At 71.6% G+C, this 53,590-nt stretch carries 57 protein-coding genes, 1 tRNA gene and 1 pseudogene; 37 read left to right on the top strand and 22 right to left on the bottom strand.

The features are described 5' to 3' along the window. Positions 1–71: 71 nt before the first annotated feature. On the bottom strand, positions 72–854 hold the full coding sequence (locus J7I97_RS26630) for an alpha/beta fold hydrolase (RefSeq protein ID WP_214939366.1): 783 nt from the start codon (positions 852–854) through the stop codon (positions 72–74). 134 nt (positions 855–988) lie between these two features. Between J7I97_RS26630 and J7I97_RS26625 the strand changes: the two genes are divergently transcribed. Both J7I97_RS26625 and J7I97_RS26620 read left to right on the top strand, forming a co-directional pair. Continuing rightward, a complete protein-coding gene (locus J7I97_RS26625; protein ID WP_214939363.1) occupies positions 989–1,558 on the top strand; it encodes a TetR/AcrR family transcriptional regulator in 570 nt (189 codons plus the stop codon). Positions 1,559–1,645: 87 nt separating this feature from the next. Then, on the top strand, positions 1,646–2,626 hold the full coding sequence (locus tag J7I97_RS26620) for a phosphatidylinositol-specific phospholipase C (protein ID WP_308369403.1): 981 nt from the start codon (positions 1,646–1,648) through the stop codon (positions 2,624–2,626). Here the strand turns inward: J7I97_RS26620 and J7I97_RS26615 are convergent. The 5 genes from J7I97_RS26615 to J7I97_RS26595 form a co-directional block, all read right to left on the bottom strand. After that, positions 2,623–4,059, bottom strand: coding sequence for a cell wall metabolism sensor histidine kinase WalK (locus J7I97_RS26615; RefSeq protein WP_214939360.1), 1,437 nt, complete (start codon positions 4,057–4,059; stop codon positions 2,623–2,625). The two genes, J7I97_RS26620 and J7I97_RS26615, sit on opposite strands and share 4 nt — an antisense overlap. Next, a complete protein-coding gene (locus J7I97_RS26610) occupies positions 4,056–4,790 on the bottom strand; it encodes a response regulator transcription factor (RefSeq protein ID WP_214939357.1) in 735 nt (244 codons plus the stop codon). The genes J7I97_RS26615 and J7I97_RS26610 overlap by 4 nt, the downstream gene beginning before the upstream one ends. A gap of 49 nt (positions 4,791–4,839) precedes the next feature. After that, positions 4,840–5,958 (bottom strand): S1C family serine protease, encoded by a 1,119-nt coding sequence (locus J7I97_RS26605; protein ID WP_214939354.1) that lies wholly within the window; start codon positions 5,956–5,958, stop codon positions 4,840–4,842. 159 nt (positions 5,959–6,117) lie between these two features. After that, positions 6,118–7,140: a LacI family DNA-binding transcriptional regulator gene (locus J7I97_RS26600; RefSeq protein ID WP_214939351.1), complete on the bottom strand. Its 1,023-nt coding sequence runs from the start codon at positions 7,138–7,140 to the stop codon at positions 6,118–6,120. A gap of 59 nt (positions 7,141–7,199) precedes the next feature. Continuing rightward, entirely contained in the window at positions 7,200–7,979 is a 780-nt protein-coding gene (locus J7I97_RS26595; protein ID WP_214939348.1) for a response regulator transcription factor, read from the bottom strand. A gap of 481 nt (positions 7,980–8,460) precedes the next feature. Here J7I97_RS26595 and J7I97_RS26590 point away from each other — a divergent pair, with 481 nt between their 5' ends. The 13 genes from J7I97_RS26590 (at position 8,461) to J7I97_RS26535 (ending at position 18,227) form a co-directional block, all read left to right on the top strand. Further along, positions 8,461–8,715 (top strand): MoaD/ThiS family protein, encoded by a 255-nt coding sequence (locus tag J7I97_RS26590; protein WP_030718384.1) that lies wholly within the window; start codon positions 8,461–8,463, stop codon positions 8,713–8,715. 10 nt (positions 8,716–8,725) lie between these two features. Continuing rightward, positions 8,726–10,246: a hypothetical protein gene (locus J7I97_RS26585; protein ID WP_251059192.1), complete on the top strand. Its 1,521-nt coding sequence runs from the start codon at positions 8,726–8,728 to the stop codon at positions 10,244–10,246. Between the two features lie 114 nt (positions 10,247–10,360). Further along, positions 10,361–11,077, top strand: a complete 717-nt coding sequence (locus J7I97_RS26580; RefSeq protein WP_214939346.1) for a DUF2993 domain-containing protein — start codon at positions 10,361–10,363, stop codon at positions 11,075–11,077. A 155-nt stretch (positions 11,078–11,232) separates the two neighbouring features. Further along, the gene (locus J7I97_RS40445; protein ID WP_350875872.1) at positions 11,233–11,322 is read left to right on the top strand and encodes an Ms5788A family Cys-rich leader peptide; all 90 of its coding nucleotides are present in this window, start codon (positions 11,233–11,235) and stop codon (positions 11,320–11,322) included. A gap of 220 nt (positions 11,323–11,542) precedes the next feature. Then, positions 11,543–12,388 carry a sulfurtransferase gene (locus J7I97_RS26575; RefSeq protein ID WP_214939343.1) on the top strand — a complete coding sequence of 282 codons (846 nt, stop codon included), beginning with the start codon at positions 11,543–11,545 and terminating at the stop codon, positions 12,386–12,388. Between the two features lie 58 nt (positions 12,389–12,446). After that, positions 12,447–12,737, top strand: a complete 291-nt coding sequence (locus J7I97_RS26570; protein WP_214939340.1) for a DUF1416 domain-containing protein — start codon at positions 12,447–12,449, stop codon at positions 12,735–12,737. 115 nt (positions 12,738–12,852) lie between these two features. After that, positions 12,853–13,116 (top strand): DUF3099 domain-containing protein, encoded by a 264-nt coding sequence (locus J7I97_RS26565; protein WP_214939337.1) that lies wholly within the window; start codon positions 12,853–12,855, stop codon positions 13,114–13,116. 136 nt (positions 13,117–13,252) lie between these two features. Beyond that, positions 13,253–13,990 carry a hypothetical protein gene (locus J7I97_RS26560; protein WP_214939334.1) on the top strand — a complete coding sequence of 246 codons (738 nt, stop codon included), beginning with the start codon at positions 13,253–13,255 and terminating at the stop codon, positions 13,988–13,990. Further along, complete coding sequence (locus J7I97_RS26555; RefSeq protein WP_251059191.1) at positions 13,987–14,880, top strand: hypothetical protein; 894 nt, start codon at positions 13,987–13,989, stop codon at positions 14,878–14,880. Before J7I97_RS26560 ends, J7I97_RS26555 begins: the two co-directional genes overlap by 4 nt. Beyond that, positions 14,877–15,821 (top strand): hypothetical protein, encoded by a 945-nt coding sequence (locus tag J7I97_RS26550; protein WP_308369402.1) that lies wholly within the window; start codon positions 14,877–14,879, stop codon positions 15,819–15,821. The genes J7I97_RS26555 and J7I97_RS26550 overlap by 4 nt, the downstream gene beginning before the upstream one ends. Positions 15,822–16,087: 266 nt before the next feature. Continuing rightward, positions 16,088–16,660, top strand: a complete 573-nt coding sequence (locus tag J7I97_RS26545) for an FABP family protein (protein ID WP_214939331.1) — start codon at positions 16,088–16,090, stop codon at positions 16,658–16,660. Between the two features lie 91 nt (positions 16,661–16,751). Beyond that, positions 16,752–17,225 (top strand): Fur family transcriptional regulator, encoded by a 474-nt coding sequence (locus J7I97_RS26540; RefSeq protein WP_214939329.1) that lies wholly within the window; start codon positions 16,752–16,754, stop codon positions 17,223–17,225. A gap of 33 nt (positions 17,226–17,258) precedes the next feature. Then, a complete protein-coding gene (locus J7I97_RS26535; RefSeq protein WP_214939326.1) occupies positions 17,259–18,227 on the top strand; it encodes a folate-binding protein YgfZ in 969 nt (322 codons plus the stop codon). A gap of 15 nt (positions 18,228–18,242) precedes the next feature. Here the strand turns inward: J7I97_RS26535 and dtd are convergent, their stop codons facing one another. After that, positions 18,243–18,668, bottom strand: a complete 426-nt coding sequence (gene dtd / locus J7I97_RS26530) for a D-aminoacyl-tRNA deacylase (RefSeq protein ID WP_214939324.1) — start codon at positions 18,666–18,668, stop codon at positions 18,243–18,245. Between the two features lie 161 nt (positions 18,669–18,829). Here dtd and J7I97_RS26525 point away from each other — a divergent pair, with 161 nt between their 5' ends. From J7I97_RS26525 to J7I97_RS26500, 6 genes are all read left to right on the top strand, one after another. Continuing rightward, complete coding sequence (locus J7I97_RS26525; RefSeq protein ID WP_251059190.1) at positions 18,830–19,501, top strand: AmfC protein; 672 nt, start codon at positions 18,830–18,832, stop codon at positions 19,499–19,501. A gap of 63 nt (positions 19,502–19,564) precedes the next feature. Then, on the top strand, positions 19,565–20,809 hold the full coding sequence (locus J7I97_RS26520; RefSeq protein ID WP_214939321.1) for a GNAT family N-acetyltransferase: 1,245 nt from the start codon (positions 19,565–19,567) through the stop codon (positions 20,807–20,809). Positions 20,810–20,923: 114 nt separating this feature from the next. After that, the gene (locus J7I97_RS26515) at positions 20,924–21,808 is read left to right on the top strand and encodes a sigma-70 family RNA polymerase sigma factor (RefSeq protein WP_214939318.1); all 885 of its coding nucleotides are present in this window, start codon (positions 20,924–20,926) and stop codon (positions 21,806–21,808) included. A gap of 61 nt (positions 21,809–21,869) precedes the next feature. Next, positions 21,870–22,325, top strand: a complete 456-nt coding sequence (locus J7I97_RS26510) for a helix-turn-helix domain-containing protein (protein WP_214939316.1) — start codon at positions 21,870–21,872, stop codon at positions 22,323–22,325. 23 nt (positions 22,326–22,348) lie between these two features. Further along, complete coding sequence (locus J7I97_RS26505; protein WP_214939313.1) at positions 22,349–22,915, top strand: hypothetical protein; 567 nt, start codon at positions 22,349–22,351, stop codon at positions 22,913–22,915. A 148-nt stretch (positions 22,916–23,063) separates the two neighbouring features. Then, complete coding sequence (locus tag J7I97_RS26500; RefSeq protein WP_214939310.1) at positions 23,064–23,402, top strand: DUF2516 family protein; 339 nt, start codon at positions 23,064–23,066, stop codon at positions 23,400–23,402. A gap of 57 nt (positions 23,403–23,459) precedes the next feature. Here J7I97_RS26500 and J7I97_RS26495 read toward each other — a convergent pair whose 3' ends face one another. The 3 genes from J7I97_RS26495 to J7I97_RS26485 form a co-directional block, all read right to left on the bottom strand. Further along, on the bottom strand, positions 23,460–24,869 hold the full coding sequence (locus J7I97_RS26495) for a PP2C family protein-serine/threonine phosphatase (RefSeq protein ID WP_374195515.1): 1,410 nt from the start codon (positions 24,867–24,869) through the stop codon (positions 23,460–23,462). Between the two features lie 255 nt (positions 24,870–25,124). Then, entirely contained in the window at positions 25,125–26,228 is a 1,104-nt protein-coding gene (locus tag J7I97_RS26490; RefSeq protein WP_214939307.1) for a C40 family peptidase, read from the bottom strand. Positions 26,229–26,429: 201 nt separating this feature from the next. Then, on the bottom strand, positions 26,430–27,248 hold the full coding sequence (locus tag J7I97_RS26485; protein ID WP_214939304.1) for a class I SAM-dependent methyltransferase: 819 nt from the start codon (positions 27,246–27,248) through the stop codon (positions 26,430–26,432). A gap of 280 nt (positions 27,249–27,528) precedes the next feature. On the opposite strand from J7I97_RS26485, the gene mshA reads away from it, so the two are divergent. Both mshA and J7I97_RS26475 read left to right on the top strand, forming a co-directional pair. Further along, positions 27,529–28,911 carry a D-inositol-3-phosphate glycosyltransferase gene (gene mshA, locus J7I97_RS26480; RefSeq protein WP_214939302.1) on the top strand — a complete coding sequence of 461 codons (1,383 nt, stop codon included), beginning with the start codon at positions 27,529–27,531 and terminating at the stop codon, positions 28,909–28,911. Then, positions 28,904–29,392, top strand: coding sequence for a YbjN domain-containing protein (locus J7I97_RS26475; protein ID WP_214939300.1), 489 nt, complete (start codon positions 28,904–28,906; stop codon positions 29,390–29,392). Before mshA ends, J7I97_RS26475 begins: the two co-directional genes overlap by 8 nt. 245 nt (positions 29,393–29,637) lie before the next feature. Here J7I97_RS26475 and J7I97_RS26470 read toward each other — a convergent pair whose 3' ends face one another. Further along, positions 29,638–30,924: an MFS transporter gene (locus tag J7I97_RS26470; protein ID WP_214939298.1), complete on the bottom strand. Its 1,287-nt coding sequence runs from the start codon at positions 30,922–30,924 to the stop codon at positions 29,638–29,640. A gap of 153 nt (positions 30,925–31,077) precedes the next feature. On the opposite strand from J7I97_RS26470, the gene J7I97_RS26465 reads away from it, so the two are divergent. Next, complete coding sequence (locus J7I97_RS26465) at positions 31,078–31,836, top strand: phosphoglyceromutase (RefSeq protein ID WP_214939296.1); 759 nt, start codon at positions 31,078–31,080, stop codon at positions 31,834–31,836. A 67-nt stretch (positions 31,837–31,903) separates the two neighbouring features. Here J7I97_RS26465 and J7I97_RS26460 read toward each other — a convergent pair whose 3' ends face one another. Then, positions 31,904–32,053, bottom strand: a complete 150-nt coding sequence (locus J7I97_RS26460) for a hypothetical protein (RefSeq protein ID WP_214939295.1) — start codon at positions 32,051–32,053, stop codon at positions 31,904–31,906. A 138-nt stretch (positions 32,054–32,191) separates the two neighbouring features. Beyond that, entirely contained in the window at positions 32,192–32,869 is a 678-nt protein-coding gene (phoU, locus tag J7I97_RS26455) for a phosphate signaling complex protein PhoU (protein WP_214939292.1), read from the bottom strand. A 214-nt stretch (positions 32,870–33,083) separates the two neighbouring features. Between phoU and J7I97_RS26450 the strand changes: the two genes are divergently transcribed. Together J7I97_RS26450 and J7I97_RS26445 are read left to right on the top strand one after the other, a co-directional pair. Next, entirely contained in the window at positions 33,084–34,316 is a 1,233-nt protein-coding gene (locus J7I97_RS26450) for a cell wall metabolism sensor histidine kinase WalK (RefSeq protein WP_214939290.1), read from the top strand. Next, entirely contained in the window at positions 34,313–34,993 is a 681-nt protein-coding gene (locus tag J7I97_RS26445; RefSeq protein WP_030009598.1) for a response regulator transcription factor, read from the top strand. The genes J7I97_RS26450 and J7I97_RS26445 overlap by 4 nt, the downstream gene beginning before the upstream one ends. A 98-nt stretch (positions 34,994–35,091) precedes the next feature. Here J7I97_RS26445 and J7I97_RS26440 read toward each other — a convergent pair whose 3' ends face one another. Continuing rightward, positions 35,092–35,772: a DUF461 domain-containing protein gene (locus J7I97_RS26440; RefSeq protein WP_214939288.1), complete on the bottom strand. Its 681-nt coding sequence runs from the start codon at positions 35,770–35,772 to the stop codon at positions 35,092–35,094. 616 nt (positions 35,773–36,388) lie between these two features. Between J7I97_RS26440 and J7I97_RS26435 the strand changes: the two genes are divergently transcribed. From J7I97_RS26435 to rlmB, 5 genes are all read left to right on the top strand, one after another. Beyond that, a complete protein-coding gene (locus J7I97_RS26435; RefSeq protein ID WP_003953493.1) occupies positions 36,389–36,871 on the top strand; it encodes a CarD family transcriptional regulator in 483 nt (160 codons plus the stop codon). Between the two features lie 265 nt (positions 36,872–37,136). Continuing rightward, entirely contained in the window at positions 37,137–37,883 is a 747-nt protein-coding gene (ispD, locus tag J7I97_RS26430; protein ID WP_214939286.1) for a 2-C-methyl-D-erythritol 4-phosphate cytidylyltransferase, read from the top strand. A 175-nt stretch (positions 37,884–38,058) separates the two neighbouring features. Next, the gene (gene ispF / locus J7I97_RS26425) at positions 38,059–38,535 is read left to right on the top strand and encodes a 2-C-methyl-D-erythritol 2,4-cyclodiphosphate synthase (protein WP_214939375.1); all 477 of its coding nucleotides are present in this window, start codon (positions 38,059–38,061) and stop codon (positions 38,533–38,535) included. Between the two features lie 181 nt (positions 38,536–38,716). After that, on the top strand, positions 38,717–40,117 hold the full coding sequence (gene cysS, locus J7I97_RS26420; RefSeq protein ID WP_214939283.1) for a cysteine--tRNA ligase: 1,401 nt from the start codon (positions 38,717–38,719) through the stop codon (positions 40,115–40,117). Between the two features lie 94 nt (positions 40,118–40,211). Next, positions 40,212–41,183: a 23S rRNA (guanosine(2251)-2'-O)-methyltransferase RlmB gene (gene rlmB, locus J7I97_RS26415; RefSeq protein WP_214939281.1), complete on the top strand. Its 972-nt coding sequence runs from the start codon at positions 40,212–40,214 to the stop codon at positions 41,181–41,183. Between the two features lie 64 nt (positions 41,184–41,247). Here the strand turns inward: rlmB and J7I97_RS26410 are convergent, their stop codons facing one another. Next, positions 41,248–41,892, bottom strand: a complete 645-nt coding sequence (locus tag J7I97_RS26410) for an NUDIX hydrolase (RefSeq protein WP_308365060.1) — start codon at positions 41,890–41,892, stop codon at positions 41,248–41,250. Between the two features lie 17 nt (positions 41,893–41,909). Next, complete coding sequence (locus tag J7I97_RS26405) at positions 41,910–43,448, bottom strand: hypothetical protein (RefSeq protein WP_214939279.1); 1,539 nt, start codon at positions 43,446–43,448, stop codon at positions 41,910–41,912. A gap of 169 nt (positions 43,449–43,617) precedes the next feature. Between J7I97_RS26405 and J7I97_RS26400 the strand changes: the two genes are divergently transcribed. After that, on the top strand, positions 43,618–45,138 hold the full coding sequence (locus J7I97_RS26400; protein ID WP_214939276.1) for a DoxX family membrane protein: 1,521 nt from the start codon (positions 43,618–43,620) through the stop codon (positions 45,136–45,138). A 101-nt stretch (positions 45,139–45,239) separates the two neighbouring features. Here J7I97_RS26400 and J7I97_RS26395 read toward each other — a convergent pair whose 3' ends face one another. The 3 genes from J7I97_RS26395 to J7I97_RS26385 all read right to left on the bottom strand — a co-directional run bounded on the left by J7I97_RS26395 (position 45,240) and on the right by J7I97_RS26385 (position 47,867). Continuing rightward, positions 45,240–46,025: a nucleotidyltransferase family protein gene (locus tag J7I97_RS26395; protein WP_251050493.1), complete on the bottom strand. Its 786-nt coding sequence runs from the start codon at positions 46,023–46,025 to the stop codon at positions 45,240–45,242. A 71-nt stretch (positions 46,026–46,096) separates the two neighbouring features. Beyond that, on the bottom strand, positions 46,097–46,510 hold the full coding sequence (locus J7I97_RS26390; protein WP_214939270.1) for a hypothetical protein: 414 nt from the start codon (positions 46,508–46,510) through the stop codon (positions 46,097–46,099). Positions 46,511–46,778: 268 nt separating this feature from the next. Then, complete coding sequence (locus J7I97_RS26385) at positions 46,779–47,867, bottom strand: ABC transporter ATP-binding protein (protein WP_214939269.1); 1,089 nt, start codon at positions 47,865–47,867, stop codon at positions 46,779–46,781. Positions 47,868–48,044: 177 nt separating this feature from the next. On the opposite strand from J7I97_RS26385, the gene J7I97_RS26380 reads away from it, so the two are divergent. Together J7I97_RS26380 and J7I97_RS26375 are read left to right on the top strand one after the other, a co-directional pair. Further along, positions 48,045–48,731 (top strand): hypothetical protein, encoded by a 687-nt coding sequence (locus J7I97_RS26380; protein WP_214939267.1) that lies wholly within the window; start codon positions 48,045–48,047, stop codon positions 48,729–48,731. Between the two features lie 42 nt (positions 48,732–48,773). After that, positions 48,774–48,848, top strand: a tRNA-Thr gene (locus J7I97_RS26375). 58 nt (positions 48,849–48,906) lie between these two features. On the opposite strand, the gene J7I97_RS26370 is transcribed toward J7I97_RS26375, so the two are convergent. Continuing rightward, a complete protein-coding gene (locus J7I97_RS26370) occupies positions 48,907–50,286 on the bottom strand; it encodes an FAD-binding oxidoreductase (RefSeq protein WP_214939265.1) in 1,380 nt (459 codons plus the stop codon). Positions 50,287–50,533: 247 nt separating this feature from the next. Between J7I97_RS26370 and J7I97_RS26365 the strand changes: the two genes are divergently transcribed. Then, on the top strand, positions 50,534–51,073 hold the full coding sequence (locus tag J7I97_RS26365; RefSeq protein ID WP_214939262.1) for a nuclear transport factor 2 family protein: 540 nt from the start codon (positions 50,534–50,536) through the stop codon (positions 51,071–51,073). Between the two features lie 10 nt (positions 51,074–51,083). On the opposite strand, the pseudogene J7I97_RS38910 reads toward J7I97_RS26365, so the two are convergent. Next, positions 51,084–51,194 (bottom strand): annotated as a pseudogene (locus J7I97_RS38910) (IS5/IS1182 family transposase); the annotation flags it as partial. A 52-nt stretch (positions 51,195–51,246) separates the two neighbouring features. On the opposite strand from J7I97_RS38910, the gene J7I97_RS26360 reads away from it, so the two are divergent. Beyond that, positions 51,247–52,137, top strand: a complete 891-nt coding sequence (locus tag J7I97_RS26360) for an aminoglycoside phosphotransferase family protein (protein WP_214939259.1) — start codon at positions 51,247–51,249, stop codon at positions 52,135–52,137. 68 nt (positions 52,138–52,205) lie between these two features. Continuing rightward, positions 52,206–52,679: a GNAT family N-acetyltransferase gene (locus J7I97_RS26355; RefSeq protein ID WP_214939256.1), complete on the top strand. Its 474-nt coding sequence runs from the start codon at positions 52,206–52,208 to the stop codon at positions 52,677–52,679. A gap of 39 nt (positions 52,680–52,718) precedes the next feature. On the opposite strand, the gene J7I97_RS26350 is transcribed toward J7I97_RS26355, so the two are convergent. Continuing rightward, on the bottom strand, positions 52,719–53,590 hold an 872-nt coding region (locus tag J7I97_RS26350; RefSeq protein WP_214939253.1), incomplete at its 5' end, for a zinc-binding dehydrogenase.

Raw genomic sequence — 53,590 nt, 5'->3', positions numbered from 1 at the left:
GTTCCCCCCGTTCCCCCGTTCCCCCGTTGCCCCGTTCCCCCCGTACCCCCGTGACGGAGGGACCAGAGGGATCAGAGGGCGGCCAGGAACTTCCTGACGGCCTCGTGGAAGCCCGCCGGATCCGTGAACGGCAGGAAGTGGTCCGCGTCGAAGGGCGTGTACGTGGTCCCAGGGCGCCGGGAGACCATCGTGTCGGCCGTGGCCTGCGGGAGCGCCTGGCTGCGGGTGCCGTGGATCACCAGGGCCGGGCAGCTGCTCGCGAGCCAGGCGTCCCAGTGGTCGCCGCGGCACTGTTCGACGGAGTCGAGCATGTCCTGCGGGTGGAACGGCAGCCGCCAGCCCTCCCCGCCGGGGAGCGGGCGCAGCGCCGGGGCGACGAACTGGGCGCCCACCGGCCCGGCCGCGTCCAGGAGTTCCTCGCGGGTGGCCGCCGTGTACTTCATGGCCCGGAGGAAGTCGAACACCTCGCCTCCCCTGGGGTCGATCTCCACGGTGGCGTCTACGTCGATGAGCGCGTGGACCCGCTCGGGGTGGGCGGCGGCCAGGTGGTAGGCGTTGAGCCCGCCGAGGGAGTAGCCGAGGACGGCCACGGGTGCGTCGAGGCCGAGGTGGTCCAGCAGGGCGACGGAGTCGGCGACATAGCCCTCGCGGCTGTAGTCGGCGGCCCGGTCGGAGTCGCCGTGGCCGCGCTGGTCGGGGGCGATGACCCGCCACTCGTCGCCGAGGGCCTCGGCCAGGCCCGTGAACGCGGCCGCCTCGGACAGGCCTCCGTGGAGCGCGAGCAGCGGGCGGCCGGGGCCGCCGAAGTCCAGGTAGGACAGGGTGCGGTCGTCGATCTTCAGCTCCTGGCGCATGGCGGTTCCTTCTCCCCTGTGTGCGGGCCGGTGTGTGCGGCGTCCTGCGGCTTCAGCCTGCCAGGATTTGGGCAAGCGCGCAATACGTATGTCTTGGGCGGTCGCCCAAACGGGCTCGCGGCTACGATCCCGGCATGGGAAATCGCGAGGACCTGCTGGCCGGAGCGCGCCGCTGCCTGGAGGAGAAGGGGTATCTGCGCACCACCGTGCGCGATATCGCCTCGGCGTCGCAGGTGAGCATGGCCGCGATCGGCTACCACTTCGGCTCGCGCGACGCCCTGCTCAACCAGGCGCTGTTCGCGGCCATGGACGAGTGGTCCGCGGGGTCCGGCCGGCTCGCCGGGCGGGGCGACACCGTCGAGGAGCGGTACGCCGACACGTGGGACCGCAAGATCCAGGACTTCGGTGACATGCGCTGGCTCTGGATCGCCTCCGTCGAGGCGTTCGTCCACGCGCAGTCCTCGCCCGAACTGCTCGCGACCCTGGCCGCCGGCCAGCGCCAGTCCCGCCGTATGGTCGCCGCGGCGCTGCGGGGCGTGTCCGAGGAGGCGGTCGCCGAGGACGACGTACGGGCCCTCGGGTCGGTGCACCTCGCCCTGCTGACCGGGGTGATGGTGCAGGCGCTGACCGACCCGGAGCAGGCGCCCGACGGGCGGGAAATCGCCCAAGGTCTACGCAGGATGGCGGAGTTGCTCGAAAGGTAGCCCCTACCGATGGGTAGTAAAGGCTGGTGCCGCACGCCATAATCCCGTCCCAATCACTGGGTCGGCAAAGGGGCGGGCATGGGCGGCGTGGGCGCGGGCATGGGCAGAGGCACGGGCGGGGACGCGCTTACGGGAGTAGCCGCAGACGCAGCCGTATGCGCAGGCGCAGCCGTAGGGGCCGGCGCGGGCCTGCGCCGGCGCGGGTTCCTGGCCGGGGCGCTCGCGGCCGGCGCCGCCGTGGCCCTCGGGGCGGCCGGGGCGGGAACAGCCGCCGCCCAGGCGCTCGGCACGCAGGACTGGATGGCCGGACTCGGGGACTCCACCGCCCTCCAGCGGATGACCATCCCCGGCACCCACGACTCCGGCGCCCGCCAGGGCGGACTCTACGTCGCCTGCCAGAACACCTCGATCGCCGAACAGCTGGACTCCGGCATCCGCTTCCTGGACGTCCGCTGCCGGGTGACCGGCGGATCGTTCGCGATCCACCACGGCTCGTTCTACCAGGGCCTGATGTTCGGCGACGTCCTCGTGGCCTGCTGGAACTTCCTCGCCGCGCACCCCTCCGAGACCGTCCTGATGCGGCTCAAGCAGGAGTACTCCGAGGAGAGCGACGCGACGTTCCGCGCCGTCTTCGACGACTACCTCGACAACCGGGGCTGGCGGCCGCTGTTCCGGATCGCCGACACCCTGCCCGCCCTCGGGCAGACCCGCGGCAAGGTGCTCCTGCTTCCCGACAACGGCGGCCTGCCAGGCGGCCTGCGCTACGGCGACGGCAACGTCTTCGACATCCAGGACGACTACATGGCCGAGCCGTTCGCCAAACGCGGCAAGATCGAGAACCAGTTCCGCAAGGCCGTCCAGCAGCCCGGCAAGCTCTTCATGAACTACACCAGCACCTCGGCGTACATGCCGCCGCGCTGGAACTCCGACCGGCTGGACCCACAGGTGCACGCCTTCGTCGACGGCTCGGAGATGGCCGGCCGGACCGGGCTCGGGATCGTCCCGATGGACTTCCCCAACACCCGCTCCGGCCTGGTCGCCTCACTGATCCGGCACAACCCCGTTTAGGGCCTGCCTTCGGCCAGGTCCGGCGGCGGGGCCGGCGCGCCCGGGATGCGGAGCACCGCCTCCGTGCCGGGGCCGCCGCCCCGCGCCGCCCGCAGCTCGGCGCTGCCGCCCGCGCGCTGCACCGTACGGGCCACGATCGACAGGCCCAGCCCGCTGCCGGGCAGCGCCCGGGCCGACGGGGACCGCCAGAACCGCTCGAAGACGTGCGGGAGGTCGTCGGCGGGGATGCCGGGCCCGTGGTCCCGTACGGTCAGCTCGCCCGCGCGCAGCGACACCTCGACGGCGCCGCCAGCCGGGCTGAACTTCACCGCGTTGTCGAGGACGTTGACCACCGCCCGCTCCAGCGCGGCCGCCTCACCCCGTACGTACCAGGGCGCCAGATCGGAGGTGAAGCTCAGCTCGGGGCCGCGCAGCCGGGCGCGGGACAGCGCGCTCTGGGCGACCTCGTGCAGCGCGACCACCTCCAGCGGGCCGTCCGCCAGGGCGTCCGGGCGGGACAGCTCCTGCAGATCGCCGATGAGCGCGGCCAGTTCCGTCATCTGCGCCTTGACCGAGGCCAGCAGTTCCCTGCGGTCCTCGGGCGGGATGGCCCGGCCGGTGTCCTCGCTGCGCGCGAGCAGCTCGATGTTGGTACGCAGCGAGGTGAGCGGGGTGCGCAGCTCGTGCCCGGCATCCGCGATCAGCTGGGCCTGCCGGTCCCGGGAGGAGGCCAGCGCCGCCGTCATGGAGTTGAAGGACCGCGACAGCCGGGCGATCTCGTCCTCGCCCTCGTCCGGGATCCGTACGGTGAGGTCCTCGGTCCGGGCGATGTGCTCGACGGCGCCGGTGAGTTCGTCGACCGGCCGCAGACCCGTACGGGCCACCCACAGGCCGGCCGCGCCCGCGCCGACGACGCCGATGCCGGAGACCAGGAGCAGCACCCAGGCCAGGGTGGACAGCGGCTTGTCGATGTCGGCCAGCGGCTTGGCGATGGAGATCGCGAAGACCGGGCCGCCCGGGTTGGCCCGCACGGACATGGTGTAGACGCGCATCTCGACGCCGTCGGTGGTGGTCGCGTCGTGCAGGGTCCTGGACCGCTCGCCCGCCGCGACCTCCGTGTCGGCCGCGGTGACCGGGAGGGTCGGCAGTCCGCTCACCCAGCAGTGGGTGCCGTCGGCGGTGACGATCTGGACGGTCGCGTTCAGGTTCCCGGCGATCTCCTGCGTGGGCTCGGCGGCGGGGCGGTTCACACAGCCCTCGCGCAGGGTCCGCAGCACCTCGGCGGACGCGTTCGTCGCCATCAGGGACCGGTCGAGCTGGTCGCGCAGCTGGGCCCGCACCATCACCCAGCAGACGGCGGCGACGGCCGCGACGGCGACCGCCACCGCGACCGCGACCAGCAGCGCGAGGCGCGAGCGCAGGGGCAGCCCGCGGAATCTGGCGGCGGGGCTCACTCGGGGCCGCTCTCGCCGGCCCGCAGTACGTAGCCCACCCCGCGCACAGTGTGGACCAGGCGGGGCTCGCCGCCCGCCTCGGTCTTGCGGCGCAGGTACATCACGTACACGTCCAGGGAGTTGGAGCTCGGCTCGAAGTCGAAGCCCCAGACGGTCTTGAGGATCTGCTCGCGGGTCAGGACCTGCCGCGGGTGCGCCAGGAACATCTCCAGCAGTGTGAACTCGGTGCGGGTCAGCTCCACCGGGCGCCCGGCCCGGGTGACCTCGCGGGTGGCCAGGTCCATCCGGAGGTCACCGAAGGCCAGCGCGTCCTCGGGCGCCGCGCCGCCGGCCGCCGGGGCGGCGTACGAGCTACGGCGCAGCAGGGCGCGGACGCGGGCGAAGAGCTCGTCCAGCTCGAAGGGCTTGACCAGGTAGTCGTCGGCTCCGGCGTCGAGGCCGGTGACGCGGTCGCCGACGGTGTCGCGGGCGGTCAGCATCAGGACCGGGGTGACGCTGCCGGCGGCGCGCAGCCGGCGGGCCGCCGTCAGGCCGTCCATCCGGGGCATCTGGATGTCCAGGACGATCAGGTCGGGGGCGTAGGAGGCCGCCTTGTCGAGGGCGTCGAGGCCGTCGACGGCGGTCTGCACGCCGTACCCCTCGAAGGCGAGGCTGCGGCGCAGGGCCTCACGTACGGCCGGCTCGTCATCGACGACGAGGATGCGCTGCGGGTCGCCTTCGGCGGGAATCATTGGTCTCCCCCAGGGGTGGTGGTCGGTGCTACCAGGCTCGCACGGGGGCTCAGTAGGAGGTGCCGAAGCCGTTGGTGCCGTTGCTCTCGGTGTTGCCCGTGCTGCCGCCCTTGCGGAGGGAGCCGAGGTCGGCCTTGATCGTGTTGACGGGGATGGCGAAGCCGAGGCCGACGCTGCCGGCGGTGGAGCTGTCACTGGAGGGGGAGTAGATCGCGGAGGGCATCCCGACGATCTCGCCGTTCATGTTGACGAGGGCTCCGCCGGAGTTGCCGGGGTTGAGGGAGGCGTCCGTCTGGATGGCCTTGTACGAGGTGGTGTCCGAGCCGGTCTTCCCGTTGAACTGCTGACCGTCGTACGAGAACGGCCACTGCTGCCGCGACGGGGACTGCTGCTCGGACTTCGGTACGTTCACCTCGCGGTTCAGCGCGGAGACGATGCCGCTGGTGACCGTGCCGGTGAGCCGGTCGGGGGAGCCGATGGCGACGACCTGCTCGCCGACCTTGAGGCCGCCGGAGTCGCCGAGCCTGGCCGGCTTGAGGCCGGAGGCGCCCTGGAGCTTGATGAGGGCCAGGTCCTTGTCGGGGTCGGTGCCCACGATCTTGGCGCTGTACTTCTTGCCGTCGCTCATCGTCACCTGGATCTCGGTGGCGCCGCTGACGACGTGGTTGTTGGTGACGATCTCGCCGGCGGCGGTGATGACGACGCCGGAGCCGGTGCCCTGGCCGGAGGCGGTGCGGGTGTCGATGCGGACGACCGACGGGCTGACCTGCTCGGCGACGCCGGAGATGGTGCCGCTGCCGGTGTTGGAATGGGAGACGTTGGTGCCGCTCACGCCGCCCACGCCGGTGGCCTTGTCGCCGAACAGCTGTTCCACGGCGGCGGCGGTGCCGCCCCCGATGAGGGCGGCGGCGATCGCGACGGCCGCGAGCAGCGCGACGGGGCGCTTGGCGCGGGCGCCGGCGTGCGAGGGCCCTGCGGGGGCTGCCGGGCCCTGGGAGTCACCGCCCCCTGGGGGAACCGTTTCGCCCTGGATCACCGGGGGCTGGTGCGCCTCGTGCCACCCGGGTGCGGCGGGCGGGTACGCGGGCGGCGAGGGGTAGGCCCCGGCCGCGGTCTCTTGTGCGAGGTGCTGCGGGTACTCGCCTTCGCGGCGGTGGCTGTCGGTCATGACTGTGACTCTGTCCGTGCTTCATGAGAGCTCCCTGAGTCCCCGCTGAGAAGCCCGACAGAACCGCGTATGCCCCGTATAAGGCCGGGGCGGGGAGAAGCACCGCGCAGCGGCCGGTGGACGGAGTCCGGGCGGAAGGGCCCGTAAACGACCGGCCGGTCAGCGGCAGCCGCAGGACCGCCGGATGACCAGCGCCGACGGAAACTGCTTCAGGCGTTCCCGGCGGGAGCCGGCCACCCGCAGGCCGTCGTCCAGGACGAGGTCCACCGCCGCGCGGGCCATCGCCGGGCGGTCCGACGCGATCGTCGTCAGCGGCGGATCCGTCAGCGCCGCCTCCTTGACGTCGTCGAAGCCGGCCACCGCAAGCTCACCCGGTACGTCGATGCGAAGCTCCCGTGCCGCCCGCAGCAGCCCGATCGCCTGGTCGTCCGTGGCGCAGAAAATCGCCGGCGGGCGGTCCGGGCCGCTCAGCACCTCAAGGGCGACGCGGTAGGCGTCGTAGCGGTTGTACGGGGCCTGGAACAGCCGGCCCTCGATCGAGCGGCCCGACTCCAGCATCGCCCGGCGCCAGCCCTCGACGTGGTCCGCGACCGGGTCGCCGACCTCCGGGGTGGTCTCGACGCCGCCGAGGCAGGCCACGTACTCGTGCCCGTGTTCCAGCAGGTGGCGGGTGGCGAGCTGGGCGCCGCCGATGTCGTCCGTCACGACCGCGACGTCGTCGATCGCCTCGGGACGCTCGTGGAGGAGGACGACACGGGCGTCCCACGCCTCGATCTCCGAGGCCGCTCGCTCGCTCATGCCCTGGCTGACCAGGATCAGGCCGGACACCCGCATCCCGAGGAACGCCCGCAGGTAGTGGACCTCGCGCTCGTCCCGGTAGTCGGAGTTCCCGACCAGCACCATCTTTCCGCGCTCGGCGGCGGCCTGCTCGACCGCGTGCGCCATCTCCGCGAAGAACGGCTGGCGGGCGTCCGGGACGATCATGCCTATGAGGTCGGTGCGCCGCGAGGCCATCGCCTGCGCGACCCGGTCCGGGCGGTAGCCCAGCTCCTTGATCGCAGCGAGTACACGCTCGCGCGTGGCCGGGGCAACCGGCCGGGGTCCGTTGTTGATGACGTAGCTCACGACGGCGGTAGAGGTACCCGCAAGTCGCGCCACGTCATCCCGCGTCACCTTGGCCACGCGCGGAAGTCTACGCGGGGTGACCTACCTCTGGGCAGGGCGTCCTGCGGACTGGACGTTCACCGGGTTTCCTCCATCCGGGTGACGGCCGCCGCGGCCTTCGCCGCCTGCTGCTGCGCCGCCTGCTTCGCGGCCTGGGCGGCCGCCTCCGCCGCGGCCCGTTCGACCTTCTCCGGCGTGACGAAGCGGTAGCCGACGTTGCGGACCGTTCCGATCAGCGACTCGTGCTCGGGACCGAGCTTCGCGCGCAGCCGCCGTACGTGGACGTCCACGGTGCGCGTGCCGCCGAAGTAGTCGTAGCCCCAGACCTCCTGGAGGAGCTGGGCGCGGGTGAAGACCCGGCCCGGGTGCTGCGCGAGGTACTTCAGGAGCTCGAACTCCTTGAAGGTGAGGTCCAGGACCCGGCCCTTCAGCTTCGCCGAGTACGTCGCCTCGTCCACGGAGAGATCACCGTTGCGGATCTCCATCGGGGAGTCGTCCGAGCCGAGCTGCTGCCGGCCGGTGGCCAGCCGCAGCCGGGCCTCGACCTCGGCCGGGCCCGCGGTGTCGAGGAGGACGTCGTCGATGCCCCAGTCGGCGGTGACGGCCGCCAGGCCGCCCTCGGTGACCACGAGGATCAGCGGACAGCCGGGCCCCGTGGAGCGCAGCAGCTGGCACAGCGACCGCACCTGCGGGAGGTCGCGGCGGCCGTCGACGAGGATCACGTCGGCGCCGGGGGTGTCCACGAGGGCCGGACCCTCGGCGGGGGCCACCCGTACGTTGTGCAGCAGCAGGCCGAGGGCGGGCAGCACCTCGGTGGACGGCTGCAGGGCATTGGTCAGCAGCAGGAGAGAGCTCATGCCCGACCACCTGCCCCGGTCGGGCGGTTCTGCACGGTTCGCTGGTCCATCACGTCGGTTCCTCCTCGGTCCCGTCGAGGACTTTCGCGTTACCTGGCGGCGGTCCGGCCCCGCGCCCTGGGGCCCGGATCGTTACCAGTGTTCTCGGTTCGTTCAACGCGCTGAAAGCACAAAAGGACCCGGGGGCTACGTTGCCCGGATCCTCTACACCGCCAGAATAGCCCACCGGCCCTTTCCGGGCCGAGGCCTCTCACGTTCTCTCTTCTGTGGTTCGCGCCACCTCCGTCTCCTGCGTATGCCCGGGTTTCACCGGATCGATGGACCCGGCGCGGGCCGCCTGGGTGCACGCAGGGATGACGCGGCGATGAGGTGGGGAGGGCGCCGGGAGTGCCAGGGCAGGCCGGGGGCGGGGATGCGAGGGGTCATCATGGAGGCCGACGGTAGAGAGCCGACGGTAGAGAGCCGACGATAGGAGCGTGCAGTGGCAACCGGAACCATCCGCTACTGGGCGGCGGCCAAGGCCGCGGCCAAGACGGCGGAGGAGCCGTACTCGGCGCGGACACTGGCCGAGGCGCTCGACGCCGTGCGGGAGCGCCACCCCGGAGAGCTGACCCGGGTCCTGCTGCGCTGCTCCTTCCTCGTGAACGACGAGCCTGTGGGCAAGCGCCCGCACGATGCCGTCCTGCTGACCGAGGGGGGCACCGTCGAGGTGCTCCCGCCGTTCGCGGGCGGGTGAACGGGACCCCATGAGCACGCCCGAAGAACAGCAGTACCAGCAGCAGAACCAGAACCAGAACCAGGGCCAGGGCCAGAACCCGGAGCAGGACCCGTACGGGACGCAGACCTGGCAGTCGGACACCTGGGACACCGGTTACCAGCCGGTGCAGCCGCCGCTTGGCGGGGTGCCGGAGCAGCCGGTGGCGCCCGAGGGCTGGTTGCGGGACGAGGCGCCCGCGCAGGCCCCCGTACAGGACTGGTCGCAGGGCTCCCAGGCGGTCGCGGGTGCGTCGTGGCCGGAGGCCTCCCCGGCGGCCGCGGAGACCGCGTACCTGCCGCCGTACCAGGATCCCGGCCCGTTGCAGCAGCCCCCGGCCGTTCCGGAGGGCTGGTTCCGGGACGAGGCGCCCGCGCAGGCCCCCGTACAGGACTGGTCGCAGGGCTCCCAGGCGGTCGCGGGTGCGTCGTGGCCGGAGGCCTCCCCGGCGGCCGCGGAGACCGCGTACCTGCCGCCGTACCAGGATCCCGGCCCGTTGCAGCAGCCCCCGGCGGTCCCGGAGGGCTGGTTCCGCGACGAGGCGCCCGCACAGGCTCCGGCGCAGGAGTGGGCCGAGACCGCGTACCTCCCGCCGCAGGCGGCCGCCCCGGTGGAGCCCGAGCCGGGGGTGGCTTCGGCGGCCTCCGTGGCGACGGCCGGTCCGGCGGGTGCGTCGGCGGCCGCGTTGGGCGCGTCGGCTCCGGATGAGGAGCCCGCGTACTCCCCGCCCACCCTCGCAGGCAACACCCTGCGCGCCGTCGACCCCGCCCAGGCCCGTGCCGAGGGGCGGTCGCCGATCATCGATCCGGGCCCGCAGTCGGCCATACTGACCGCCGCGCTCGGGGTGCTGCTGGCCGGCGCCGCCGCCCTCGGGGACTACGCCCTGCTCGTGCCGCTGGTCGCCCTCCAGGGCCTCACCGCGGCCGGCTGGTTCCGCCTCAACGGCATGTGGCCGGCCCGCCAGGGCATCGCGCTCGCCTTCGCTGGGGCGCTCGTCGCCGACGGGGCGGTGCTCGCTGTGGACGACACGTACGGGCCCGGCGCGATCATCGGCACCATCGGCGCCTGGGTGCTGCTCACGCTCGTCCTCCAGCTGCGCAGCCACGCCGACCCCGACGAGCGGATGTACGGCCTGATGGCCTCGGTGGCCTCCGCCGCCCTCGCCATCGTCTGCGCCGGCTACCTGGCCTCCGACCCGGGCGCCGTCAGCGTCGGCGCGGCCGCTGTCGCGGTCGCCGTGTTCGCCCGCGCGCTGCCGCTGCCGCCCGCGCCCTCCGTCGGGGTCTCGCTGGCCGCGGCGGCCGGTGCGGGCATCGCGGTCGGCGGGCTCACCGCCGTCGGGGTGGGCGGCGGCGCGCTGATCGGGCTGGTCGCGGGGGCGTGCGCGCTGATCGGGCTGCGCGTGGCCGCGTACGACTACCCGTCCAAGTTCGTCCACATGACGGCCGGGGTGGCGCTGCCGCTGGCCGTCGCCGCTCCCGCCGTGTACCTGATCGGCCGCGTGGTCGGCTGACGGACCCGCCCGCCCGAACCCGCCGGTGCCGGCGGGTTCGGGCCCCCAAGGTCACGACATGGTCACGGCGTGGTCCACTAGAACGCACGTACCGATCTACAGGGGGAGGGACACGTGCGCTTTCTGCGTGTCGTTGTGATCATCGGAGTGATTCTGGGAGCGCTGTTCGTTGGCGCCGACCGCTGGGCGGCCGGTTACGCCGAGGACCGGCTGGCCGACCGCATCCAGGCCCAGGAGGGGCTGACCGGCAGCGCCGAGGTGGACATCCACGGGTTCCCGTTCCTCACCCAGGCGCTCAGCCACGACCTCGACCAGGTGGACCTGAAGCTCAAGGGCGTCGAGGCCACCTCCGACGGCCGCAAGACGCGGATCTCGGAGATCGACGCCAGCTTCCACGGGGTGAAGCTGAACGGCGACTACAGCGGCGGCTCCGCCGAGCGCGCGGAGGGTACGGCGCTCCTCACGTACGAGGACCTGACCAAGGCCGCGCAGACCGGTGTGACGGTGGCCTACGGCGGCGCGCCCGGCAAGGTGAAGGTGACGGCGAGGATCGAGTTCCTCGGCCGGATCTTCACCCGCAGCGTGGTGTCGACCGTCACACTCGTGGACGCCAAGGAGGCGAAGGGCGGCAAGATCATCCGGGTCCACGCCGACCAGGTGCCGGGCGAGGGCCTCCCCGGGATCGAGTCCGCGATCCGCAAGCGGACCGACTTCGACCGGCAGCTCGACAGCGGTCTGCCGGACGGTCTCCAGCTGAACTCGCTGACCTCGGACGGGTCCGGCGTACACCTCACCCTGAGCGGCTCGAACGTGGTGCTGGCCGGATCGTGAGACGGCGCGGTCCGATCCGCAGAAGGGCGCGCCGCAGAAGAGCCCCGGAGGCCTTGCGACGGCCGCCCTGGGTGCTTCGTATCTCGCGATTCGGACGATCCTGTCTCGGAATATGACACGCCGGTGACAGGGCGGCCGGATCGTCCCTACGATCCATGGCTATGAAGCATCAGCAGGCGGACCTCACGAAGCGGCGGGCAGTAGACCTGTGTCGCGTCGCCGCCATGCTCTGTCGATCCATGTGACCTGTGAGCGCGCCGCATTCCGTATGCGGCATCTGATGACACGCTCCATCAGCGCCGGTCGACGGCCTTCAGGCCCTTCCCGCGTGACCGCACCCGCCTCCTGACCCTGACGCCTCCTCGCGCAGGAGCTGCGAGGCGCACCCGGACGCACCACGCACCAGTACCACCCCGCAGCAGCACCAGCACTGCCCCGCCGCACACTGCCCCGGAGGAGAACATCATGAGCCGCAGCGACGTCCTCGTAGACGCCGACTGGGTCGAGGCCCACCTGAACGACGCCAACGTCGTCATCGTCGAGGTGGACGAGGACACGTCCGCCTACGACAAGAACCACATCACCAACGCCGTCCGGATCGACTGGAAGAGCGACCTCCAGGACCCGGTCCGCCGCGACTTCGTGGACCAGGAGGGCTTCGAGAAGCTCCTCTCCGCCAAGGGCATCTCCAACGACGACACCGTCGTCCTCTACGGCGGCAACAACAACTGGTTCGCGTCCTACGCCTACTGGTACTTCAAGCTGTACGGCCACCAGGACGTCCGCCTGCTCGACGGCGGCCGCAAGAAGTGGGAGCTCGACTCCCGCGACCTGGTCGACGGCACCGAGGTCCCGAACCGCCCGGCCACCCAGTACAAGGCCAAGGCCCAGGACGCCTCGATCCGTGCCTTCCGCGACGACGTCGTGGCCGCGATCGGCTCCCTGAACCTGGTCGACGTCCGCTCGCCCGACGAGTTCTCCGGCAAGCTGCTCGCCCCGGCGCACCTCCCGCAGGAGCAGTCGCAGCGCCCCGGCCACGTGCCGAGCGCCCGCAACATCCCGTGGTCGAAGAACGCCAACGACGACGGCACCTTCAAGTCGGACGAAGAGCTGACCGCCCTCTACCAGGCGGAGCAGGTCGACCTGGCGAAGGACACCATCGCCTACTGCCGCATCGGTGAGCGCTCCGCGCTCACGTGGTTCGTGCTGCACGAGCTCCTGGGCCAGGAGAACGTCAAGAACTACGACGGCTCGTGGACCGAGTACGGCTCCCTCGTCGGCGTGCCGATCGAGCTCGGCGCCAACAAGTAACCCTGCCGGGCACGCAGGGCCCGTACCAGTACGACCTCTCTAGGACAGGACAGAGAACATGTGTGGAGCACAGATCGGCGGGCCCGACCTCGCCACGCTCAAGCCCGGCGAGACCGCCATCCAGGGCCAGGTGACCAAGGACGGCGAGCCCATCAGCGGCTACGTCCGGCTGCTGGACTCGACCGGCGAGTTCACCGCCGAGGTTCCGACCTCGGCGACCGGCCAGTTCCGCTTCTACGCCGCCACCGGCTCCTGGACGCTGCGGGCGCTCGTCCCGGGTGCGCAGGCGGACCGCGCCGTCGTGGTCGCCGAGTCCGGCGGTGTGACGGACGTGGCGATCGCGGTCTGAGCACCGCACGCCTGAACGATTGACCGGCCGAAGGGCCGCACCCCCGGGGGTTGGACGCCACTGGATCGGGGTGCGGCCCTTCGCGCCGTCCGCCCCTCGCCTCTACCCTGGAGGCATGTACGCCCGGCGACGCCGCGTCTACTTCCTCCTCATGGGCGGATGCCTGTTCCTGTTCGTCTCCGCCTGGTCCTTCGTGCGCCTGTTCTCGGTGGAGGCGGCCGTGGCCCTGTGCGTCATCGCCATGGTCATCCCGCCGGTCGCCGCGATGATCGCGAACCGGCGCGGCCCGGACGACCGCTGGTGGGACGACCCCTCGGGCGATCCGAAGTCCGACGAGTGGTGGGACGAACTGGACGGAAAGCGGCGTCACGAGGACTGAGACAGGACTGAGACAGGACTGAGGCGCCCCGCTGCCAAACCGTGATCATGGCCCGTACAACTGCTCCCCACCGGGACGTGTCATGTGGGTGCGCGGGTAATCGAACCCGGCGCCTCTGTCCTGTGGGGGGACCTCCTTGGAACATGAACAAACCGCCCCGCGCCGCCACCGGGGGCGCACGCCGCTCCTGATCGCCGGCGCGGCCGTACTCGGCGTCCTCGCGGGCACGGTCACCGGCTACACGATCCAGTACGACCGCGAGCCGACCCCGCTGCCGCCGCTGGCGCAGCAGAGGATGGCCATGCCGCTGCCGGTCGCGGCAAACGAGGGGACGAGCCGGCGTTCCGTCAACGCCAACCGCTGGGACAAGGCCGACGAAGACCTGGTCAAGAAGCTGCTGGAGGCCCCGGACGGGGCGAAGGACGCCACCTCCGGGTACGAGTCCGCCGACGAGTTCGCGGCGTACTTCTACGAGCACCCCCGCGGCGGCTTCCCCGGCCTGATCTCCGACGGCGTGCGGCGGATCGCCACCGCGTCGTGGCAGCAGGGCGAGCACGACTTCGTCGAGATCCGGCTGCTCCAGTTCCAGGAGCGTTCGGGCGCGGAGAGCAACTACAAAGCGCCGTTCGGCTACATGGCGACCGACAAGTACGCGGGCAACAGCGGTTTCACCCTGCCCGGGGTGCCCGCGGACTTCGGCCACGGATGGCTCTTCAAGGTCAGCGAGAAGCCAGGGTACGTCCCCCTGCGCACGAGCCGGGCCATCGTCCGCCGCGGCGACATCGTCATGGACGTGGAGCTCACGAACAACCGCGGTGACCTCTCCGAACGCGAGATCATCGACCTGGCCAAGCGACAGATGGAGCGGCTGTGAGCGAGCAGCGAAACGATGCCGTGACCACGCCGGCCGTGACCACGCCGGCCGTGACCGAACCGGCCGTGACCGGACCGCATGCGGGCCAGGAACCGCATGCGGGCCAGGAGCCGCCCGCCTCCACGCGGCCCCCGCGCCGGGTGAGCCGCAAGGCGGCCGCCCTGGTCGCGGGCGGGCTCGGCCTCGCCGTCCTCGCGGGCGCCGGCATCTGGGGGTCGGGCAGGATCGACGCCGCGGACCGGACCTCCCCCGTGCAGTACTGGGTGCCGGCCGGCCCCCTCCCGACGGACGAGTCGAAGCCGGTCCCGAGCGTGCCGCGCAATGCCCTCATGGCCAAGCTGCTGCCGCTGCCCTCCGACGCCCACCTCGGCCCCGACCTCGACGACGAGGGCAACGACTTCTACGTCTCCGGCGAACGCGCGATGCAGAGCATGAAGGACTCCCGGACGGGCCTGTCCAGCAGCGAGCGCGCTGAGCGGGACAAGGCCCTGGCCGACCTGAAGCTCAAGGGCCTGGCCGGCCGCAGCTTCTACAGGCTCCCCGAACGGGACGTCACCGAGATCGAGCTGATGCAGGCCGACCCGCAGGCCCTGTCCTCCTTCTCGGACTTCAGCAAGAAGCTCCTCGTCATCCTGGAGAAGCTCGGCGGCAAGCGCGACGTGCCCAAGGTGGACGGCTTTCCCGAGGCCAAGTGCGTGCTGTCGGACGTCGTCGACGGACGGCAGGGCAGGGACGAGAAGGAAAAGCTCGACTCCCTCGACTGCGTGGCCCTTGAGGGCGATGTGCTGGTGAGCTTCCGGGCGTACGGGTCCCGGCTCGCCGTGAAAACCGCCGTTGACCTGTTCAAGCAGCAGCTGAACCACCTGAAGTCCCCCGGGGAGTCCGCGTGACCGAGCAGCACACCACCGGAGCCACCGGAGCTACGAGCGCCCTGTCGTCCGTGGACGTCGACGTGGACGTGGACGTGGACGCACCGGAGGACGCCGTCCCGCATGCCGTCCCGCCCGCGGTCCCGGCCACGCCGAAGGACCGCCGCAGGCTGTTCGCCGCCCTGCGCTGGACCGCCGCCGTGCTCGTCTTCGCGGCGGCCGGCGCCGGCGCCGCGTACGGGGTCACCCAGCCCGAGCGCACCGAGATCCCCGGGCTGTCGACCCTGCCCGACGGCCGCTGGAACTACCCGGCGCTTGCCATGCCCGAGCTGCCGCCCGGCGCCCCGCTGTTCAAGGACCTGGACAACAACAAGGACGGCACGCACTACGCGGCGCTGAGCGCGCTGCTGCTGACGGCTCCCGAGGGTGCCGAGCCGGACGACGGCCTCAAGGCGGACAAGGACGGAAAGGTGGCCACCGACTCCTTCCTGGAGGAGTACGCCTCCGAGAGCCGGCCGAAGCTGAAGGAGTCCCTTGAGTACGAGGGGCTGCGCCAGCTCGTCGGCCGGGGCTGGACCATGCCCGACGGCACCCGGACCCGTATCTACCTGCTGCGCTTTCACTCGTCCGGTTTCGTGGACACCTTCCCGGGCTGCAACACCGACACCCGGCTCGCCAGTGCCGCCGCCTTCGAGGTCGACACAGCGTGGAGCAAGGCCAAGTGGTCGCAGCGCAGCCCCATCGGGGCGGAGGGCTACGGCAGCTTCGGCAACCCCGGCACCCTCAGCATCAGCGATATCAGCCTCTACCAGGAGATCAAGCCCTTCGGTGACGAGCAGACCCGGCTCGGCTGCCTCCAGGCAGGTGACGTCCAGGCCGTGATCCTCCAGACCCGCAAGGGCGGCGCGGCCACCGTCCCCTTCCACCAGACGGTGATCCTGCAGAGCCAGCTGCTCAGCTGAGCGACGGGTTCGGCCTACCTCACAGAGTGCACCGGTCCCCGGGCCAGTAGGCTTGGGGACCGGCCCCGTATTGCCTTCCATACTCCGAGGAGCACCCCGTGCTTGAGGCAGTCTTCACCTCCCTGCTGGTCCTGGTCTGCGTCGGCGTTCTCGCCTTCACCGGCCTGGCCGTGAAGAAGCTGTACCAGGGCCAGCGCTGATCTCCCCGGATCAGCCGCCCGCCCGGACCCCGGAACCCCTCCCACAGATCGCCTGAGCAGCCATTCATGATCCAGATCCCGTCCGACCTGAACCCGGGCCTCGTCCCCCTCGCCTTCCTCCTCGGCACCTGGGAGGGCGCGGGCGTCTTCGACTACCCCGGTGAAGAGAAGTGCAACTTCGGCCAGGAAGTGGTCTTCGGCCACGACGGCCGGGACTTCCTGGAGTACCGCTCGCACACCTGGGTGCTCGACGCCGAGGGCAACAAGGTGCGGCCCCTGGAGTCCGAGACCGGTTACTGGCGCATCGACAAGGACCGCAAGGTCGAGATCGTCATGGTCCGCGACCAGGGCGTCGTCGAGATCTGGTACGGCGAGCTCGCCGACCAGAAGCCCCAGATCGACCTGATCACCGACGCGGTTGCGCGCACCGCGGCGGCCCGCCCGCACAGCGGCGGCAAGCGGCTCTACGGCTACGTCAAGGGCGACCTGATGTGGGTCGGCGAGAAGACCACCCCGTCCGTCGAGCTGCGCCCGTACATGTCGGCCCAGCTGAAGAAGGTCGTCTCCCCCGAGGAGGTCGCCGAGATGGCGCGCAACCTCCCGGACATGCCGGACGACGGGATCGCGTTCTTCCGCTGAGGCGGCCGGGCGCCGAGACGTCCACAGGCTGTGGAAGAAGGGGACCGCGGGCAGCCCGCGGTCCCCTTCGCGCGCTTACACTGGCCGGGTGGTGAGCACCGAGAGCACCGAAAGCCCCCAGGGCGGCACCGACTGGAAGAGCGACCTGCGGCAGCGCGGATACCGGCTGACACCGCAGCGCCAGCTCGTGCTGGAAGCCGTCGACACCCTGGAGCACGCCACCCCGGACGAGATCCTCGCCCAGGTGCGCAAGACCGCCTCCGGTGTGAACATCTCCACCGTCTACCGCACGCTTGAGCTCCTGGAGGAGCTCAAGCTGGTCTCGCACGCCCACCTCGGGCACGGCGCGCCCACGTACCACCTCGCCGACCGGCACCACCACATGCACCTGGTCTGCCGCGACTGCACCGACGTCATCGAGGCGGACGTGGACGTCGCCGCCGAGTTCACCGAGAAGCTCCGCGCGACCTTCGGGTTCGAGACCGACATGAAGCACTTCGCGATCTTCGGCCTCTGCAAGAAATGCGCCGCCAAGCACCGCGACGCCCGGGCCCAGGGGGCCTAGGGCACCCTCGGGGAGGGTCGTAGGCTTGGTGCCATGACCAGCAGCCCCTTGCTCCATCTTCCCGGCGCCGTACCCGCCGAAGGCCGTGACGAGGGCGTCGCCGCCCACTACGGAGAGCTCTACGGCGAACAACGCACCCTCGCCGACGGCCGCGGCTTCGTCGACCTCTCCCACCGCGGGGTCGTCACCGTCACCGGCCCGGAACGGCTGAGCTGGCTGCACCTGCTGCTCACCCAGCACGTCAGCGACCTCCCGGCCGGCCAGGCAACCGAGGCGCTGATCCTCTCCGCCAACGGCCACATCGAGCACGCGCTGTACCTCGTCGACGACGGCGAGACGGTCTGGGCGCACGTCGAGCCGGGCACGCAGGAGGCGCTGATCGCCTACCTGGAGTCGATGAAGTTCTTCTACCGGGTCGAAGTCGCCGACCGGACCGAGGAGTTCGCGGTCGTGCACCTGCCGGCCGGCTCCATCGCCGAGGTCGCCAAGGAGCTCGCGGTACGGGAGACCCCGTACGGCCGCGACATCTTCCTGCCGCGCGCCGAGCTGGAGGCGTTCGCCGCCTCCCACGGCCCGGCCGCCGGTCTGCTCGCCTACGAGGCCCTGCGCGTGGAGGCGCACCGGCCGCGGCTCGGCCAGGAGACCGACCACCGCACCATCCCGCACGAGCTCGGCTGGATCGGCACCGCCGTGCACCTCCAGAAGGGCTGCTACCGCGGCCAGGAGACGGTGGCCCGCGTCCACAACCTGGGGAAGCCCCCGCGCCGTCTGGTCTTCCTGCACCTGGACGGATCCGAGGTGCTGCTCCCCGCGCACGGCACGCCCGTCCGGCTCGCCGCCGACGGGGAGGAGGGCCGCCAGCTGGGCTTCGTGACCACTGCGGTCCGCCACCACGAGCTGGGGCCGATCGCGCTGGCGCTGGTCAAGCGGAACGTGCCGGTGGACGCGCCGCTGCTGGCCGGGAAGACGGCCGCCGCGCAGGAGGTCGTCGTAGCGCCGTAGCGTCGTATCGATGCACTAGATGTCGATGACGATGGTGAACGGGCCGTGGTTGGTCAGCGAGACCCGCATGTCCGCGCCGAACCGGCCCGTTTCCACCGTCGCGCCCAGCGCCCGCAGCTGCGCCACGACCTCGTCGACCAGCGGCTCGGCGACCGGTCCGGGCGCGGCCGCGTTCCAGGTGGGGCGGCGGCCCTTGCGGGCGTCCCCGTAGAGCGTGAACTGGGAGATCACCAGCAGCGGCGCGCCCACGTCGCTACAGGACTTCTCGGCCTCCAGGATCCGCACGGACCACAGCTTGCGCGCCAGCAGCGCCGCTTTCTCAGGGGTGTCGTCGTGGGTCACCCCCACCAGCACGCACAGTCCCTCGCCGACGATCTCGCCCACGGTCTCGCCGGCCACCACGACGCTCGCGCCGTCCACCCTCTGCACCACTGCTCGCATACCACCTGTGTACCAGGCGTGCACCCGTCCGGGGCCGATCGGGTGGACTGGGACTGCGTCGGCACCACGGAGAGTGGCACGATGCATGCAGGCGGTGCTGCCCATGGCCCTTCGGGCCCGGGGAGCCCCCATTCACCGGTCGAGGGGACGGATCCGTTCGTATGAATACCTCTGGTACCTCCGTACCTGCATCACCCGCTTCCGCCACAGCCACTGCCGGCGTCCTGCCCACCGCCCTGCCCGTTGCCGCGGTACGACCGCCCGCGCAGCGCACCGGCGAGGTGCAGGAGCCGTCCGGCCCGTCCGGCCCGGTCGTCGGCCCGGTCGTCGGCCCGGTCGTCGGTCTGGCCACCGCGCTCGGGCTCCCGGAGCTGCGGGCCCTGCGCCGCGACGCACAGCGCGACGAGGCCGATCTGAGCTACGTACGCAGACTTCTCCAGGGCCGCATCGACATCCTGCGCGCCGAACTGGCCCGGCGGTGCGACCCCGAGGCCCCGGTGTCCCCCGAAACGCCGGTGGTGGACCGGCTCTCGGAGATCCTCGCCGACGCCCCCTCCCGCCGCAGCGCCTCCGCCCGGCACGTCACGCTCGGCACCCCGCACAGCGAGGAATTCCGGCTGCTGGCGGCGGAGATGCTGTCCGACGTGGAACTCTCCGACCTTGCCGCGCGCACGGATGGCGAACTGCACGAGGGGATGGGCCGCCTGGTGCGGTACGAGCAGCAGGTCTCGCGGCGCCGCCAGCAGCTCCAGCGCACCGCGGACGACTCCAGCGCGGAGATCACCCGGCGCTACCGGGAGGGCGAGGCGCAGGTGGACGACCTGCTGGTGTAAGCGGCGTAAGCGCCCTGGAAAAGCAGGCGACTTGGGGCCGGGTGGCGGTTTAGCGTGCCGTGCATGAGTGCAGATGTCCGGCCGATCACCGAATCCGAACTCCCCGAGTGGCTGCGCACCGTGAACACGGGCTTCCTGCGCACGGAGCGGGACACGCCGGGCGATGTCGCCCAGCGGGCCAAGTGCGGCGACCTCGCCCGCACCCTGGGCGCCTTCGACGCCGACACGGGCCGCTGTGTGGCGGCCTTCCGGTCCTTCGCCCAGGAGCTGACCGTGCCCGGCGGTGCGGCCGTCCCCTCCAGCGCCGTCACCAATGTCGGCGTACTGCCCACGCACCGCCGCCAGGGCCTGCTGACGCGGATGATGACCGCCGAGCTCACGGCTGCCAAGGCGCGCGGTGACGTGCTGTCCACGCTGATCGCCGCCGAGTACCCGATCTACGGACGGTACGGGTACGGGCCCGCCGCGTCCGTCTCGGAATGGGAGATCGACGTACCGCGCACCGGACTCGACCCGCGCTGGTCGGGCCCCGCGGACGGCGGGCGGATCGACCTGGTGGACGTGGCTGAGGTCCGGCGGGTGGGCCCGGGGCTGCACGAGCGGCTGCGGACGACCCGGCACGGCATGGTGAGCCGGAACGCGCGCTGGTGGAGCCTGGCCACTGGGGCCGAGGAGATCTCGCACCGCCCGTACCAGGAGAAGTTCTACGCCGTGTACCGGACGCCGCAGGGCGAGGTGGCGGGCCTGGTCGCGTACAAGGCCGACGACCACTGGACCGATGCGAAGATCCCGCTGAACACCCTCCAGGTCAAGGAGCTGCTCGCGGCCACCCCGGAAGCGGAGCGGGCCCTGTGGCACTTCCTGTGCTCCATCGACTGGGTGCTGAAGGTCCGCACCGGTCTCCGCGCCCCCGACGACCTCGTCGCGCAGCTGCTGCCCGACCCGCGGGCGGCGGGGATCGTAACCGCCGCGGACTTCCTGTGGGTGCGGGTGCTGGACGTCGTACGGGCGCTGCGCGCGCGGACGTACGCCGTCCCCGGTGTGCTGGTCCTGGAGGTGACCGACCCGACGGGGCTGTCCGGCGGCCGCTACCGGCTGGACGCGGGCACGCGGGAGTGCGCGCCCACGGGGGAGGCGGCGGATCTGCGGCTCGACGTGGCAGCCCTGGGCGCGCTGTACCTCGGGGACGAGTCGGCGGTCCGGCTGGCCGCGCTCGGCCGGATCACGCAGGAGCGGCCGGGGGCGGCGGAGCTGGCGGACGCGGTGTTCCGCACCGCGCGGCGTCCGTGGTGCCCGGACGTCTTCTGACGCGGATTCCGAATCCGACTCCGGCTGCTGTCACACGGGCGGGGCGGCGTCCGTCAGGACGGTAGAGGCGGCGCGAACGCGGACCAGGCCGACGAAGGACGAGGGGACACCACGATGGGCGCGGACGACGACCGGAACGACTTCCTGGCAGCGCGCTTCGAGGAGCAGCGCGGCCACCTGCGGGCGGTGGCGTACCGGATGCTCGGCTCGGTGGCCGAGGCCGAGGACGCCGTCCAGGAGGCCTGGATCCGGCTCGACCGCTCGGACGCCGGCGCGGTGCAGAACCTGGGCGGCTGGCTGACCACCGTCGTCGCCCGGGTCTGCCTGGACCAGCTGCGCTCCCGCAAGGCGCGCCGCGAGGAGTCGCTCGACGGCCCGATGAGCATTCCGGAGCCGCTGCTGAGTCCGCCGGACGGGCTGGACCCCGAGCAGGAGGTACTGCTCGCGGATTCGGTGGGGCTCGCGCTGCTCGTCGTACTGGAGCAGCTGGCGCCCGCCGAGCGGCTGTCGTTCGTGCTGCACGACATGTTCGGGGTGCCCTTCGACGAGATCGCGCCCATCGTGGAGCGCACCCCGGCCGCCACCCGGCAGCTGGCCAGCCGAGCCAGGCACCGGGTCCAGGGCCAGGCGCCGGCCCCGGACCGGGACCGCGGGCGGCAGAAGGAGATCGTGGGCGCCTGGCTCGCGGCCGCCCGGGGCGGAAGCTTCGAGGGCCTGATCGCGCTGCTCGACCCGGAGGTGGTGCTGCGGGTGGACCTCGCGGAGGTGGCCCTGGGCGCGGGCGCGGTGGCCCGGCAGGCGCTCACCTTCCAGCGGCTCGCCCCGTACGCGGTGCCCGCGCTGGTCAACGGCGCGCTGGGCATCGTCACGATTCCGCCGGGCGGCAAGGCGGTCGCGGTCTCGGCGTTCACGGTCAGCGGCGGCCGTATCGCCGCGATCGACATCATCGTGGACCCGGCCCGGCTGGGCGGGCTGGATGTGACGGTGCTGGAGGGCTGAGCGTGGGAGATGTTGCAAGCGCCTGCTTGCAATAGTTAGCAAGGTGCGGCAGGATCGGGGCATGGCATCGCTCAACGTCGGAAATCTCGGCGAATACCTCCGCGAGCAGCGGCGGCAGGCCCAGCTCTCGCTGCGGCAGCTGGCCGAGGCGGCGGGCGTGTCGAATCCGTACCTGAGCCAGATCGAGCGCGGGCTGCGCAAGCCGAGCGCGGACATCCTCCAGCAGCTCGCCAAGGCGCTGCGGATCTCCGCGGAGACGCTGTATGTGCAGGCCGGGATCCTGGATGAGCGGGACCGGGACGAGGTGGAGACGCGGGCCGTCATCCTCGCCGACCCGTCCATCAACGAGCGGCAGAAGCAGGTGCTGCTCCAGATCTACGACTCGTTCCGCAAGGAGAACGCGCACGACGCCGCGACACATGACGCGGCGCACGATCCGGCGAACGGCGTGGCGCACGATCCGGCGAACGACGCGGCGCACGATGCAGCGAACGACGAGTTGCCCCATACGAACTGACTGTGATCCGGGAGGACCAGCACATGGCCATCGCCGATGACCTGAAGAAGACCCTCACCGACCCCACCCCGCTCTACTTCGCCGCCGGCACCGCCGACCTGGCCGTGCAGCAGGCCAAGAAGGTGCCCGGCCTCATCGAGCAGCTGCGTGCCGAGGCCCCCGCGCGGATCGAGGCCGTGAAGAACACCGACCCGAAGGTCGTTCAGGAGAAGGCCAAGGAGGCCCAGGAGGCGGTGACCGCCAAGGTCGCCGAGGTCCTCGGGGCGATCGACCCGAAGAAGCTGGGCGAAGCCGCCCAGGATCTGGCGCTGCGCGGTGTCGGCGTGGCCGCCGAGTACGCCGTACGCGCCAAGGAGACCTACGACAAGGTCGCCGAGCACGGCGAGCAGGCCGTACGTGCCTGGCGGGGCGAGCTCTCCGAGGAGATCGTCGACATCGCCGAGGTCGTCGAGCCGGAGCCCGCGGCCGAGGCGTCCGCCGAAGCCCCCGCCGCGACCTCCGCCGAGGAGAAGCCGGCCGCGCGCAAGACCACGGCGCGCAAGAGCACCGCGAAGAAGACCGTCGCCGCCACGCCGGGCGACGAGAGCTGATTCGGAAGCCGAATATCAGCATGGCGGGCCGGGCACCGGAGGGGTGTCCGGTCCGTTGTTGTTTGTGTGTTGTCTGTGGAGGCCGCTGTGCCGGTAGCGTGGAGGCAGGCGGCATCAGGCGTGCGTAGCGTGAGAAGGCGGTCAGGCGATGTTGATGAACGGGTTCGATAACGGGGTACTCCCGTTGCTCGGGTTCGCCATGCTGGCGCTCGCCGTCGTGGCCTTCGTGCTGGCGCTGCTGGCGCGCGAGGACGCGTACCGCGCCGCCGACAAGCAGACCAAGACCTTCTGGCTGGTCATCCTCGGCGTCACGGTCCTCGTGGACTTCTTCCTCGGGATGCTGTTCCTGGAGATCGCCGGCCTGGTCGCCAGCATCGTGTTCTTCGTCGACGTGCGCCCGGCCCTCAAGCAGGTCTCGGGCGGCGGCCGACGCCGTGGCGGCAGCAGCAGCGACGGGCCGTACGGGCCCTACAACGGCGGGCGGTAGCGGGAGCGCGGTAGAGCGCTAACGGGTAGGGCCGCAGCTCCGCGCCCCTGGGGGGTCTCAGCCCTCGGCGCGGGAGAGCAGGACCACGGCGACGTCGTCGGTGAGCTCCCCGCCGTTGAGGCGGCGGGCCTCGGTGACGGACGCCTCCAGCAGGCTCTCGCCGCTCAGGCCGCCGTCCAGGTGGCGGTTGATCATCTCCACCATGCCGTCCTGGCCGAGGCGCTCCTTGCCCTCGCCGATGCGGCCCTCGATCAGGCCGTCGGTGTAGAGCATCAGGCTCCAGGTGCCGCCCAGCTCCACCTGGCGGCGGGGCCAGCGGGCCTTGGGCAGCAGTCCGAGTGCCGGGCCGCTGTTCTCGTAGGGGAGCAGCTGCGCGCGGCGGCCCGGCCGGGATATGAGCGGGGCCGGATGGCCGGCCAGGCACAGGCCCGCGCGGCGGCCGTCCGGGGCGATGTCCACCGTGCACAGCGTCGCGAAGATCTCCTCGCAGGGGCGCTCCACCTCCAGGACCTCCTGGAGGGTGGCGAGGAGGTCGTCCCCGCACAGACCGGCGAGGGTGAGCGCGCGCCAGGCGATGCGGAGCTCGACGCCGAGGGCCGCCTCGTCGGGGCCGTGGCCGCAGACGTCGCCGATCATCGCGTGGACGGTGCCGTCGGGGGTGCGGACGGTGTCGTAGAAGTCCCCGCCGAGGAGGGCCCGGCTGCGGCCGGGGCGGTAGCGGGCGGCGAAGCGGAGGTCGGAGCCTTCGAGGAGGGGGTTGGGGAGCAGGCCGCGCTCCAGGCGGGCGTTCTCCTGGGCGCGCAGTTTCGATTCTGCAAGCTTGTACTGGGCGATGTCGGCCCGTTTTCTCTCCACCGCGTAGCGGATGGCGCGGCTGAGCAGCCGGCCGTCCAGCTCGTCCCGGAAGAGGAAGTCCTGGGCGCCGACCCGGACGGCCTCGGCGGCGCGCGGGGCGTCGGCCTCTGAGGTGAGGACGAGGACGGCGTGGTCGGGGGCGATGCGGAGGACCTGCCGGAGGGTGGCGAGCTGATCTTCTACGGCCGTGTCCGTGGCACCGATGGGTGCGCGGGCGGTCGAGTCCGGGAGCGAGAGGTCGAGCAGGATGCACTGCACGTCGTGCGTGAGCAGCCGGGCCGCCTCGGTGAGGTTGCGGGCGGTACGGAGCCGGATGCGGTGGCCGTCGGCGTCGTAGATCTCGGGGACGGTGAGACCGCCGTCGGGGTCGTCCTCGATGACCAGCAGGGTAAGCGCCTGCGGCGCCGCAGCCCCGATACCGGTACGCCCGGCGGGGCCGGCCGTGCCGACCATGACTGAGGTCGGGGACATCGAGGATATCGGGGACATTACGGACGTCGGGGGCGTGGGCAGAACGGCCTGACCGCTCTCCGTGGCCGGGGTGTCCCTCTGCCGCGGTACGGGTACGGGCATCGTTTCCGGTTCCTTCCCTCCCCCCGAGGGTGCGCTCATCGCCGCACCCTAGCCCGCGGTGCGGCCGAGCGGAATGGCTGATTCGGCGAGCGCCTCCGTCATATGCCGTTATCGCGGGGGAAAATCGGGCCGAAAGAATGACCAACGTCACGACGGCACCCCCGTCCGTCCCGCCCCCCGAGACACCCAGCCCTCCACCGCCCAGCCGGCCCCGGGCACGCCGGGCCCGCCGCGCCGCGGTGACCCGGGGCGGGCGCGGGGGCGAACCCCGGGCGGGTGGCGGCCCCGGAGAGGTTACGCGTCGGGGCGGACGATGGCCTTGATCGGCATGGAGCCCGCGCCGGCGATGGTGACGTTGCGGCCCGGGCGGGGGGCGTGGATCATCGCGCCGTCGCCGACGTACATCGCGACGTGGCTCGCGTCGTCGAAGTAGATGATGAGATCGCCCGGGCGCATGTCCTTGATCGCGACCTTCGGGAGCAGCCGCAGCTGTTCCTGCGACGTGCGCGGGATGCGCTTGCCCGCCGCCAGCCAGGCCTGGGACGTCAGGCCCGAGCAGTCGTACGAGCCCGGCCCCTCGGCGCCCCACACGTACGGCTTGCCTATCTGCGCGGTGGCGAACTGGACGGCCCGCCTCCCCGAGTCCGTCGCCGAGCCGCGCAGCTCCTTCAGCACGCCCGTCGACAGCCACGCCGTCTGCGCCTTGTACTGGGCCTCCTGCTCGAGCTGGATCAGCCGGGCCTTCTCCTCGGCCTCCAGCTTGCTCTCCAGCTCCTCCGCGGCCTTGATCTTCTCCTCGATCTTCTTCTTCGAGGTCTCCTGCTTGATCCGGTTCGCCTCGAGCTTCTGCCACACCGCGCTCGCGTCCTTGGCGTACTGCTCCAAGTCGCTCTGCGTCCGGTTCAGGTCCGACAGCAGCTCCGAGCCGGCCTTCTCGCCCCGCCGCAGCCGGTCCGCCCCGTCGAGGAACTGGGCCGGGTCGTTGCTCAGCGCCAGCTGCGCGCCCGGCGGGAGCCCGCCCGAGCGGTACTGCGCGCGGGCCGCGGCGCCGGCGCGGTTCTTCAGCGAGGAGATCCGCTCCTGGCCCGCGACGATCTGCAGCGCGATCTCGACGATCTTGCCGGACTGCGCCTTGGTCTCGCTCTCCGCGAGGTTGTACGCGTCCGTGGCGGTACCGGCCTGGCGGTAGAGGTCGTCGATGTCCTTGCGGACCTGCTCGAGGGACTTGGCGCCGTCCGGCCGAGGGGCCGAGGACGAAGAAGGGGAGGGGGAAGGGGAAGGCGAGGGCGCGGCGTACGCCATGCCCGGGGTCGCCAGTATCGCCATCGCGCACAGCAGCGTCAGGGCCGATCCGCCCCTCCGTCGCAGCCGCGCGTGCGATCGCTCTTCGGTCCCCATGGTCCCCCCAGGCGCCCGAGCCAGACCTGGGATCAGATCTGACTATTCATCAGTAACTTGTTACCGCCTTCGGGATGGTGCCACGAGTCGGTGAATTGCAACACCCTTGTGAGGGTCTTTCCGATCATGTCCGCCCACGTCACGCCCACCCCTGCCGACTCAACGGGCCGCTCCCGCAACCGGTTCCCCAACGCGCCGTGTTCACCCCGCCGGGCGCAACGCCTCCCAGCGCACGGTCAGTTCCCCCTGCCGCCACCGCCCCGGCCCGTCCGCCAGCGGCCAGTCGCCCGACAGCGCCCGCGCCGTTCGGATCCAGCGCTGTCGCGCCCCGTACGAGGCGTACGGAGCCGCCGCCGCCCACGCCCGGTCGAAGTCGCGCAGGAACGCGTACACCGGCTCGCCCGGCACGTTCCGGTGGATCAGCGCCTTCGGCAGCCGCTCCGCCAGGTCCGAGGGGCGCTCAAGGGAGCCCAGCCGGGTCGCGAACGTCACCGTACGCGCCCCCTCCGGTCCCAGCGCGACCCACACGTGCCGCCGCCCGATCTCGTCACACGTCCCCTCGACGAGCAGTCCGTCCGGAGCCAGCCGGGAGCACAGTCGCGCCCACACCTGCGCGACCTGCTCCTCGTCGTACTGGCGCAGTACGTTCGCCGCACGGATCAAGGAGGGCCGGGTGCCTCCGTCCAGGGGCACCTCGAAGCCGCCGTGCCGGAAGCTCAGCCCCTCACGCTCGTACGGCTTCGCCCCCGCGACCCGCGCCGGCTCGATCTCGATGCCGACCACCCGTACCAGCGGTGCCGCCTCCCGCAGCCGGGCCAGCAGCTCGACCGCCGTCCAGGGCGCGGCCCCGTAGCCGAGGTCCACGGCGACCGGGGCGTCCGCCCGCCGCAGCGCGGCCCCGTGCGTCGACGCGATCCAGCGGTCCATCCGGCGCAGCCGGTTCGGGTTCGTGGTCCCGCGGGTCACCGTGCCCACGGGGCGGCCGGGGCGGCTCGGGGGCGGGGTACTGCGGGAAGCCATGTGCCGAGGGTAAGCCGAGCGCCCGCGCCGGATAAAAATCCGGCAAACCGAGCAGGAAATCCCGGGGGCCCGGAATGCGGGGCGCGGCCATCCGGGTTGCACTCCATGAAGGGCGCCGACCGCGCTCTTGCCGGTGTGCCGTCATGCGTGATGTGTCGGATGTGTCCTGCGTGATGTGTCCTGCGTGATGTGTGCTGCGTGACGCCTCCGGCGTCATGTGCCCGGCGTCATGCCGCCCGAAGGCCGTCCACGCGTCGTCCGAGCGAGAGGAACTGCTCCCTTGAGCCAGTACGTGTCCCGCCTCGGCGGCAGCATCGGCGGCAGGATCGCCGCTGCCCGCTCCACCCGCCACGACCCGCCGAGGCTGCGCATGCCGGCCGTCGGCCACCACCGCAAGCCCCGCCGCGTCGCCATGCTCAGCGTGCACACCTCACCCCTGCACCAGCCCGGCACCGGCGACGCCGGCGGTATGAACGTGTACATCGTGGAGCTGGCCAAGAGGCTCGCCGCGATCAACATCGAGGTCGAGATCTTCACCCGGGCGACCGAAGGCGGGCTCGCTCCCGTGGTCGAGCTGGCCCCGGGCGTCCTCGTACGGCACGTGGACGCGGGCCCGTACGAGGGCCTCGCCAAGGAGGAGCTCCCCGCCCAGCTGTGCGCCTTCACGCACGGCGTGATGCAGGCCTGGGCGGGCCACCGCCCCGGCTACTACGACCTCGTCCACTCCCACTACTGGCTCTCCGGTCACGTCGGCTGGCTCGCCGCCGAACGCTGGGGCGTGCCGCTGGTGCACGCCATGCACACCATGGCCAAGGTCAAGAACGCGGCGCTGGCCGAGGGCGACACGCCCGAGCCCGCCGCCCGCGTCATCGGCGAGACCCAGATCGTGGCCGCCGCGGACCGCCTCATCGCGAACACCGCGGAGGAGGCCGACGAGCTCGTACGGCACTACGAGGCCGACCCCGGCAAGGTGGCCGTCGTCCACCCCGGCGTGAACCTCGACCGCTTCACCGTCGGCGAAGGGCGCGCCGCGGCCCGGGCCCGCCTCGGCCTGCCGCAGGACGCGGTGATCCCGCTGTTCGCGGGGCGGATCCAGCCGCTGAAGGCCCCCGACATCCTGCTGCGCGCGGTCGCCGAGCTGGTGGACCGGGATCCGGCGCTGCGGCACCGGCTGTTCGTCCCCGTCGTCGGCGGTCCCAGCGGCAGCGGCCTCGCCAAGCCGGAGGGGCTCCAGAAGCTCGCCGCGAAGCTGGGCATCGCCGACCTGGTGCACTTCCACCCGCCGGTCGGGCAGGACATGCTGGCCGACTGGTTCCGGGCGGCGTCGGTGCTGGTGATGCCCTCGTACAGCGAGTCGTTCGGGCTCGTGGCGATCGAGGCGCAGGCGACCGGCACACCGGTGCTCGCGGCCGAGGTCGGCGGGCTGCCGGTCGCCGTCAACGACGGGGTCACGGGGATCCTCGTACCCGGGCACGACCCGGTGGACTACGCGCGCGAGCTGCGGCGGTTCGTCGACGAGCCGGGGCTCGCGGACCGGATGGGCGCGGAGGCCGCCCGGCACGCGCAGTTCTTCGGGTGGGACACGGCCGCGAGCGGCACGGCCGACGTGTACACGGGGGCGATGCACGATCACCGCCGTCGCGTACGCTCCCACCATGGCTGACACCGCCGCGATCATCGAGACCACGCTGACCGAGGCCGGGCTGGGGTGGGAGAGCCCGGAGCCCGGTTCCTACGTCGTCCAGCTGCCCGGCACCCGCAAGCTGAGCACCACCTGCTCGCTGCGGGTGGGCCGGCACTCCCTCTCGGTCAACGCGTTCGTGATCCGTCACCCGGACGAGAACGAGGCGGGCGTCCACCGCTGGCTGCTGGAGCGCAACCTCAAGCTGTACGGCCTGTCCTACGCGGTGGACAGCCTCGGCGACGTCTACCTGACGGCCCGCCTCCCGCTCTCCGTGGTCACCCCGGAGGACCTGGACCGCCTGCTCGGCACGGTCCTGGAGGCGGCGGACGGCGCCTTCAACACGCTGCTGGAGCTGGGCTTCGCGAGCGCGATCCGACGCGAGTACGAGTGGCGGGTGTCGCGGGGCGAGCCGACGTACAACCTGGACGCCTTCCGCCATTTGACGCAGCCGTCCGCCTGACCCTGGGCGGGGCCTGCGGGGGGTCTGCGGGGCCCGCCGCCGCGCAAGCGGCCCCGGGCTGCGCCCGGGCTCCTGGGGCTCCGCCCCAGACCCCGCGCCTCAAACGCCGGCGGGGCTGGATGGGGGCTCCGCCCAGGCCCCGCGCCTCAAACGCCGGCGTGGATGGGGGCTCCGCCCAGACCCCGCGCCTCAAACGCCGGCGGGGCTGGATGGGGGCTCCGCCCCAGGCCCCGCGCCCGAGGGCGTCAGGCGTCGGCCGTGGCCGGTTTCGGCAGGGGGGCCACCGGCGCCGGGGCCGACGACACGGCGGCGGGTTCACCCTCGGGGAGGCGCCGCATGAGCAGCCAGTAGCCCAGCGCCGCCACCGTGCCCAGGAGCCCCGTACCGCCCCACAGCCACCGCTCCCCGAAGCGGTCGATCACGAAGCCCGCCATCAGCGGCGCCACCAGCGAGGCCACCGCCCACGACATGGTGTACATCCCCTGGTAGCGCCCCCGCCCGTCGACCGGGGACAGCCGGACCACCAGGCCCATCTGCGTCGGCGAGTTCACGATCTCCGCCAGCGTCCACACGCACACCGTCAGGGCGTACGCCCACAGCGGCCCGGCGAACGCCGTCAGGGCGAACCCGTACCCCGCCAGCAGTGCCGAGACGACCAGCAGCTTCCGCGGATCCCGGTGCTCGATGAACCGGGTGACCGGGATCTGGAGCACCACGATCAGCAGCCCGTTCGCCGCGATGACCAGCCCGTAGTCCCCGGGCGAGAAGCCGGCCGCGCCCATCGCCACCGGCAGGCCCACCATCCCCTGGGTGAACACCAGCGAGATCAGGAACGACAGCCCGACCACACCCATGAAGCGCCCGTCCCGCAGGACGGTGCCGAGCCCGGTCGCCGGATCGGCGGCGTCCTGCGACACCGCCGCCCCGCCCGGGGCCACCGGCCGCGATTCCGGCAGCTTGAGGAACACCAGCACCGCGCACACCAGCGTCAGCGCCGCCTCGCCCAGGAACCCGGCCAGGTAGCTGTACTCCGCGATCATCCCGGCCGCCGTCGCACTGGCGGCGAAGCCGAGGTTGATGGCCCAGTAGTTCAGCGCGAAGGCCCGTACCCGGTCCTCCGGCCGCACGATGTCCGCCATCATCGCCTGCACCGCCGGGCGCGAGGCGTTGGACGTCATGCCGACCAGCAGCGCCACCGCCGCGATCGCCGCCGGGTGCTCCATGAAGCCCAGCAGCGCCACCGAGAAGGCGGTCGAGGCCTGCGCCGCCAGCAGCGTGGGCCGCCGCCCCAGCCGGTCGGTCATCACCCCCGCGACCAGCGAGGAAGCCACACCGCCCAGCCCGTGCAGGGCCACCACGAGTCCCGCGAAGGAGGCCGAATAGCCCCGCTCCAGGGTCAGGTACAAGGTCATGAACGTGGCGACGAAAGCCCCGAGCCGGTTGATCAGCGTGCTCGTCCAGAGCCACCAGAAGGCGCGCGGCAGACCCGACACGCTTTCCCGGGCAACCCGTATCAAAGCGCCAGAAAACATACGGATTCCCCCGGGTGGTGTAAGTGCCTCTTGAGCTCCTCGCACCGTACGACCGACCCCCGGCGGCCGCCACTGGATTGACGCCCGCCGTCAATCGGGCAGGGCCCCGGCACCGCGCGCGAGCGTCCCGAGCCGTCCATTAGGCTCGTACGCATGGCCGACGCACCGTACAAGCTGATCCTCCTCCGCCACGGCGAGAGCGAGTGGAACGCGAAGAACCTGTTCACCGGCTGGGTGGACGTCAACCTCAACGAGAAGGGCGAGAAGGAGGCGGTCCGCGGCGGTGAGCTGCTCAAGGACGCCGGCCTGCTCCCCGACGTGGTCCACACGTCGCTCCAGAAGCGCGCGATCCGCACGGCCCAGCTCGCGCTGGAGTCCGCCGACCGCCACTGGATCCCCGTGCACCGCAGCTGGCGCCTGAACGAGCGCCACTACGGCGCCCTCCAGGGCAAGGACAAGGCCCAGACCCTCGCCGAGTTCGGCGAGGAGCAGTTCATGCTGTGGCGCCGCTCGTACGACACCCCGCCGCCGGCCCTTGAGGACGGCACGGAGTTCTCCCAGTCCGAGGACCCGCGCTACGCCTCGATCCCGCCGGAGCTCCGCCCGCGCACCGAGTGCCTCAAGGACGTCGTCGTCCGCATGCTGCCGTACTGGTACGACTCGATCGTCCCGGACCTCCTGGACGGCCACACCGTCCTGGTCGCCGCACACGGCAACAGCCTCCGCGCCCTGGTCAAGCACCTGGACGGCATCTCCGACGCCGACATCGCGGGCCTCAACATCCCGACCGGCATCCCGCTCTCCTACGAGCTGGACGCCGACTTCAAGCCCCTCAACCCGGGCGGCACCTACCTCGACCCGACCGCCGCCGCGGCCGCCATCGAGGCCGTCAAGAACCAGGGCAAGAAGTAACCCTGACGCACGAAAAGCCCCCTACCAGCGGTTTTCCCGCCGGTAGGGGGCTTTTCCCTGTCGTGCGTCAGCCGCCGCATTGGCACGGGGCGCCGGACTGGCAGCCGCAGCCGCAGCCCGAGCCGCAGCCGCAGGCGGCGAGCAGTGGCAGGCGGAGCGGTTCCGGCGCGGGCTGCTGCTCGTGTTCCGGGGTGATGGGGACGGGGGAATCGGGCATGGTTCCTCCTCGCAGGCGGCGTACGGGACGTCGTACGTGTGACTGCCTTCGCCCTCATTCATGCCCAGCCGAACCGGCGCGTCAACGGCGCATTGGCGCAGAGCGGAAGCGCCCGGTCAGGCGGCCGTCCGGCGGCGGTCAGACGCCGTCGACCACCGTCGGCGGCTGGAGCTCGTCCGCGTGCTCGCCCGTCACCAGGTAGACGACGCGCTTGGCCACCGACACCGCGTGGTCCGCGAAACGCTCGTAGTAGCGGCCCAGCAGGGTCACGTCCACCGCGGTCTCGATGCCGTGCTTCCAGCGGTCGTCCATCAGGTGCTGGAACAGCGTGCGGTGCAGCTGGTCCATCTCGTCGTCGTCCTGCTCCAGCTGGAGCGCCAGGTCGACGTCCTTCGTGATGATGACCTCGGCGGCCTTCGCCATCAGGCGCTGCGCCAGCTGCCCCATCTCCAGAATGGTCGCGTGCAGGTCACGCGGCACCGCCGTGTCCGGGAAGCGCAGCCGGGCCAGCTTCGCGACGTGCTGGGCCAGGTCACCCGAGCGCTCCAGGTCGGCGCTCATCCGCAGCGAGGTCACGACGATGCGCAGGTCCGTGGCGACCGGCTGCTGGCGGGCCAGCAGCGCGATGGCACGCGCCTCCAGGTCGTGCTGGAGGTCGTCGACCTTCTGGTCGGCGGCGATGACACTCTCGGCGAGCTTCAGGTCGGCGTCGAGCATGGACGTCGTGGCCCGCCCGATCGCGGAACCGACCAGGCGGGCCATCTCGACCAGGCTTTCACCGATCGAGTCCAGTTCCTCGTGGTACGCGTCACGCATGTCTGGTGTCCCTCTCTTGACCTACTTCGATACTGCCCGGGGCCGGGCCGGGGCGGCCTCCTGCCCCACGTTCACACGGTGAGCGGCGAACGCGTCCGACTCCGGCATCACAAGTGAATCAACCCCGTCGTCAGGGTGAACTCTGGGCGACGACTGTTCGAGGTGCCACCCGAACGGCTGTGGAAGTGTCCTCGCGCCTGCTTAACCTGGATCCATGGACGTGAACGCGGCGGTCGCCGCAGCTGCAGCGATTGCCGGTCTTTGTACCGGTGTCATCGCCATGCTGGCGTTCCGCTGGAGCGAGCGCGACCACGCCCGCCCCACCCGGAGCTCCATGCGCCCCGACATCAACGCGGTGCTCCCACCCGGCGTGGACACCGTCCTGTCGGTGCTCCGCTCCTCGGCCGTCGTACTGGACGAGGGCGACGCGGTCGTCAAGGCCAGCTCGGCGGCGTACGCCCTCGGGCTGGTCCGCGGCGGGAAGCTCGCCGTGGAACCCATGCTCCACATGGCCCGCGACACCCGCCGTGACGGGGAGATACGCCAGGTGGAGCTGGACCTGCCCCGGCGCGGGACCGGCCGCGGCGAGGCCCTCGCGGTCTCCGCCCGTGTCGCCCCGCTCGGCTCCCGCCTGGTGCTCCTGCTGGTCGAGGACCTCACCGAGGCCCGCCGCATCGAGGCGGTCCGCCGTGACTTCGTCGCGAACGTGTCGCACGAGCTCAAGACCCCCGTCGGAGCGATCTCCCTGCTCTCCGAAGCGGTCATGGACGCCTCCGACGACCCCGAGGCGGTCAGCCGCTTCGCCGGCCGCATGCAGATCGAGGCGACCCGCCTGATCAACCTCGTACAGGAGCTCATCGACCTCTCCCGGGTACAGAACGACGACCCCCTGGAGGACGCCGAGCCCGTACGAGTCGACACGCTGGTGGCGGAGGCCATAGACCGCTGCCGCCACACGGCGACCTCCAAGCAGATCACCATGGCTGCGGGCGGCACCGCCGACCTGCGGGTCTGGGGCAACCGCGGACAGCTCGCGGCCGCCCTCGGGAACCTGGTGGAGAACGCCGTCAACTACAGCCCGGCCCGTACCCGCGTCGGCATCGCCGCGCGCCGGGTCACCGCGCCGGGTGGAGACTTGATCGAGATAGCCGTGACCGACCAGGGCATCGGCATCCCGGAAAAGGACCGCGAGCGCATCTTCGAGCGCTTCTACCGTGTGGACCCGGCCCGCTCCCGTGCCACGGGCGGAACCGGACTCGGCCTCGCGATCGTGAAGCATGTGGCTGCCTCGCACGGCGGGGAGGTGTCGGTATGGAGCTCGGAGGGCCAGGGTTCCACGTTCACCCTGCGACTCCCCGAAGCGGCCGCGCTGGCCCCGGCCCCCGCACCCACCCGACCCCCGCTTGAACAAGAAACAGCCATCCCTGCCCCGGAGGTCCTTCCGTGACCCGAGTGCTCGTCGTCGAGGATGAGGAATCCTTCAGCGACGCCCTGTCCTACATGCTCCGCAAGGAGGGCTTCGAGGTCGCGATCGCCGCGACCGGGCCCGACGGGCTCGACGAGTTCGAGCGCAATGGCGCCGACCTCGTCCTCCTCGACCTGATGCTCCCCGGCCTGCCCGGCACGGAGGTCTGCCGGCAGCTGCGCGGCCGCTCCAACGTCCCCGTCATCATGGTGACCGCCAAGGACAGCGAGATCGACAAGGTCGTCGGGCTGGAGATAGGAGCCGACGACTACGTCACCAAGCCCTTCTCCTCGCGCGAGCTGGTCGCCCGCATCCGCGCGGTCCTGCGCCGCCGCGGTGAGCCGGAAGAGGTCACACCGGCGGCTCTGGAGGCCGGCCCGGTACGCATGGACGTGGACCGGCACGTGGTCACCGTCTCCGGCGGCAAGGTGGACCTCCCGCTGAAGGAGTTCGACCTGCTGGAGATGCTGCTGCGCAACGCGGGCCGCGTGCTGACCCGTATGCAGCTGATCGACCGGGTCTGGGGCGCCGACTACGTCGGGGACACCAAGACCCTCGACGTCCACGTCAAGCGCCTGCGCGCCAAGATCGAGCCGGACCCGGGCGCGCCGCGCTACCTGGTCACGGTGCGCGGCCTGGGCTACAAGTTCGAGCCGTAAACCGTCCCTGTGGCATACGGAAGGGCTCCCACCCGCACCAGCGGATGGGAGCCCTTCCCGTATCGCTACGTCGCTACGTCGCTACGCAGCTCCGTGCCTCAGTGGCCCGCGCTGTGCGAGGGAGAGCCGGACGGCGTGCCCGAGGCCGCGCCCGACGGGGAGCCGGACGGCGTGCCCGCGGGGGAGCCGGACGGGCTGCCCGACGGCGTGGCCGCGGGGGAGCCGGAGGCGCTGCCCGACGGGGTGGAGCCGGCGGCGGGGGCCTCCGTCGGGCCGTAGTTCGAGTACATGCCCGAGGCCGGGACGACGAAGGCGTCCAGCGCGACGTCGCCCGTGTTGCTCAGCTTGAAGACGACCTTCTGGACGTCGCCGTCCTGGACGGCGTCGCCGCCCTCGATGACGGCGGAGGCGTTGCCCTTGCCGCCCAGCAGCACGGAGCCGCCGGCCGGCACGATGACCTTGCCGGAGCCCGTCGCGGACTTCAGGACGACCTTGCGGGCGCCACCACCCTCAAGGGTGATGGCGTCGAGGGTCTGCTCCTTGAAGCCGGAGTTGAAGACCGTCGCCGACACGGCGGCCGGGCGGCCCTTCTTGTCCTTCGAGGCCTGGGTGATGACCAGCACGTTCTGGACCTTGATGTCGCCCTTGGTGACAGCGGCGTTGTCCGGCGTGATCTGGAGAGTCTGCGCGTCGTTGCCCGCGCCGCACGCGGCGAGCGAGGCGATCGAGAACACGACGGCGGTAGCGGCGAGGGCGCCGCGTCGAAGGCTGCGGCTCACGGCGGCGGCAACTCCTAGGACGTACGGACGGGAGGGTGGGCTCCCCCAGCTCACGCTGGGAGGTACTACCCCCTGGGGCGGTTGAGGTAAAGCCGCCCTAAGGGTGTGTCAGCGCGCTTAGGTTACCGAGCCGCCGCCCCGCCCCCGCACCCGACCCTCCGCAGGACACGGCCCACCCTGCACCCGTCCCGCGATCTTGCATTCAGTCCGCCGTTTCACTCGCCGTTCATCCGGTCCTCGCATATCGTGCGCGGGCGTCCGGTGATCAAATTCCCGGATTCCTCGGAACGCGGCTCCGTGATCAATTCAGGATTGGGCCGGAACCACTCCGTACGGGTGCCCGCCAGTCGAACGGAGTAGTTCGGTTTCCCGGCTTGAAAACCGGCAAAACGGGACGTACGTCACATTGGTGGGGTCGACCGTCAGGTGTAACGTGGTCGTTTCGCCTGGTCCGCGCAGCGCCTCCGACCTGCGAATACCCCCTTCCGGAAGCCCTCCGCAGCACGTTCGTGTCGCAGTTGTCAAGCCCTGAGATGTGCCCTGACCTGCGAAAACGCCATTCATAACGGTCAGTTCTCGTGTTACCCTGGATAGCCACGGAAGGGGTACCTGTCACATGACGTTCAAGGTTGGCGACACCGTGGTCTATCCCCATCACGGGGCCGCGCTGATCGAGGCCATCGAAACTCGCCAGATCAAAGGCGTGGACAAGACCTACTTGGTGCTCAAGGTCGCCCAGGGCGACCTGACGGTTCGTGTGCCTGCGGACAATGCAGAGTTCGTCGGCGTTCGCGACGTAGTCGGCCAGGACGGGCTGGACCGGGTCTTCGAGGTGCTCCGCGCACCGTATGCAGAAGAGCCGACGAACTGGTCCCGGCGCTACAAGGCAAATCTGGAGAAGCTCGCTTCTGGCGATGTCATCAAGGTCGCCGAAGTCGTGCGTGACCTGTGGCGTCGTGAGCGTGAGCGCGGGCTTTCCGCGGGTGAGAAGCGCATGCTCGCGAAGGCGCGCCAGATTCTGGTGAGCGAGCTCGCGCTCGCCGAGAACACCAACGAGGACAAGGCCGAGGCCCTCCTCGACGAGGTTCTCGCGTCCTGACGCAACCAGTCGTACGCAGTTGTGCCGCGGTGCCCGATGGCAAGGAGACTTGTTGCCGGGCGCTGCGGCATGTCTGTCTCCTCGTCCAACTCCTTGATCCAACCCCTTGGTCATCTCCCTTGGTGCGCCGGGTCCGGGAAGCCTGCTCGACCGGTCTCACGGAAGGGGCGAGGGCGTCGTACCCGGCACCCTTCAGGCCATACCCACGTCGGTCGAAGTCACAAACCTGGTCGCCAAGCCGGAGTCACACTCCCGGAGCTCCCCGATGTCTGACGAATCGCGCCCGCACCGCACCGCCGCGGTGATCCCGGCAGCCGGCCGCGGCGTACGCCTCGGCCCCGGCGCCCCCAAGGCCCTGCGGGCCATCGGCGGCACCCCCATGCTCATCCACGCCGTCCGCGCGATGGCCCGCTCCCGCGCGGTCTCCGTCGTGGTCGTCGTCGCCCCGTCCGACGGCGCCGCCGAGGTACGCCACCTCCTGGACGAGCACGCGCTGCCCGACCGCACCGAGATTCTGGTCGTGCCCGGTGGCGAGACCCGCCAGGAATCCGTACGCGCCGGCCTGGAAGCGCTCCCCGCGGACATCACCTCCGTACTCATCCACGACGCGGCCCGCCCGCTGGTCCCCGTCGACACCGTGGACTCCGTGATCGAGGCCGTCCGCGAAGGCGCCCCGGCCGTGGTGCCCGCCCTGCCGCTGGCCGACACCGTCAAGGAGGTCGAGCCCGGCAAGCCCGGCGAGCCCGAGCCGGTGGTCGCCACGCCCGAGCGGGCCCGGCTGCGCGCCGTGCAGACCCCGCAGGGCTTCGACCTCGCCACCCTCGTGCGCGCCCACGAGGAAGTCGCCGTCAATGGCGAGGGCGCGACCGACGACGCCGGAATGGTGGAACAGCTCGGCGTCACCGTCGTGGTGATTCCCGGCCATGAAGAGGCCTTCAAGGTCACCCGCCCGCTGGACCTGGTCCTCGCCGAGGCCGTACTCGCCCGCAGGAGGGCCACCGATGCGTACTAGCCCCGCAGGTCCGGCCGATCAGGACGGGGCCTCGAACCCGGCCCCGGCCTCGAACCCGGCCCCGGCCTCGAACCCGGCCCCGGCCTCGAACCCGGCCCCGGCCTCGAACCCGGCCCCGGCCTCGAACCCGGCCCCGGCCCCGGCCCCGGCCCCGGCCCCGGCGCCGGCGCCGCTCATCCCGCTCGTCGGCATCGGCACCGACGTGCACGCCTTCGAGACCGGCCGCGAGCTGTGGTGCGCCGGCCTGCTCTGGGAGGGCGAGGACGGTCTCGCCGGGCACTCCGACGGCGATGTCGCGGCCCACGCCGCCTGCGACGCCCTCTTCTCCGCCGCCGGGGTCGGCGACCTCGGCGCGCACTTCGGCACCTCCCGCCCCGAGTGGTCCGGCGCCGCCGGGGTCACCCTGCTGGCGGAGGCCGCCCGGATCGTGCGGGCCGAGGGCTTCGAGATCGGCAACATCGCCATCCAGGTGATCGGCGTACGCCCGAAGATCGGCAAGCGGCGCGAAGAAGCACAGAAGGCGCTCTCCGCCGCCGCGGGCGCCCCCGTCTCCGTCTCCGGCACCACCACCGACGGACTCGGCCTCACCGGCCGCGCCGAAGGCCTCGCCGCCCTCGCGACGGCTCTGGTGTACCGGACGAACGACAGATAGTGCCGGCAAAGCCAGCGAAGTCAGCGAAGTCAGCGAAGTCCGCAAAACCGACAAATCGGCGTAGCGCGACGACCGCGAACCCCGTCGGCCAGGCCGACGGCCGCACCTCTTCCGCAACAAAGCAGCCCCGCGTCACCAAAGGGTCGCGGGGCACTGCTACAGGCGCACTACCCTGGATGCCGTGACTATTCGCCTGTACGACACCAGCGCCCGGAAGATCCTCGACTTCACCCCGCTCGTTCCGGGCTGTGTCTCGATCTACCTCTGTGGCGCCACCGTGCAGGCCGCCCCGCACATCGGGCACGTCCGCTCGTACCTCAACTTCGACATCATGCGCCGCTGGTTCACCTACCGCGGCCTCGACGTCACCTTCATCCGCAACGTCACCGACATCGACGACAAGATCATCGCGAAGGGCGAGGACCAGGGCCGCCCCTGGTGGTCCATCGGATACGAGAACGAGCGCGCCTTCAACGACGGCTACAACGCCCTCGGCTGCCTCCCGCCCACGTACGAGCCCCGCGCCACGGGCCACGTGCCGGAGATGATCGAGATGATGCGCGTGCTCATCGAGCGCGGCCACGCCTACGTCGCCGACGGCAGCGTCTACTTCGACGTGCGCTCCTTCCCCGGCTACCTGGAGCTCTCCAACCAGGACATCGACGACCTGCGCCAGCCCGCCGAATCCGGCATCACCGGCAAGCGCGACCCCCGCGACTTCGCCATGTGGAAGGCCACCAAGCCTGGCGAGCCCGACTGGGAGACCCCCTGGGGCCGCGGCCGTCCCGGCTGGCACCTGGAGTGCTCCGCGATGGCGCACAAGTACCTCGGCAGCGCCTTCGACATCCACGGCGGCGGCCTCGACCTGATCTTCCCGCACCACGAGAACGAGATCGTCCAGGCCAAGGCCTTCGGCGACGAGTTCGCCAAGTACTGGGTCCACAACGCCTGGGTCACCATGTCCGGCGAGAAGATGTCCAAGTCGCTCGGCAACTCCGTCCTCGTCTCCGAGATGGTCAAGCAGTGGCGCCCGATCGTCCTGCGCTACTACCTCGGCACGCCCCACTACCGCTCGATGATCGAGTACAGCGAGGAGGCGCTGCGCGAGGCGGAGTCCGCCTTCGCGCGCATCGAGGGCTTCTGCCAGCGCGTCATCGAGAAGGCCGGCGGGCCCGTCGAGCCCGCCGCCGAAGTCCCGCCCGCCTTCGCCGAGGTCATGGACGACGACCTCGGCGTCCCGCAGGCCCTGGCGATCGTCCACACTGCCGTCCGCCAGGGCAACAGCGCGCTCGCCGCCGACGACAAGGACGCGGCCATCGCGCGCCTGTCCGAGGTCCGGGCCATGCTCGGCGTCCTCGGCCTGGACCCGCTCGACCCGCACTGGGCCGGCGAGGCAGACCGCGGCGAGGACCTGCACGGCGCCGTCGACACCCTCGTACGCCTCGTCCTGGAACAGCGCGAGTCCGCCCGCGCCCGCAAGGACTGGGCGACCGCCGACACCATCCGCGACCAGCTCCAGCAGTCCGGGCTGGTCATCGAGGACAGTCCGACCGGTCCGCGCTGGACGCTCGGCCCCCGCTGAGCCCGGCAGCTGAGCCTGGTGTGCCGCCCGGCGTTCCGGGCGGCACACTCTTCATACGTACATACCGCAGCACCAACGAAAACAGGTAGAAGTCATGGCCGGGAACAGCCAGCGCAGGAACCGCCGCACGTCCAACAAGAAGGGCGCGACGGTCGGCAGCGGTGGCCAGCGGCGCAAGGGCCTGGAGGGCAAGGGCCCCACGCCCAAGGCCGAGGACCGCAAGAAGCACAAGGCGAACCGCATCAGCAACGCGATGGCCCGCCAGGCGGCCAAGCGCCGTCCGGCCCCGCGCCGCGGCGGTCCCAAGGGCACCAGCGAGATGGTCGTCGGCCGCAACCCGGTCTTCGAGGCGCTGCGCGACGGCGTTCCGGCCACCACGCTCTACGTCCAGCAGTTCATCGACAACGACGAGCGCGTCCGCGAGGCCCTCCAGCTCGCGGCCGAGCGCGGCAACATCAACCTGATGGAAGCCCCGCGCCCCGAGCTCGACCGCATGACCAACGGGCTCAACCACCAGGGCATGGTCCTGCAGGTGCCGCCGTACGAGTACGCGCACCCGGAGGACCTCACCGCCGCCGCCTACGACGACGGCGAGGACCCCCTCATCGTCGCCCTCGACGGCGTCACCGACCCGCGCAACCTCGGCGCCATCGTCCGCTCCGTCTCCGCCTTCGGCGGCCACGGCGTGGTCATCCCCGAGCGCCGCGCCGCCGGCATGACCGCCGGCGCCTGGAAGACCTCCGCCGGCACCGCCGCCCGCACCCCGGTCTCCCGCGTCACCAACCTGACCCGCGCCCTCCAGGACTACAAGAAGGCCGGCATCACCATCGTCGGCCTCGCCGCCGAGGGCCAGCACACCGTCAGCGACCTCGACGCGCTCGCCGGCCCCGTCGTCATCGTCGTCGGCTCCGAGGGCAAGGGCCTCGGCCGCCTCGTCGGCGAGAACTGCGACTACCTCGTCCGCATCCCGATGCCGGGCGGCGCCGAGTCGCTCAACGCCGGCGTCGCCGCGGGCGTCGTGCTGTACGAAGCGGCCCGCCGCCGCGCCGACCGCGGCCGCGTCTAGTCCGCGCCGACCCCCCGGGCGGGCCGCAGTACGGCCCGCCCGGGGGTTTGAGGCCCGTACCGGTTCAGGCGACCGGTCCTCGGGGCGCCGCCAGGCCCGCCAGCCGGGCCCGCAGCAGCGTCGCCATCGTGAAGGCGTCCGTGATGCGGCCGTCCAGCACCATCGCCTCGGCCTCCCGGAACGGCACCGTCAGCGAACCGCGGATGCCCTCGCTCCCCGCCAACGCCCCCACCCCGTCGATCCGCGCCGCGTACAGCAGCACGCGGTCACCGAGAACCCCCGTGTCCGGGTGCAGCACTCCCAGCGGAATCAGCTCCAGGACCGTCGCCCCGATCTCCTCGCGCAGCTCCTTGGCCGCGTTCGCCGGATCCGCCAGACCGCTGGTCCCGAAGCCGCGCGGGATCTCCCACTGCCACGACCGCGTGGCGTGCCGGAAGTGCTCGATCAGCACCACCTCGCCGTCGAGCAGCGGCAGCACCACGCACCCCGGCTCGGCCGTCGACCCGATCGACCGGATGTACGTGCCCTCGCGGCCGTCCGGGAACCGCACCGGGTCGCGCAGCAGCGTGACGTACGGGTCCTGGTAGAGCACCCCGCCCGCCGCCGCCACGGCCGCCGGCTCGGTCAGGATCTCGATCCCGCCCGGCTCGTTGCGGAACAGCTCCGGCCGCTCGGCGCGCAGCGCCTCGTACTTCTCGATGCCGTTCACGCGCGTCCCCCGTGGTGTCAATCCGTCTGGCGGTCCGCGAGCCGGCCCGCCTCGACCGGGATCCTGCCCGTTTGCGTAGTTTCGACGCCGAGGACCCGCAGGATCGTGTCCCAGTCTTTCTTGAGGTTGCCCAGCCTGAGGGCCGGGAACGTCACGCTGTGGCTCAGGCCCCGCCCCAGCCCGCCCGCTCCGCCCCGGTCCCGGAACTGGAGCCTGACCGTCAGCGGGCCGGCCGTCGCCACCAGCAGGGCCAGCGCGGCCTCGGGAACCGAAGGGGTCTGGCCCGCCACCACCTCGAGCGCGATCCCGGCGGACTCCAGCACCAGCACGGTGGCGATCTCGCGACGGAACCCGTCGGCGGAGCGGCTGGTCTTCCGGGCGGCCCGGAGCATCCGCGCGTGCCGGCGGGCCACTTCCCGTGTTCCCGCTGCGAACTCCTCCGGCGAGGGCAGCCTGCCGTGCGCGAAACTGCCGTCCACGAAGGACGCCAGCGCGTCGATGTACGCCCGCCACTCCTCCTCCCGGCGCAGCCGCACCACGTCCGCCAGGCCCAGCCCGGCGTACGAGTTGGGCCCGTCCACCGCCCGGTGCAGATCGTCTGCGATCAGCCCCCGCAGTAACTGGCCGAGCGCCTCCGGGTCTTCGTCGCGCGGCCGCTCCTCCTGACGCAGCTCCTGCAGGGTCGAGCGGGGCGGTGAGTCCGGCGGAGTGAGCGCCATCAGACCGCTCGCCTTCGGAATCCCCAGGTTGTAGAGCAGGTCGATCAGCTGCTTCATCGGCACGATGTGCGGCCCGTCGAGCAGCAGGCTCTCGTGCGGCTCGGTGCCGGGCCGGCAGAGGAAGCTCCGGTAGACGGCCTGCCGGGTGATCGGATTGTCGTTGTCCTGCTCGCCCGCCCAGAAGTAGAGATCCCTGAGGATCCCGTCGCGCATCGCCTTCGCCTGCGCTTCGCCGATGCCCAGGTTCTTGCCCAGCTCGGCTGGCGCGAGCCGTTTCAGGACGGAGAGCTGCTGCGAGAACCAGTTGGCGACGTGGCCGGTCTTCTGCTCGTTGTGTCCGTCTTCCCAGTCGAACCGCACGAGCGCCGGATCGGCCTCCTCCGACAGCATCCGGCTCCATGCCGTGTGCACCTGCCGGTCGTAGCCCCAGGCGAAGTCGACGGTCGCCTCCCGCTCGGTGAACAGGTACGGGACCAGGGCGCGCGAGTTGAGCAGGCCGGCGAAGGCGCCGCGCTCCAGTGGATCGGCGGTCGGCAGGTAAGAGGTGTAGAGCGCCTCGTTGTTGAGGAGGTACGCCCGGTTGACGACCAGGGTGCCGCTGTTCACGAGAGAGCGGCGAAATTCGGCCGCGGCGGCCGAGACGATCTCGGGGGAGGGGCCGGGCACCGCGCTCGCACGCTGCCGTGACTCGGCGAGCCCCGCGGGCAGCCACTGGTTGTCCAAGGCCTGGGCCATCACCGGATAGTCGGTGAGGTCGGCGAAAACCAGCTGATTGCCCGAGCGTCGCGGCTCTGCGGGTTCCCTCGACTGCCCCTGCTCGGACGCGCGAATCGTCATGTACGGCTCCCCCCAGATGACCGACTGAATCAACTCCCTTGATTCTCCCACCACATGCCGACCACCGGTCGAATATTGGTTCCGTGCGCCGAGCGTGGCTTGATCTTGACGGGTCTCGGACAGATCGCTCAGGTCAAGGCAGTGTCCTAAACACTGATCACTCGGTTAGATGAGTGTGGACACCAGAACGTCAGGGTTCGACGACCAGCCCGCGCTGAGCATGGTCAAGGTGCCGTGCGACCCCGCACAGGTCATCGTCAACCACGCCAGCTTCCGCGTGCGGCTCGCACCGAGCCCGAGCGCGCGTTCCAAGCCCGCGAATGCCCCCAGCCGCGCACCCGTCCTCGGCGCCGCCGCGGTCGCCGCCGCCGGAGTCACTCGCCGCCGGGCCCCCGTCGTCTGGAGCGGCAAGTCCGCCAACGGCGACTCCGGGGCCACCGGCGGACTCCTCCAGGCCGTACGCGAGGTTGGCCGCGGGCACGACGACTACGGCGACGGCGGCGCCACCCAGGTCATTCCCCGTCTGGACCTCGCGCACGACCTCGCCGACAACGCCCTCGCAACGCCGACCATCATCGGCCAGCGCACCTATGGCGACCCGGACGAAACCCGCCCGATGGCCGCCGTCAGAGACCTGCCGCACTACGCGGGCCCGGCCCCCGACCCCACGGCGGACTCCCGGCGCAACCCCCCCGACGCGCGCGGGCAGGCCTCGTACTACCCGGGCCGCCGGATGAACCTCGGCGTCGTGCTGCTCCCGCTGCGCGTCTTCCTCGGTTTCATCTCCATCTACGCCGGCATGGGCAAGCTGTGCGACCCCGTCTACTTCGACGGCGGCGAACGCGGCTCCATGGTCACCTGGCTCCGGACCCTGCACCCCTGGGCCCTCGCCGAGCCGCTGCGCGACTTCGCACTGGCCCACCCCGTCGGCGCCGGGCTCAGCGTGGCGTTCCTCCAGGTCATCGTCGGCGTCCTGACCGTATTCGGGCTGTGGCAGCGGTTCGCCGCCTGCTTCGGCGCGCTGCTGTCCGCCGCGCTGCTGATGACGGTGAGCTGGAAGACCGTCCCGGCCTACGACGCGCCCGACATCATCTACCTCGCCGCCTGGAGCCCGCTGATCATCGCCGGCGCCCCCGTCTACTCCCTGGACGGACGGCTCGCGGGCGAGGCCTGGCGCACCCTCGGGCCGCGCTCCGAGATCTGGCGGCTGCGGCGGCGGGTACTGCGCCGCGGGGCCGTCATGGCCACCGTAGTCTGCGGGCTCACCCTGCTCATCGGCTCGGTGCTCGGCGGGGCCGTCCGCTCCACCACCGTCGTCACCGTGCCCGGGCCGGGACAGGCCCCCAGCAACTACCTGCCCGGCACCCCGCTGCCGCAGACGCCGGCCAAGCAGGCACCGACCCGGCAGCAGCAGCAGCAGCCTTCGAAGGCCGCCTCGCCCTCGGCGAGCGCCTCGAAGCCGGCCACCAAGTCCGGCCGCACCGGCTCGGGTTCCACGTCCAAGGCGACCTCCGGGACCGGCGCGCAGTCGCCCTCCGCGAGCCGCACCGGCACCAGCAGCCAGACCCCGCGCAGCAGCACCCCGCGGCAGTCCGCCCCGCAGCCGCCGCCGTCCTCGACCTCGGGCAGCGGCAGCGGCGGGGACACGCCGACGGCGAAGCCCGGCCTGGTCGGGGGTCTGCTGGGCTGAGGCCGGCTGGTACGACGTACAAGGGGTCCGGCGCGCGAGGAGCGCGCCGGGCCCTTCGCCGTGCCGCCCGCGCGGGTGCCCGTACAGGGATGCGAAAAGCCTCAGGGGGCGCTCTGCGCGGCCAACTCCCGTGCGGCCTCGGTCAAGTCCTTGGCGGTGTCGATCGCCCGCCAGTAGGCCCCCTGGGGCAGCGGGAAGCCCGCCAGGCGGCGCTCGCGGGCCAGCCGCGGGAACGTGGTCCGCTCGTGGTCTCCCAAGTCCGGGAGCAGCGCGGCGAATTCGGCACTGAAGACATAAACGCCCGCGTTGATCAGATAGGGCGACGGCGGAGCCTCGATGAAGTCCAGGATCTGCCCGAACTCGTTCGTCTCCACCACCCCCCACGGAATGCGGGGGCGGGCCAGCGCCAGGGTCGCCGTCGCCGCCCGCTCGGCATGGAACGCGGCCATCTCGCGCAGCGAGAACCGCGTCCAGATGTCACCGTTCGTCGCGTACCAGGGCTGGTCCGGGTGCGGGAGGTGCCGGGCGGCGTGCTTGAGGCCGCCCCCGCGCCCCAGCGGCTCCTCCTCGACGACCGTGGTCACGCGGAGCGGCAACCGCGCCTGCGCCAGCCAGTCCTGGAGCACCTCGGCGAGATGCCCGCACGACACCACCGCGTCCGTGACCCCCTCGGCCGCCAGCCAGGCCAGCTGATGCCCGATGATCGGCGTCCCCGTCCCCGGGATCTCGACCATCGGCTTCGGCCGGTCGTCCGTATACGGCCGCAGCCGCGAACCCTGGCCGCCTGCCAGGACGACCGCTTGAGTGGGCGCCTGGGTGGGGGAGGCCGGGAACGCGGCCGCGGAATCGGTGGATGGGTGGTGCGATGCGCGAGGAACGTCGGTCATGGCGGCCAGAGTAGGGAGACCCGGGCTCCGGCGGCGGCCGACGCGACGTGCGCCGGCCGGTGTCCGTGGTGTCAGCCCATTGAGGCGACGCCGGACGCGTACGAGGTGTCGCACACCGGGCGCGCGAAGGACTGCGCCTTCGTCGGCCCGTACGCGTCCACCGCGGCCCGGCCCAGCGCCCGCGCGATGCCCATGCAGTGCTCGGCGAGCGAGGGCCGCCGGTCCACCTCCTGCTGGAGGTGCGTGAGGACGGCGCCCGGCGCCTCGCCCTCGTGGAGCTCGCTGAGCAGCTTGTCGCGCAGCACGTCCTGCGCGGCGCGCGGCTTCGCGGGGACGGAGACGTCCTCGGCGGAGGCGGTCAGGATCTGGGAGGGGGAGTTGTCCGCCCAGGGGACCATGGTGACCGCGAGGGTCCCGGACAGGACCAGGACGACGGGCAGGACCAGGGCGAGGGAACGGCCGATACGGCGGGCAGTGTGGGTCACGAGGGCGAGAGTAGCGCTCGGTGAAGATTTGGCGACATTCAGTCACCCGGTCGGGGGATGGTTCGACGTGGCTTTTCGATTTAAGGGTTGACGGGTGGGGCCGAATGGCCCGGTCTGACGGGATAACGCCCTGGGCTCGCGGAAGTAGCGGAAGTCTCGCCGAACCCGCGGGAGTCGGCGGAGCTCGTGGAGCTCGTGGAACTCGTGGAACTCGCGACAAAGGGGCGCCCCTTGGCGGAGCGCCCCTTCATGTCGTGCTGCTGCCCCGTCAGTCGGAGAGGCGCACACCGGACGACGTCGAGAACACGTGGATCTCGTCGGCGCGCGGCACCACGTGCAGCGTCGAGCCCTTCTCCGGCACCTGGCGGCCGCCCACGCGCACCACGATGTCCTGCGAGCCCTCGGCGGCCGCGGTGGAGCCGTAGACGTACCCGTCGGCGCCGAGCTCCTCGACGACGTTCACGGTGATCGTCAGGCCGCCCGTGTCACCGACGTCGAAGTGCTCGGGGCGGACGCCCACGGTGACGGTGCGGTCGCCCGCGTCCGCCGCGGCGGACAGCGCCTCGCGCGAGACGGGGACGACGCTGTCGCCGAACTTCACGCCACCGTCGGTGATCGGCACCTCGACCAGGTTCATGGCGGGAGAACCGATGAACCCGGCGACGAAGAGGTTCGCGGGGCGGTCGTACATGTTGCGCGGGGTGTCCACCTGCTGGAGCAGCCCGTCCTTGAGCACCGCCACCCGGTCGCCCATGGTCATGGCCTCGACCTGGTCGTGGGTGACGTAGACGGTGGTGATGCCGAGGTCGCGCTGGAGGGCCGCGATCTGCGTGCGGGTGGAGACACGGAGCTTGGCGTCGAGGTTCGACAGCGGCTCGTCCATGAGGAACACCTGCGGCTTGCGCACGATGGCGCGGCCCATGGCCACGCGCTGGCGCTGACCGCCGGAGAGCGCCTTCGGCTTGCGGTCGAGGTACTGGGTGAGGTCCAGCATCTTCGCCGCGTCCTCCACCTTCTTGCGAATGGTGGCCTTGTCCTCGCCGGCGATCTTGAGCGCGAAGCCCATGTTGTCGGCGACGGACATGTGCGGGTAGAGCGCGTAGTTCTGGAACACCATCGCGATGTCCCGGTCCTTGGGCGGCAGGTGCGTGACGTCACGCTCACCGATGCGGATGGAACCGCCGTTGACGTCCTCCAGGCCGGCCAGCATGCGCAGCGAGGTGGACTTGCCGCAGCCGGAGGGGCCGACGAGGACGAGGAACTCGCCGTCCTCGATCTCCAGCTCCAGCTGGTCGACGGCGGGCTTGTCGCCGCCGGGGTAAAGCCGGGTCGCCTTGTCGAAGGTGACAGAAGCCATGGTGATGAATCCCTTCTACCGGCAGGAACGTGCCGGACGATCCGAGTGGAAGGTCTAGTCCAGTAATCGGACTCCGCTCGACGCTACCCGGCGATCCGCTTCCTGTCAGCATCCGTGCCCGGTGACTTCGGACTCTGTGGGTGCGATCTGTCGGACCCGGATGTTTGGATCACGGGCATGAACGGCACCCCGCGTCCCCTCGACGTCCACGAGCTGATCCGCGTCCTCCCCGAAGCCCCGGTCCTGCAGGCCCGCTGCCGGGCCCTGGCCGCCGTGGACGTGCTGATGGGCGGCCGGGGCGGGTCGTACTTCGGCTACGACCCCGCTTGGGGTCCGGGCGTCGAGGCCGCCCTGATGAACAACGGCTCGGGCGACGAGTACACGATCCTCTTCACGCCCGACGGGGTCTTCGGCCGCGGCTTCGACCACGAGTCCTGGATGAGTCCTTACACGAACGAGGACGAGGAGCTGTGGCCCGGCCTCGTGGACACCTTGCCGGAGGTGTTCCGGCCGCTGCTCGCGGAGCCGGCGTTCTGCGACGAGCACGTGACGGTCGCGACGGTGGTGTTCTGGCGGGAGACCGCCGACACCGCCTGGCGGGCCGGCCCTGTGGAGATCCCGGAGGGCTCGGAAGACGGTACGGGGCGCCTCTTCCACGTCCTGGTGGCCGGCACGCCGGAGGCGTATGCGGCGTTCGCCGCGGGCTACTACGGCAGGGAGCCGGACCTCGCGGCGGTCCGGCGGGTATGGGAGGTTCGCCCGCTGACCGAGGGGGAGGTCAAGGCGGTGAACCCGGAGATGACCCTCGCCCTGGCGGCTCCCGGCCTGCGGGCGGTGGGGTTTCCCGTGGCGTGCGAAAGGTGATGGCTCGGGGATTCGGCTGCTGTGTAGAGTGAGTGCGGCCCCGCCTCCTTAGCTCAGTCCGGCCAGAGCAACGCACTTGTAATGCGTAGGTCGTCGGTTCGAATCCGACAGGGGGCTCCGCGTGCGAAGGCCCCGGACCGAATCGGTCCGGGGTCTTCGGCGTGTTCGGGGGCGGTCAGTGGCGCCCCGAGATGCGGTCCGCGAGGCGGGCCAGGGGGGTTGTCGTCGGGGTGTGGGTGGCGGCTTCGCGGCGGTCGGCTTCGCGGTAGGCGGCGTAGAGGGCCTGGACGCCGAGCCAGCGGAAGGGTTCTGGCTCCCAGCGGCGGACGCGGTGGTTGACCCAGGGGAGGGTGGTCAGGTCGGTGGAGTCGCCCAGGACCAGGTCGCGCAGGGTGCGGGCCGCGAGGTTGGCGGTGGCCACGCCCGAGCCGACGTAGCCGCCCGCCCAGCCGAGGCCCGTGGTGCGGTCCAGGGTGACGGTGGCGCACCAGTCGCGGGGGACGCCGAGGACGCCGGACCAGGCGTGGGTGATCTCCGTGCCGGCGAGCTGGGGGAAGAAGGAGGTCAGGAGGGTGGTGAGCGCCGTGATGGTGGCGGGGTGGGTGCTGCCGTCGTTGTCCGTGCGGGAGCCGTAGCGGTAGGGGACGCCGCGGCCGCCGATCGCGATGCGGTTGTCGGCGGTGCGCTGGGCGTACATGTAGGCGTGGGCCATGTCGCCGAGGGTCGACGCGTCGGACCAGTTGAGGGTGTCCCAGGTGGACTGGGGGAGGGGGGCCGTCGCGATCATTGATGAGTTCATCGGGAGCCATGAGCGCTTCTGGCCCTTGAGGGCCGCGGTGAAGCCCTCCGTGCAGCGCAGGACGTACGGGGCGCGAACGGTGCCGTAGGGGGTGATGGCCCTGCCGGTGGTGATTTCCGTGACCGGGGTGGATTCGTGGATGACGACGCCCAGCCGTTCGCAGGCTCCGGCCAGGCCCTTGACGAGCTTCAGGGGGTGGATGCGGGCGCCGTGGGGGGTCCAGCTGGAGCCGACGGCGTCGGCGATGTTGATGCGGGCGCGGGTGTCCGTGGCGTCATAGAGGGCGCGGTCGGTTTCGCCGAAGGCGAGTTCGGCCTCGTGGAAGGCCTTGAGGCGGGTGAGCTGGGCGGGGGTGCGGGCGACTTCGAGGACGCCGCCGCGGTGGATGTCCGCGTCGATGCCCTCCTTGGCGGCCGTGTCGATGACCTGGGTGACGGTGTCGTTCATGGCTTGCTGGAGGCGGAGGGCGGCCCGGTGGCCGTGGAGGGTCGCGTAGCGGTCGCGGCCGGCGATGCCGTTGTAGAGCCAGCCGCCGTTGCGGCCGGAGGCTCCGTAGCCGCAGAACTTCTGCTCCAGGACGGTGACGCGGAGGTCGGGTGCGGACTGCTTGAGGTAATACGCGGTCCACAGGCCGGTGTAGCCGGCGCCGACGATGACGACGTCGGCTGTGGCGTCGCCGGTGAGGGGGGCGCGGGGTGGCTGGGCGGCGGTGGGGTCCGTCGCATACCAGAAGGAGATGCCGCCGTTGATCGTCATGGGGGAGTTGGTACACCGGGTTCCGGATGGGTGTCCAGGTGCCGAGTGCCGGGTTTTGGGGTGCGAGAGCAGGCCTTTTGGCTGATGTGGCGGGCCGGTGTGGTTCTTAGGGTGGGGAGGGTGTTTTGTTCTTGTTCGGGCGATACGGGGGAGGTCGGGAGGGCGGGAGGGCGGGAGGCCGGGAGGTCGGTTGGACTCGGGGTAGACGCCTTGACCTCAAGCGCACTTGAGGGAGGAGTCTTCCGCCATGGACACCGAAGAGATGCAGCGACAGTTGCAGGCCCTGACCGACCGCGCTGAGATCACCGACTTGATGGACCGCTACCTGCGTTCCCTGGACGACGGGGTTCTCGACGAGGAGTGGGCTCGCGCGTTCCACACCGAAGACGTCACCGCGGAGATGCCCATCGGCACCGTTCATGGCCGCGATGCCCTGCTGGCCCATGTCCGGCGGGGAATGGCGCTGTTCGACCGAACCGTGCATCTGGGCACCAACACCGTCATCGAGCTCGACGGTGCCCGGGCCACTGCCCGCGGGGCCCAGTTGAGCACCCACGTCCTGGCAGACGGCTCGGGCAGCGTCTTCATCTCTGCCGGCCATGCCGACACCGAACTGGTCAGGACGGCTGACGGCTGGCGGATCTCTACCTCGGCACTGCGGGTGGTGTGGACCCAGGGCTCCCCTCCGCGGCTGCCGGACGATTTCGCCCCAGCCGCAGCCGCAGCCGCAGCCCCAGCCGCAGCCGCAGCCGCAGCCGCAGCCCCAGCCCCCGCCCCCGCGGCCTAGGCCTGGGTGATCATGTGCGGAGCCGGATGGCCAGGGCTGCTGCGGTGGCGGTGCCGAGGAACACATAACCGCGTTCGTCGTAGCCAGTGGCCACGGCCCGGAACTGCTTCAGCCTGTTGATCACCGCCCGATTCCTAGCCGTGGTGGCGGGCTGTGGCGGCTACGGTCGGGGGATGGTGGAGATTCCGGCGGGGCTCGTCGAGGCGCAGGTCAGGTTCAACGGCGCGGCGGGGCGGGAGTTCATCGCGGGGTTGCCGGCTCGGGCGGCGGAGTTTCTGGAGCGGTGGGGGCTTCGGGGGACCGGGCCCGGGATGCACGGGGTGACCGCGTTGGTCCTGCCGGTGGAGCGGGCGGACGGGACGGCGGCCGTGCTGAAGATGGCGCTGCTGGATGAGGAAAGCGCGGGGGAGCCGCTCGCGTTGCGGGCGTGGGGCGGGGAGGGCTGCGTAAGGCTGTTGGAGCATGACGGCCCGACGGGGACGATGCTGCTCGAGCGGCTCGATGAGGGGCGGCATCTGTCGGCGCTCGCCGAGCGGGACTCGCGGCAGGCGGTGGGGGTGATCGCCGAGCTGCTGGCGCGGCTGACGGCGGTGGAGGCTCCGGCGGGGGTGCGGGGGCTCGGCGGTGTCGTGGCGGGGATGCTGGCCGACGTACCGGGGGCGCTCCGGCGGTTGGCGGACGGGCGGGAGCGGGGGCTGCTGGCGGATTGCGCGGCGGCGGTGGGGGAGGTGGCGGGCGAGCCGGGGGGCCGGCTGCTGCACTGGGATCTGCACTACGACAACGTGCTGGGCGCCGGGCGGGAGCCGTGGCTGGCGATCGATCCGAAGCCGCTGGCCGGGGATCCGGGGTTCGATCTGCTGCCGGCGATTCAGAACAACTTCCGGGTGGACGAGGTGGTGTGGCGGTTCGACCTGCTGACGGCCGTGCTGGGACTGGACCGGGGGCGGGCGCGGGCGTGGACGCTGGGGCGGGTGTTGCAGAACTGCCTGTGGGATGTGGAGGACGGTGAGGTGAGGCTCCAGGGGGAGCAACTGGCCGTGGCGGAGCTGCTGCTGGGGCGGTGAGCTGGGGGGCGTCTTTGTGAGGACCGTCGACGTTCCGCGCTTACGCTGGCGGGTTCTACGCTGCGGGCGTGATCCGGAGTACTGAAGTCGCCGATGTCCCTGCCATCCACGCCATGATCCGCGAGCTCGCGGAGTACGAGCGGGTGCCGCACGAGGCCCGGGCGGGCGAGGAGCAGTTGCGTGAGGCGCTGTTCGGGGAACGCCCGGCGGCGTTTTCGCACGTCGCGGAGTCGGAGGAGGGCGAGGTCGTCGGCTTCTCGGTGTGGTTCCTCAACTTCTCGACGTGGCGCGGGGTGCACGGGATCTACCTGGAGGACTTGTACGTACGGCCGGGCGTGCGCGGGGGCGGGTACGGGAAGGCGCTGCTGGCGGAGCTGGCGCGGATCTGCGTGGAGCGTGGGTACGGGCGGCTGGAGTGGTCGGTGCTGAACTGGAACGAGCCGTCGATCGGGTTTTACGAGCGCCTGGGTGCGCGGCCGCAGGACGAGTGGACGGTGTACCGGCTGACGGATGAGGCGTTGGCGAAGCTGGGGGCTGTGTAAGGCGCCTGGGCGTCAGGGCTGGCACGGCTGGCACGGCTGTTACGGCTGTTTGGGCTCCAGGACGACCTTGCCTGTGGTGGCGCGGGTTTCGAGGGCGCGGTGAGCGGCGGCGGCGTCGGCGAGGGGGTAGCGCTGGAGGGCCGGGCGGAGTCGGCCGGCGGCGGCTTCGGCGAGGGCGCGGGTCTCCAGTAGGCGAAGAGGATTCCCGCCGCCGGCGCGCTGGAGCATGGCGGGGCCGAGGACGTTCTGGGTGGTGATGGCGCGGGCGGTGAGGTCGGCGCGTTCGGCGTCGGTGAGGGTGAGCGGGCCGCCGGACCAGCCGAAGACGAGGTGCCGGGCGCCGGGGGCGAGCAGGCCGAGGGCGGTGCGGGCGGTGGCGCCGCCGACGGAGTCGAAGAAGACGGTGGCGCCGCCGGGGTGGTGGGCGCGTACGGTGTCCGGCCAGTCGGGCGTGGTGTAGTCGAGGGCGAGGTCGGCGCCGTTGGCGGCGGCCCGGGCGGTTTTGGCGGGGCCGCCGGCGAGGGCGATGACGGTGGCGCCGGCGTTCTTCGCGTACTGGACGAGCAGGGTACCGATGCCGCCGGCGGCGGCGGGGACGAGGGCGGTGGAGCCCGGGCCGAGGCCGGCGAACTGGAGGATGCCGAGGGTGGTGCGGCCGGTGCCGATCATGGCGACGGCCTGGGCGGGGTCGAGGCCGGGCGGGATGGCGTGCAGGCGGTCGGCGTCAGCGACGGCGTACTCGGCGTAGCCCCCTGGGGCGAAGCCGAGGTGGGCGACGACCTGGCGGCCGAGCCAGGCGGGGTCGGTGCCGGGACCGAGGGCGTCGACGGTGCCGGCGACCTCACGGCCGGGGGTGGTGGGGAGGCCGGGCAGGGGGGCGGGCGGGCCTTGGATGCCTTGGCGGAGGGTGG

This window comes from Streptomyces sp. ISL-87 (assembly GCF_018614095.1).
In the GTDB taxonomy this organism is placed as follows: Bacteria; Actinomycetota; Actinomycetes; order Streptomycetales; family Streptomycetaceae; genus Streptomyces.
Note: the sequence above shows the minus strand (reverse complement) of the source record. Positions and strands in the feature narration are given on the sequence as shown.

Excerpts from the sequence above, each read along its gene's own strand:
- J7I97_RS26630 (WP_214939366.1), bottom strand. The coding sequence starts at position 854 with ATGCGCCAGGAGCTGAAGATCGACGACCGCACCCTGTCCTACCTGGAC.
- J7I97_RS26625 (WP_214939363.1), top strand. The coding sequence starts at position 989 with ATGGGAAATCGCGAGGACCTGCTGGCCGGAGCGCGCCGCTGCCTGGAG.
- J7I97_RS26610 (WP_214939357.1), bottom strand. The coding sequence starts at position 4,790 with ATGATTCCCGCCGAAGGCGACCCGCAGCGCATCCTCGTCGTCGATGAC.
- J7I97_RS26605 (WP_214939354.1), bottom strand. The coding sequence starts at position 5,958 with ATGACCGACAGCCACCGCCGCGAAGGCGAGTACCCGCAGCACCTCGCA.
- J7I97_RS26595 (WP_214939348.1), bottom strand. The coding sequence starts at position 7,979 with ATGAGCTCTCTCCTGCTGCTGACCAATGCCCTGCAGCCGTCCACCGAG.
- J7I97_RS26585 (WP_251059192.1), top strand. The coding sequence starts at position 8,726 with ATGAGCACGCCCGAAGAACAGCAGTACCAGCAGCAGAACCAGAACCAG.
- J7I97_RS40445 (WP_350875872.1), top strand. The coding sequence starts at position 11,233 with ATGGCTATGAAGCATCAGCAGGCGGACCTCACGAAGCGGCGGGCAGTA.
- J7I97_RS26575 (WP_214939343.1), top strand. The coding sequence starts at position 11,543 with ATGAGCCGCAGCGACGTCCTCGTAGACGCCGACTGGGTCGAGGCCCAC.
- J7I97_RS26570 (WP_214939340.1), top strand. The coding sequence starts at position 12,447 with ATGTGTGGAGCACAGATCGGCGGGCCCGACCTCGCCACGCTCAAGCCC.
- J7I97_RS26565 (WP_214939337.1), top strand. The coding sequence starts at position 12,853 with ATGTACGCCCGGCGACGCCGCGTCTACTTCCTCCTCATGGGCGGATGC.
- J7I97_RS26545 (WP_214939331.1), top strand. The coding sequence starts at position 16,088 with ATGATCCAGATCCCGTCCGACCTGAACCCGGGCCTCGTCCCCCTCGCC.
- J7I97_RS26535 (WP_214939326.1), top strand. The coding sequence starts at position 17,259 with ATGACCAGCAGCCCCTTGCTCCATCTTCCCGGCGCCGTACCCGCCGAA.
- dtd (WP_214939324.1), bottom strand. The coding sequence starts at position 18,668 with ATGCGAGCAGTGGTGCAGAGGGTGGACGGCGCGAGCGTCGTGGTGGCC.
- J7I97_RS26525 (WP_251059190.1), top strand. The coding sequence starts at position 18,830 with ATGAATACCTCTGGTACCTCCGTACCTGCATCACCCGCTTCCGCCACA.
- J7I97_RS26520 (WP_214939321.1), top strand. The coding sequence starts at position 19,565 with ATGAGTGCAGATGTCCGGCCGATCACCGAATCCGAACTCCCCGAGTGG.
- J7I97_RS26515 (WP_214939318.1), top strand. The coding sequence starts at position 20,924 with ATGGGCGCGGACGACGACCGGAACGACTTCCTGGCAGCGCGCTTCGAG.
- J7I97_RS26510 (WP_214939316.1), top strand. The coding sequence starts at position 21,870 with ATGGCATCGCTCAACGTCGGAAATCTCGGCGAATACCTCCGCGAGCAG.
- J7I97_RS26505 (WP_214939313.1), top strand. The coding sequence starts at position 22,349 with ATGGCCATCGCCGATGACCTGAAGAAGACCCTCACCGACCCCACCCCG.
- J7I97_RS26500 (WP_214939310.1), top strand. The coding sequence starts at position 23,064 with ATGTTGATGAACGGGTTCGATAACGGGGTACTCCCGTTGCTCGGGTTC.
- J7I97_RS26495 (WP_374195515.1), bottom strand. The coding sequence starts at position 24,869 with ATGAGCGCACCCTCGGGGGGAGGGAAGGAACCGGAAACGATGCCCGTA.
- J7I97_RS26490 (WP_214939307.1), bottom strand. The coding sequence starts at position 26,228 with ATGGGGACCGAAGAGCGATCGCACGCGCGGCTGCGACGGAGGGGCGGA.
- J7I97_RS26485 (WP_214939304.1), bottom strand. The coding sequence starts at position 27,248 with ATGGCTTCCCGCAGTACCCCGCCCCCGAGCCGCCCCGGCCGCCCCGTG.
- J7I97_RS26475 (WP_214939300.1), top strand. The coding sequence starts at position 28,904 with ATGGCTGACACCGCCGCGATCATCGAGACCACGCTGACCGAGGCCGGG.
- J7I97_RS26470 (WP_214939298.1), bottom strand. The coding sequence starts at position 30,924 with ATGTTTTCTGGCGCTTTGATACGGGTTGCCCGGGAAAGCGTGTCGGGT.
- J7I97_RS26465 (WP_214939296.1), top strand. The coding sequence starts at position 31,078 with ATGGCCGACGCACCGTACAAGCTGATCCTCCTCCGCCACGGCGAGAGC.
- J7I97_RS26460 (WP_214939295.1), bottom strand. The coding sequence starts at position 32,053 with ATGCCCGATTCCCCCGTCCCCATCACCCCGGAACACGAGCAGCAGCCC.
- phoU (WP_214939292.1), bottom strand. The coding sequence starts at position 32,869 with ATGCGTGACGCGTACCACGAGGAACTGGACTCGATCGGTGAAAGCCTG.
- J7I97_RS26450 (WP_214939290.1), top strand. The coding sequence starts at position 33,084 with ATGGACGTGAACGCGGCGGTCGCCGCAGCTGCAGCGATTGCCGGTCTT.
- J7I97_RS26435 (WP_003953493.1), top strand. The coding sequence starts at position 36,389 with ATGACGTTCAAGGTTGGCGACACCGTGGTCTATCCCCATCACGGGGCC.
- ispD (WP_214939286.1), top strand. The coding sequence starts at position 37,137 with ATGTCTGACGAATCGCGCCCGCACCGCACCGCCGCGGTGATCCCGGCA.
- rlmB (WP_214939281.1), top strand. The coding sequence starts at position 40,212 with ATGGCCGGGAACAGCCAGCGCAGGAACCGCCGCACGTCCAACAAGAAG.
- J7I97_RS26405 (WP_214939279.1), bottom strand. The coding sequence starts at position 43,448 with ATGACGATTCGCGCGTCCGAGCAGGGGCAGTCGAGGGAACCCGCAGAG.
- J7I97_RS26400 (WP_214939276.1), top strand. The coding sequence starts at position 43,618 with ATGAGTGTGGACACCAGAACGTCAGGGTTCGACGACCAGCCCGCGCTG.
- J7I97_RS26395 (WP_251050493.1), bottom strand. The coding sequence starts at position 46,025 with ATGACCGACGTTCCTCGCGCATCGCACCACCCATCCACCGATTCCGCG.
- J7I97_RS26385 (WP_214939269.1), bottom strand. The coding sequence starts at position 47,867 with ATGGCTTCTGTCACCTTCGACAAGGCGACCCGGCTTTACCCCGGCGGC.
- J7I97_RS26380 (WP_214939267.1), top strand. The coding sequence starts at position 48,045 with ATGAACGGCACCCCGCGTCCCCTCGACGTCCACGAGCTGATCCGCGTC.
- J7I97_RS26370 (WP_214939265.1), bottom strand. The coding sequence starts at position 50,286 with ATGACGATCAACGGCGGCATCTCCTTCTGGTATGCGACGGACCCCACC.
- J7I97_RS26365 (WP_214939262.1), top strand. The coding sequence starts at position 50,534 with ATGGACACCGAAGAGATGCAGCGACAGTTGCAGGCCCTGACCGACCGC.
- J7I97_RS26360 (WP_214939259.1), top strand. The coding sequence starts at position 51,247 with ATGGTGGAGATTCCGGCGGGGCTCGTCGAGGCGCAGGTCAGGTTCAAC.